General features: G+C 70.8%; 48 protein-coding genes and 1 tRNA gene. 34 read left to right on the forward strand and 15 right to left on the reverse strand.

Annotated features, from left to right (window positions below):
* From AADR41_RS19740 to AADR41_RS19795, 12 genes are all read left to right on the forward strand, one after another.
* The coding region (locus AADR41_RS19740; RefSeq protein ID WP_342282742.1) for a helix-hairpin-helix domain-containing protein at positions 1-642 on the forward strand (642 nt) is incomplete at its 5' end.
* Positions 639-1,628: an RNase adapter RapZ gene (gene rapZ / locus AADR41_RS19745; RefSeq protein WP_124718309.1), complete on the forward strand. Its 990-nt coding sequence runs from the start codon at positions 639-641 to the stop codon at positions 1,626-1,628. The genes AADR41_RS19740 and rapZ, both read left to right, overlap by 4 nt.
* The gene (locus tag AADR41_RS19750) at positions 1,625-2,674 is read left to right on the forward strand and encodes a gluconeogenesis factor YvcK family protein (RefSeq protein ID WP_342282743.1); all 1,050 of its coding nucleotides are present in this window, start codon (positions 1,625-1,627) and stop codon (positions 2,672-2,674) included. Before rapZ ends, AADR41_RS19750 begins: the two co-directional genes overlap by 4 nt.
* Positions 2,665-3,654: a DNA-binding protein WhiA gene (gene whiA, locus AADR41_RS19755; RefSeq protein ID WP_342282744.1), complete on the forward strand. Its 990-nt coding sequence runs from the start codon at positions 2,665-2,667 to the stop codon at positions 3,652-3,654. The genes AADR41_RS19750 and whiA overlap by 10 nt, the downstream gene beginning before the upstream one ends.
* A gap of 261 nt (positions 3,655-3,915) precedes the next feature.
* On the forward strand, positions 3,916-4,926 hold the full coding sequence (gap, locus tag AADR41_RS19760) for a type I glyceraldehyde-3-phosphate dehydrogenase (protein WP_124718312.1): 1,011 nt from the start codon (positions 3,916-3,918) through the stop codon (positions 4,924-4,926).
* Between the two features lie 181 nt (positions 4,927-5,107).
* The gene (locus tag AADR41_RS19765) at positions 5,108-6,319 is read left to right on the forward strand and encodes a phosphoglycerate kinase (RefSeq protein WP_342282745.1); all 1,212 of its coding nucleotides are present in this window, start codon (positions 5,108-5,110) and stop codon (positions 6,317-6,319) included.
* Between the two features lie 6 nt (positions 6,320-6,325).
* On the forward strand, positions 6,326-7,102 hold the full coding sequence (gene tpiA / locus AADR41_RS19770) for a triose-phosphate isomerase (protein WP_342282746.1): 777 nt from the start codon (positions 6,326-6,328) through the stop codon (positions 7,100-7,102).
* A gap of 115 nt (positions 7,103-7,217) precedes the next feature.
* Positions 7,218-7,454: a preprotein translocase subunit SecG gene (gene secG / locus AADR41_RS19775; RefSeq protein WP_069172160.1), complete on the forward strand. Its 237-nt coding sequence runs from the start codon at positions 7,218-7,220 to the stop codon at positions 7,452-7,454.
* Positions 7,455-7,563: 109 nt separating this feature from the next.
* Complete coding sequence (locus AADR41_RS19780; RefSeq protein ID WP_072483070.1) at positions 7,564-7,899, forward strand: RNA polymerase-binding protein RbpA; 336 nt, start codon at positions 7,564-7,566, stop codon at positions 7,897-7,899.
* 150 nt (positions 7,900-8,049) lie between these two features.
* Complete coding sequence (gene pgi / locus AADR41_RS19785; RefSeq protein ID WP_342282747.1) at positions 8,050-9,702, forward strand: glucose-6-phosphate isomerase; 1,653 nt, start codon at positions 8,050-8,052, stop codon at positions 9,700-9,702.
* Positions 9,703-9,706: 4 nt separating this feature from the next.
* Positions 9,707-10,210: a PH domain-containing protein gene (locus AADR41_RS19790; RefSeq protein ID WP_342282748.1), complete on the forward strand. Its 504-nt coding sequence runs from the start codon at positions 9,707-9,709 to the stop codon at positions 10,208-10,210.
* The gene (locus AADR41_RS19795) at positions 10,207-11,775 is read left to right on the forward strand and encodes a PH domain-containing protein (protein WP_342282750.1); all 1,569 of its coding nucleotides are present in this window, start codon (positions 10,207-10,209) and stop codon (positions 11,773-11,775) included. The genes AADR41_RS19790 and AADR41_RS19795 overlap by 4 nt, the downstream gene beginning before the upstream one ends.
* 7 nt (positions 11,776-11,782) lie before the next feature.
* Here AADR41_RS19795 and AADR41_RS19800 read toward each other — a convergent pair whose 3' ends face one another.
* The 6 genes from AADR41_RS19800 to tkt form a co-directional block, all read right to left on the reverse strand.
* Entirely contained in the window at positions 11,783-12,145 is a 363-nt protein-coding gene (locus AADR41_RS19800) for a VOC family protein (RefSeq protein ID WP_342282751.1), read from the reverse strand.
* Between the two features lie 79 nt (positions 12,146-12,224).
* A complete protein-coding gene (pgl, locus tag AADR41_RS19805; RefSeq protein ID WP_342282752.1) occupies positions 12,225-13,007 on the reverse strand; it encodes a 6-phosphogluconolactonase in 783 nt (260 codons plus the stop codon).
* Positions 13,004-14,017, reverse strand: coding sequence for a glucose-6-phosphate dehydrogenase assembly protein OpcA (gene opcA / locus AADR41_RS19810; RefSeq protein ID WP_342282753.1), 1,014 nt, complete (start codon positions 14,015-14,017; stop codon positions 13,004-13,006). Before opcA ends, pgl begins: the two co-directional genes overlap by 4 nt.
* Entirely contained in the window at positions 14,014-15,546 is a 1,533-nt protein-coding gene (zwf, locus tag AADR41_RS19815; protein ID WP_266916651.1) for a glucose-6-phosphate dehydrogenase, read from the reverse strand. Before zwf ends, opcA begins: the two co-directional genes overlap by 4 nt.
* Before the next feature lie 5 nt (positions 15,547-15,551).
* Positions 15,552-16,670, reverse strand: coding sequence for a transaldolase (gene tal, locus AADR41_RS19820; protein WP_266494855.1), 1,119 nt, complete (start codon positions 16,668-16,670; stop codon positions 15,552-15,554).
* A 34-nt stretch (positions 16,671-16,704) separates the two neighbouring features.
* On the reverse strand, positions 16,705-18,807 hold the full coding sequence (tkt, locus tag AADR41_RS19825) for a transketolase (protein WP_342282754.1): 2,103 nt from the start codon (positions 18,805-18,807) through the stop codon (positions 16,705-16,707).
* A 450-nt stretch (positions 18,808-19,257) separates the two neighbouring features.
* Between tkt and AADR41_RS19830 the strand changes: the two genes are divergently transcribed.
* Together AADR41_RS19830 and AADR41_RS19835 are read left to right on the forward strand one after the other, a co-directional pair.
* Positions 19,258-20,211 (forward strand): heme o synthase, encoded by a 954-nt coding sequence (locus AADR41_RS19830; RefSeq protein ID WP_342282755.1) that lies wholly within the window; start codon positions 19,258-19,260, stop codon positions 20,209-20,211.
* Positions 20,212-20,308: 97 nt separating this feature from the next.
* Complete coding sequence (locus tag AADR41_RS19835) at positions 20,309-20,665, forward strand: hypothetical protein (protein WP_342282756.1); 357 nt, start codon at positions 20,309-20,311, stop codon at positions 20,663-20,665.
* Positions 20,666-20,701: 36 nt separating this feature from the next.
* Here AADR41_RS19835 and AADR41_RS19840 read toward each other — a convergent pair whose 3' ends face one another.
* The 3 genes from AADR41_RS19840 to AADR41_RS19850 form a co-directional block, all read right to left on the reverse strand.
* Positions 20,702-21,715, reverse strand: a complete 1,014-nt coding sequence (locus AADR41_RS19840) for a COX15/CtaA family protein (protein ID WP_342282757.1) — start codon at positions 21,713-21,715, stop codon at positions 20,702-20,704.
* A 98-nt stretch (positions 21,716-21,813) separates the two neighbouring features.
* The gene (locus tag AADR41_RS19845) at positions 21,814-22,581 is read right to left on the reverse strand and encodes an ABC transporter permease (protein ID WP_342282758.1); all 768 of its coding nucleotides are present in this window, start codon (positions 22,579-22,581) and stop codon (positions 21,814-21,816) included.
* Complete coding sequence (locus tag AADR41_RS19850) at positions 22,578-23,504, reverse strand: ABC transporter ATP-binding protein (RefSeq protein WP_342282759.1); 927 nt, start codon at positions 23,502-23,504, stop codon at positions 22,578-22,580. Before AADR41_RS19850 ends, AADR41_RS19845 begins: the two co-directional genes overlap by 4 nt.
* A 137-nt stretch (positions 23,505-23,641) precedes the next feature.
* Between AADR41_RS19850 and AADR41_RS19855 the strand changes: the two genes are divergently transcribed.
* The 9 genes from AADR41_RS19855 to AADR41_RS19895 all read left to right on the forward strand — a co-directional run bounded on the left by AADR41_RS19855 (position 23,642) and on the right by AADR41_RS19895 (position 31,760).
* On the forward strand, positions 23,642-24,382 hold the full coding sequence (locus AADR41_RS19855) for a helix-turn-helix transcriptional regulator (RefSeq protein ID WP_342282760.1): 741 nt from the start codon (positions 23,642-23,644) through the stop codon (positions 24,380-24,382).
* Entirely contained in the window at positions 24,379-25,800 is a 1,422-nt protein-coding gene (gene sufB / locus AADR41_RS19860; protein WP_266736472.1) for a Fe-S cluster assembly protein SufB, read from the forward strand. The genes AADR41_RS19855 and sufB overlap by 4 nt, the downstream gene beginning before the upstream one ends.
* Before the next feature lie 59 nt (positions 25,801-25,859).
* Positions 25,860-27,041 carry a Fe-S cluster assembly protein SufD gene (gene sufD / locus AADR41_RS19865; protein ID WP_342282761.1) on the forward strand — a complete coding sequence of 394 codons (1,182 nt, stop codon included), beginning with the start codon at positions 25,860-25,862 and terminating at the stop codon, positions 27,039-27,041.
* A complete protein-coding gene (locus AADR41_RS19870) occupies positions 27,041-27,358 on the forward strand; it encodes a bifunctional 3-phenylpropionate/cinnamic acid dioxygenase ferredoxin subunit (RefSeq protein WP_148834126.1) in 318 nt (105 codons plus the stop codon). Before sufD ends, AADR41_RS19870 begins: the two co-directional genes overlap by 1 nt.
* Before the next feature lie 7 nt (positions 27,359-27,365).
* Positions 27,366-28,130 carry a Fe-S cluster assembly ATPase SufC gene (gene sufC / locus AADR41_RS19875; RefSeq protein WP_124718331.1) on the forward strand — a complete coding sequence of 255 codons (765 nt, stop codon included), beginning with the start codon at positions 27,366-27,368 and terminating at the stop codon, positions 28,128-28,130.
* Positions 28,127-29,395, forward strand: a complete 1,269-nt coding sequence (locus AADR41_RS19880) for a cysteine desulfurase (protein ID WP_342282762.1) — start codon at positions 28,127-28,129, stop codon at positions 29,393-29,395. The genes sufC and AADR41_RS19880 overlap by 4 nt, the downstream gene beginning before the upstream one ends.
* 25 nt (positions 29,396-29,420) lie before the next feature.
* Positions 29,421-29,876 carry a Fe-S cluster assembly sulfur transfer protein SufU gene (sufU, locus tag AADR41_RS19885; protein ID WP_335935977.1) on the forward strand — a complete coding sequence of 152 codons (456 nt, stop codon included), beginning with the start codon at positions 29,421-29,423 and terminating at the stop codon, positions 29,874-29,876.
* The gene (locus AADR41_RS19890; protein ID WP_014156915.1) at positions 29,873-30,211 is read left to right on the forward strand and encodes a metal-sulfur cluster assembly factor; all 339 of its coding nucleotides are present in this window, start codon (positions 29,873-29,875) and stop codon (positions 30,209-30,211) included. The genes sufU and AADR41_RS19890 overlap by 4 nt, the downstream gene beginning before the upstream one ends.
* Positions 30,212-30,365: 154 nt before the next feature.
* Positions 30,366-31,760 (forward strand): DUF3616 domain-containing protein, encoded by a 1,395-nt coding sequence (locus tag AADR41_RS19895; RefSeq protein WP_342282763.1) that lies wholly within the window; start codon positions 30,366-30,368, stop codon positions 31,758-31,760.
* 144 nt (positions 31,761-31,904) lie between these two features.
* Here the strand turns inward: AADR41_RS19895 and AADR41_RS19900 are convergent, their stop codons facing one another.
* The gene (locus AADR41_RS19900) at positions 31,905-33,014 is read right to left on the reverse strand and encodes a DUF7847 domain-containing protein (RefSeq protein WP_342282764.1); all 1,110 of its coding nucleotides are present in this window, start codon (positions 33,012-33,014) and stop codon (positions 31,905-31,907) included.
* A gap of 112 nt (positions 33,015-33,126) precedes the next feature.
* On the opposite strand from AADR41_RS19900, the gene AADR41_RS19905 reads away from it, so the two are divergent.
* Together AADR41_RS19905 and AADR41_RS19910 are read left to right on the forward strand one after the other, a co-directional pair.
* Positions 33,127-33,447 (forward strand): DMT family transporter, encoded by a 321-nt coding sequence (locus AADR41_RS19905; RefSeq protein ID WP_342282776.1) that lies wholly within the window; start codon positions 33,127-33,129, stop codon positions 33,445-33,447.
* The gene (locus AADR41_RS19910) at positions 33,447-33,983 is read left to right on the forward strand and encodes a TetR/AcrR family transcriptional regulator (protein ID WP_342282765.1); all 537 of its coding nucleotides are present in this window, start codon (positions 33,447-33,449) and stop codon (positions 33,981-33,983) included. The genes AADR41_RS19905 and AADR41_RS19910 overlap by 1 nt, the downstream gene beginning before the upstream one ends.
* Positions 33,984-34,099: 116 nt before the next feature.
* Here the strand turns inward: AADR41_RS19910 and AADR41_RS19915 are convergent, their stop codons facing one another.
* The gene (locus AADR41_RS19915; protein WP_342282766.1) at positions 34,100-34,987 is read right to left on the reverse strand and encodes a winged helix-turn-helix transcriptional regulator; all 888 of its coding nucleotides are present in this window, start codon (positions 34,985-34,987) and stop codon (positions 34,100-34,102) included.
* A 134-nt stretch (positions 34,988-35,121) separates the two neighbouring features.
* Between AADR41_RS19915 and AADR41_RS19920 the strand changes: the two genes are divergently transcribed.
* Positions 35,122-36,390: an MFS transporter gene (locus AADR41_RS19920; RefSeq protein WP_342282777.1), complete on the forward strand. Its 1,269-nt coding sequence runs from the start codon at positions 35,122-35,124 to the stop codon at positions 36,388-36,390.
* 87 nt (positions 36,391-36,477) lie between these two features.
* Positions 36,478-37,467: a 2,3,4,5-tetrahydropyridine-2,6-dicarboxylate N-succinyltransferase gene (gene dapD / locus AADR41_RS19925; RefSeq protein ID WP_342282767.1), complete on the forward strand. Its 990-nt coding sequence runs from the start codon at positions 36,478-36,480 to the stop codon at positions 37,465-37,467.
* A 7-nt stretch (positions 37,468-37,474) separates the two neighbouring features.
* Here dapD and dapA read toward each other — a convergent pair whose 3' ends face one another.
* Positions 37,475-38,365, reverse strand: coding sequence for a 4-hydroxy-tetrahydrodipicolinate synthase (gene dapA / locus AADR41_RS19930; protein ID WP_342282768.1), 891 nt, complete (start codon positions 38,363-38,365; stop codon positions 37,475-37,477).
* A gap of 154 nt (positions 38,366-38,519) precedes the next feature.
* On the opposite strand from dapA, the gene AADR41_RS19935 reads away from it, so the two are divergent.
* On the forward strand, positions 38,520-39,194 hold the full coding sequence (locus AADR41_RS19935) for a DUF4232 domain-containing protein (RefSeq protein WP_342282778.1): 675 nt from the start codon (positions 38,520-38,522) through the stop codon (positions 39,192-39,194).
* Between the two features lie 164 nt (positions 39,195-39,358).
* On the opposite strand, the gene AADR41_RS19940 is transcribed toward AADR41_RS19935, so the two are convergent.
* Positions 39,359-40,492, reverse strand: coding sequence for a lipid II:glycine glycyltransferase FemX (locus AADR41_RS19940; protein WP_342282769.1), 1,134 nt, complete (start codon positions 40,490-40,492; stop codon positions 39,359-39,361).
* A gap of 137 nt (positions 40,493-40,629) precedes the next feature.
* Between AADR41_RS19940 and AADR41_RS19945 the strand changes: the two genes are divergently transcribed.
* A complete protein-coding gene (locus tag AADR41_RS19945) occupies positions 40,630-41,352 on the forward strand; it encodes an antibiotic biosynthesis monooxygenase (RefSeq protein WP_342282770.1) in 723 nt (240 codons plus the stop codon).
* 15 nt (positions 41,353-41,367) lie between these two features.
* On the opposite strand, the gene AADR41_RS19950 is transcribed toward AADR41_RS19945, so the two are convergent.
* Positions 41,368-43,224, reverse strand: a complete 1,857-nt coding sequence (locus tag AADR41_RS19950; protein ID WP_342282771.1) for an endonuclease/exonuclease/phosphatase family protein — start codon at positions 43,222-43,224, stop codon at positions 41,368-41,370.
* Between the two features lie 261 nt (positions 43,225-43,485).
* Here AADR41_RS19950 and AADR41_RS19955 point away from each other — a divergent pair, with 261 nt between their 5' ends.
* The 5 genes from AADR41_RS19955 to AADR41_RS19975 all read left to right on the forward strand — a co-directional run bounded on the left by AADR41_RS19955 (position 43,486) and on the right by AADR41_RS19975 (position 49,046).
* Positions 43,486-44,949, forward strand: coding sequence for a hypothetical protein (locus AADR41_RS19955; RefSeq protein ID WP_342282772.1), 1,464 nt, complete (start codon positions 43,486-43,488; stop codon positions 44,947-44,949).
* 192 nt (positions 44,950-45,141) lie between these two features.
* Positions 45,142-46,632, forward strand: coding sequence for an alkaline phosphatase PhoX (locus AADR41_RS19960; RefSeq protein WP_342282773.1), 1,491 nt, complete (start codon positions 45,142-45,144; stop codon positions 46,630-46,632).
* 99 nt (positions 46,633-46,731) lie between these two features.
* Positions 46,732-46,801, forward strand: a tRNA-Ile gene (locus AADR41_RS19965).
* Positions 46,802-47,156: 355 nt separating this feature from the next.
* Positions 47,157-48,737, forward strand: a complete 1,581-nt coding sequence (locus tag AADR41_RS19970; RefSeq protein WP_342282774.1) for a TROVE domain-containing protein — start codon at positions 47,157-47,159, stop codon at positions 48,735-48,737.
* Between the two features lie 78 nt (positions 48,738-48,815).
* Complete coding sequence (locus AADR41_RS19975; protein WP_037711258.1) at positions 48,816-49,046, forward strand: hypothetical protein; 231 nt, start codon at positions 48,816-48,818, stop codon at positions 49,044-49,046.
* A 108-nt stretch (positions 49,047-49,154) separates the two neighbouring features.
* On the opposite strand, the gene AADR41_RS19980 is transcribed toward AADR41_RS19975, so the two are convergent.
* The coding region (locus tag AADR41_RS19980; protein WP_342282775.1) for a TerD family protein at positions 49,155-49,768 on the reverse strand (614 nt) is incomplete at its 5' end.

The following is a 49,768-nucleotide window of genomic DNA, read 5'->3' on the forward strand; positions in this document are numbered from 1 at the left end:
GCCCCGACCGGACCCGCCCCGACCGGGCCGGTCCCGGCACCGCAGGACGCCGCCACCGCACCCGGCACGGACACCACCGTCCCCGACCCGGACGCCGAGCCCCGTGAGGACGACGGGCGCCCCAAGCGGTTCGCCTATCCGCCGCAGCTCGTCGTGGTCGACGGCGGCCAGCCGCAGGTCGCCGCCGCCAAGCGCGCCCTCGACGAGCTGGGGATCGACGACATCGCCGTCTGCGGCCTCGCCAAGCGCCTCGAAGAGGTCTGGCTGCCCGATGACGACGACCCCGTCGTCCTGCCCCGCTCCAGCGAGGGCCTCTACCTCCTGCAGCGCGTCCGTGACGAGGCCCACCGCTTCGCGATCACCTACCAGCGCGCCAAGCGGGCCAAACGGATCCGTTCCAGCCCCCTGGACGCCGTCGCCGGTCTCGGCGAAACCCGGAAACAGGCGTTGATCAAGCATTTCGGCTCCGTGAAGAAGCTGAAGCAGGCGACAATCGACGAAATCTGCGAGGTTCCGGGGATAGGCCGCAGAACGGCGGAATCGGTGGCTGTCGCCCTCGCGTCGGCCGCCCCGGCCACGCCCGCCGTGAACACGGCGACAGGAGAGATCATTGAAGAGGACGACGGGGGCAGCACGACATGACCGAGCGTGAGAACGAGCAAGAAGTCGGGCGCGGGCAAGAAGCCGGGCACGACGGCACCGACCGAGCAGACGGAGCAGCACAAGTGAGTACGGCCACCACGAACGAGACGGGCGACGGGCCCGCGACCATCCCCGAGCTGGTCATCATCTCGGGGATGTCGGGCGCCGGGCGCAGCACGGCGGCCAAGTGTCTGGAGGACCTCGGCTGGTTCGTCGTCGACAACCTGCCGCCCGCGCTGATCCCCACCATGGTGGAGCTCGGCGCCCGCTCGCAGGGCAACGTGGCACGGATCGCCGTCGTCGTCGACGTCCGGGGGCGCCGCTTCTTCGACAACCTCCGCGAGTCCCTCGCCGACCTGGAGGCCAAGCACGTCACCCGGCGGATCGTCTTCCTGGAGTCCTCCGACGACGCCCTGGTCCGCCGCTTCGAATCGGTCCGCCGCCCGCACCCGCTCCAGGGCGACGGCCGGATCGTCGACGGCATCGCCGCCGAGCGCGACCTGCTGCGCGAGCTGCGCGGCGACGCCGACCTGGTGATCGACACCTCCAGCCTCAACGTGCACGAACTGCGCGCCAAGATGGACGCCCAGTTCGCCGGCGACGAGGAGCCGGAGCTGCGCGCCACGGTGATGTCGTTCGGCTTCAAGTACGGGCTGCCGGTCGACGCCGACCTGGTCGTCGACTGCCGCTTCCTGCCCAACCCGCACTGGGTTCCCGAGCTGCGCCCGTTCACCGGCCTCAACGAGGAGGTGTCCGCGTACGTCTTCGACCAGCCCGGCGCCAAGGAATTCCTCAACCAGTACACCGAGCTGCTCCAGCTCATCGCCGCCGGATACCGCCGCGAGGGCAAGCGCTACGTGACCATCGCCGTGGGCTGCACCGGCGGCAAGCACCGCTCGGTCGCCATGTCCGAGAAGCTGGCCGCCCGGCTCGCGACCGAAGGCATCGAGACCGTCCTCGTCCACCGGGACATGGGGCGCGAGTGACCAGCCGCAACCTGCGCCTGCGGCGGCTGCGCAGAGCCACCTCCGCGCTGTCCGGCTCCGGGCTGTCCGGCCGCAAGCGCGGCGCGCAGCCCAAGGTCGTCGCCCTCGGCGGCGGCATGGGGCTCTCCGCGTCGCTCGCGTCGCTCCGCCGGATCACCGGCGATCTCACCGCCGTGGTCACCGTCGCCGACGACGGCGGCTCCAGCGGCCGGCTCCGCGAGGAGCTCGGCGTGCTGCCGCCCGGCGACCTGCGCAAGGCGCTCGCCGCCCTGTGCGGTGACGACGACTGGGGCCAGACCTGGGCCCGGGTGATCCAGCACCGCTTCCAGTCCAAGGGCGATCTGCACGAGCACGCGGTCGGCAATCTGCTGATCGTCGCCCTGTGGGAGCAGCTCGGCGACCACGTCCAGGCGCTCGACCTGGTCGGCAGGCTCCTCGGGGCGCACGGCCGGGTGCTCCCCATGTCCGCCGTGCCGCTGGAGCTCCAGGCGCTCGTGCGGGGCCACGACCCGGACCGCCCGGACGACGTGGACACCGTGCGCGGACAGGCCACCGTGGCGCTCACCCCCGGCGAGGTGCAGTCCGTGCACCTCGTCCCGCACGACCCGCCCGCCGTTCCCGAGGCCGTCGCCGCGGTCCTCGACGCCGACTGGGTGGTGCTCGGTCCGGGGTCCTGGTTCTCCTCCGTGATCCCGCACCTGCTCGTCCCCGAACTGCTCGACGCACTCGTCGAGACCAAGGCCCGCAAGGTCCTCTCGCTCAACCTCGCCCCGCAACCCGGTGAAACTGATGGCTTCTCCCCGCAGCGTCATTTGGAGGTTTTGGGACGACACGCCCCTAAACTCGCCCTGGACGTGGTGCTGGCCGACGAAGCCGCTGTGCCCGATCGTGAGTCCCTCGCCGACGCCGCCAAGCGGCTCGGCGCCGCGGTCGAGCTGGCGCCGGTGGCTTCACCCGACGGCGTTCCGATCCATGATCCGGAGCTGTTGGCCGCCGCGTACGACCGTATTTTTCGGATGCATGGAAGGATCGGCCCATGGCGATGACGCCCGCGGTGAAGGACGAAATCTCTCGGCTTCCCGTGACCCGGACCTGCTGCAGGAAGGCAGAAGTCTCGGCGATTCTTCGGTTCGCGGGTGGGCTGCACCTGGTGAGCGGCCGGATTGTGATCGAGGCGGAGCTGGACACCGCGATGGCGGCGCGCCGGCTGAAGCGGGACATTCTCGAAATCTTCGGGCACAGCTCGGAGCTGATCGTGATGGCGCCCGGCGGTCTCCGGCGCAGCTCCCGTTACGTCGTACGGGTGGTGGCGGGCGGCGACCAGCTGGCCCGCCAGACCGGCCTGGTGGACGGCCGTGGCCGTCCGATCCGCGGGCTGCCCCCGCAGGTGGTCTCGGGGGCCACCTGCGACGCCGAGGCGGCCTGGCGCGGGGCGTTCCTCGCGCACGGATCGCTCACCGAGCCCGGCCGTTCCTCCTCGCTGGAGGTGACCTGCCCGGGCCCGGAGGCGGCGCTCGCGCTGGTCGGCGCGGCCCGCAGGCTCTCCATCGCGGCCAAGGCCCGCGAGGTGCGCGGCGTGGACCGGGTCGTCGTCCGCGACGGCGACGCGATCGGCGCCCTGCTCACCCGGCTGGGCGCCCATGAGTCGGTGCTGGCCTGGGAGGAACGGCGGATGCGCCGCGAGGTCCGCGCCACGGCCAACCGGCTCGCCAACTTCGACGACGCCAACCTGCGCCGCTCGGCCCGGGCCGCGGTCGCCGCGGGCGCCCGGGTCGGCCGTGCGCTGGAGATCCTGGGCGAGGAGGTGCCCGAGCATCTCGCGGCCGCCGGACGGCTGCGCATGGAGCACAAGCAGGCGTCCCTGGAGGAGCTGGGCGCGCTCGCCGACCCGCCGCTGACCAAGGACGCGGTCGCCGGCCGGATCCGCCGGCTGCTGGCGATGGCCGACAAGCGGGCCCAGGATCTGGGCATCCCCGGCACCGAAGCCACCCTCGGCGAGGAGCTCGCCGACGGCCTGGTGGGCTGACCCCCGACGACGGTCGTTTCCGGCCGGATTCCGGACTCGCCGACCCCTTCCGGGTGTTGACGCTCCGTAATCGCCACTGCGTATACGGACAGTTGTCCGGAGGCCCGTACTCCTACCGAGGAGTACGGGCCCCGGTGCTTCCCGCGGCCCTGCTCGATGTCACCCCGGGGCCCTCGGAGAGGTAGGGTCGGAGGCGGTCGGGGACATCTCATACAACTCGCCGGGGTGAGAACCCCGCGTACCTAACGAGGAGATCGGTTCGTGACGATCCGCGTAGGCATCAACGGCTTTGGCCGCATCGGTCGTAACTACTTCCGCGCGCTGCTGGAGCAGGGTGCGGACATCGAGATCGTGGCTGTCAACGACCTGGGTGACACCGCGACCACGGCCCACCTGCTGAAGTACGACACCATTCTGGGTCGTCTCAAGGCAGAGGTCAGCCACACCGCCGACACCATCACCGTCGATGGTCACACGATCAAGGTGCTCTCCGAGCGCAACCCGGCCGACATCCCCTGGGGTGAGCTGGGTGTCGACATCGTCATCGAGTCGACCGGCATCTTCACGAAGAAGGCCGACGCCGAGAAGCACATCGCCGGCGGCGCCAAGAAGGTCCTCATCTCGGCTCCGGCCAAGGGCGAGGACATCACCATCGTGATGGGCGTCAACCAGGACAAGTACGACGCGGCCAACCACCACGTCATCTCCAACGCGTCCTGCACGACCAACTGCGTCGCGCCGATGGCGAAGGTCCTGGACGAGAACTTCGGCATCGTCAAGGGCCTGATGACGACGGTCCACGCGTACACGAACGACCAGCGCATCCTGGACTTCCCGCACTCGGACCTGCGCCGCGCCCGCGCCGCCGCCGAGAACATCATCCCGACCACCACCGGTGCCGCCAAGGCCACCGCCCTGGTGCTCCCGCAGCTGAAGGGCAAGCTGGACGGCATCGCCATGCGCGTCCCGGTCCCGACCGGCTCGGCCACCGACCTGGTCGTCGAGCTCCAGCGCGAGGTCACCAAGGACGAGGTCAACGCCGCGTTCAAGAAGGCCGCCGACGACGGCGACCTCAAGGGCATCCTGTACTACACCGAGGACCCGATCGTGTCGTCGGACATCGTCGGAGACCCGGCGTCCTGCACCTTCGACTCCTCGCTGACCATGGTTCAGGAGGGCAAGTCGGTGAAGATCCTCGGCTGGTACGACAACGAGTGGGGTTACTCCAACCGCCTCGTCGACCTGACCGTCTTCGTCGGCAACCAGCTCTGACCGTCGAACCGGCAGGCACCCGGGGCCTCTCGTTCGGATCGTGCCGGGGCCGCGGTGTCCGGCCCGGTCCGGCCTGACCCGAACGGAAGACCCAAGATGTGAGCACGGGGCTCGAACAGCGCAACGCCGCGCCGTTCGGGCCCCGTCGCATGCTCTCCCGCCCTCCAAGGAGTCCAGCAAGATGAAGACGATCGACGAACTGATCGCCGAAGGGGTCACCGGCAAGCGCGTATTCGTCCGCGCCGACCTCAACGTGCCGCTCAGCGGCACCACCATCACCGACGACGGCCGGATCCGCGCCGTCCAGCCGACCGTGGAGAAGCTCGTCGCGGCCGGCGCGCGGGTCGTCGTCGCCTCGCACCTGGGCCGCCCCAAGGGCGCTCCGGACCCCGCCTTCTCCCTGGCGCCCGCCGCCGCCCGCCTCGGTGAACTCATCGGCGCCGACGTGGCGTTCGCGACCGACACGGTCGGCGAGTCCGCCCGCGCCACGGTCGCCGGGCTCGGTGACGGCCGGGTCGCCGTCCTGGAGAACCTCCGCTTCAACCCCGGCGAGACGTCCAAGGACGACGCCGAGCGCGGCGCGTTCGCCGACCGGCTCGCCGAGCTCGCCGACCTGTACGTGGGCGACGGCTTCGGCGCCGTGCACCGCAAGCACGCCTCGGTCTTCGACCTCCCGGCCCGGCTGCCGCACGCCGCCGGTGACCTGATCGCCACCGAGGTCGGCGTACTGAAGAAGCTCACCGAGAACGTCGAGCGCCCCTACGCCGTGGTGCTCGGCGGCTCCAAGGTCTCCGACAAGCTCGGCGTCATCGACCACCTCCTGGAGCGCGCCGACCGCATCCTGATCGGCGGCGGCATGGCGTACACCTTCCTCAAGGCCCAGGGCCACGAGGTCGGCAGCTCGCTGCTGCAGGAGGACCAGATCCCGGCGGTGCTGGAGTACCTCAAGCGAGCCGAGGACAAGGGCGTGGAGTTCGTGCTCCCCGTCGACGTCGTGGTCTCCGAGCAGTTCCCGGACCTCAAGGCCAAGGCCCCGACCGAGCACCGCACCGTGCCCGCGGACGCCATGCCGGCCGGTTTCATCGGCCTGGACAACGGCCCCGAGACCAACAAGCTGTACGCATCGAAGCTCGCCGACGCGGCCACCGTCTTCTGGAACGGCCCGATGGGCGTCTTCGAGCACCCCGACTACGCCGAGGGCACCCGGGCCGTCGCCCAGGCCCTCGTCGACTCCTCGGGCTTCAGTGTCGTCGGCGGTGGCGACTCCGCCGCGGCCGTCCGCACCCTGGGCTTCGACGAAAACGCATTCGGACACATCTCGACCGGTGGCGGTGCCAGCCTCGAATACCTTGAGGGCAAGACGCTTCCCGGCCTCGCCGCACTGGAGGACTGACCTTTCATGACCACTCGCACCCCGCTGATGGCGGGCAACTGGAAGATGAACCTCAACCACCTTGAGGCCATCGCACACACCCAGAAGCTCGGCTTCGCACTGAGCGACAAGGACTACGAGGCCGTCGAGGTCGCCGTCCTGCCGCCCTTCACCGACCTGCGCTCCGTGCAGACCCTGGTCGAGGGCGACAAGCTGAAGATCAAGTACGGCGCCCAGGACATCTCGGCGCACGACTCCGGCGCGTACACCGGTGAGATCTCCGGCCCGATGCTGACCAAGCTGCGCTGCACCTACGTCGCCGTCGGGCACAGCGAGCGCCGTCAGTACCACGGTGAGACCGACGAGATCTGCAACGCCAAGGTGAAGGCCGCGTACAAGCACGGCCTGACCCCGATCCTCTGCATCGGCGAGGGCCTGGACGTCCGCAAGGCCGGTGACCAGGTCTCCTACACCCTCGCGCAGCTCGACGGCGGTCTGAAGGACGTCCCGGCCGAGCAGGCCGAGTCCATCGTGATCGCGTACGAGCCGGTCTGGGCCATCGGCACCGGCGAGGTCGCCACCCCCGAGGACGCCCAGGAGGTCTGCGGCGCGATCCGCGGCCGGCTGGCCGAGCTGTACTCGCAGGAGCTGGCCGACGGCGTCCGCATCCAGTACGGCGGCTCGGTGAAGTCCGGCAATGTCGCCGCGATCATGGCGCAGCCCGACGTCGACGGCGCACTGGTCGGCGGTGCCGCGCTGGACGCCGACGAGTTCGTCAAGATCGTCCGCTTCCGCGACCAGTGAGTATGCGGTAGCGCGGATCCGTCGTACCCTTGCGGGGGCCGCGGAGGGTGTAGCCTCCCGGCCCCCGTTTTCAGCACATGCAGTCCAGAGGAATTCCGGAAAGTAGGGACCAGCCGTGATTTTGGCGTTCGAGATCGCCCTGATCGTCTTCAGCCTGCTGCTGATGCTGCTGGTGCTGATGCACAAGGGAAAGGGCGGCGGCCTCTCCGACATGTTCGGTGGCGGCATGCAGTCGTCGGTCGGCGGCTCCTCGGTCGCCGAGCGCAACCTCGACCGGATCACCGTGGTCGTCGGTCTGGCATGGTTCGCGTGCATTGTTGTGCTTGGTCTGCTGATCAAGCTGGACAGCTGACCCGTCGTACGCGATTCCCGGTGACGGTGTAACTCCTTTCACTGGACGCGCGTTGGGCCTTACGTAGACTGGGGCATCTTCGAGCACCATCACGCAGGGAGTTACGACCGTGGCAAGTGGCAACGCGATCCGGGGAAGCCGGGTCGGAGCGGGGCCGATGGGGGAGGCCGAGCGCGGCGAGTCCGCGCCGCGTCTCCGCATCTCCTTCTGGTGCTCGAACGGGCACGAGACGCAGCCGAGCTTCGCCAGTGACGCGCAGGTACCGGAGACTTGGGACTGCCCGCGCTGCGGCTTCCCGGCCGGCCAGGACCGGGACAGTCCGCCGGACCCGCCGCGCACCGAGCCGTACAAGACGCACCTCGCGTATGTGCGCGAGCGGCGCAGCGACGCGGACGGCGAGGCCATTCTCGCCGAGGCGCTGGCGAAACTCCGGGGCGAAATCTAGAAGTTCACCGGCCGGGCACCCACAGGGTGTCCGGCCGGACTGCTTTTGCGTGCCGCCGGTCTCCATTGCCTCGCCGGCCCTTCTGATCAATTAGGTTGGAGGTGCAGCGGGGCATCTGCAGGCACGAGAAGAATTGGGCTGATATCCGGGATGAACACACGAAGCCGAACCAGGCTCAACCAGACGCCCGAGTGGACCGCTCTGGGCAAGCACCGCGAGCAGTTCGGGACGACCCATCTGCGGCAGCTCTTCGCGGACGACCCGGAGCGCGGCACCGGCTGCACCCTCCGGGTCGGCGATCTGTACGTCGACTACTCCAAGCACCTGGTCACCGACGAGACGCTGCGGCTGCTGCGTGAGCTCGCCGCGGCCACCGGGGTGGCCGGGCTGCGGGACGCGATGTTCCGCGGCGAGAAGATCAACACCACCGAGGACCGCGCCGTTCTGCACACGGCGCTGCGTGCCCCGCGCGACGCGGTGATCGAGGTCGACGGCGAGAACGTGGTGCCGGGCGTGCACGCCGTGCTCGACCGGATGGCGGCGTTCTCCGACCGGATCAGGTCGGGGGAGTGGACCGGCCACACCGGCAGGCGCATCAAGAACGTCGTCAACATCGGCATCGGTGGCTCCGACCTGGGCCCCGCCATGGCGTACGAGGTGCTGCGCTCCTTCACGGACCGCGACCTCACCGTCCGCTTCGTGTCGAACGTCGACGGCGCCGATCTCCACGAGGCGGTGCGCGATCTCGACCCGGCCGAGACGCTCTTCATCGTCGCGTCGAAGACCTTCACCACGATCGAGACGATCACCAACGCCACCTCCGCGCGCAACTGGCTGCTGACCGGTCTGAAGGCCGGTCAGGACGCGGTCGCCAAGCACTTCGTGGCGCTGTCCACGAATGCCGGGAAGGTCGCGGACTTCGGCATCGACACCGACAACATGTTCGAGTTCTGGGACTGGGTCGGCGGCCGCTACTCCTACGACTCGGCCATCGGCCTCTCGCTGATGATCGCCATCGGCCCGGACCGGTTCCGCGAGATGCTCGACGGCTTCCACCTCGTCGACGAGCACTTCCGCACCGCGCCCGCCGAGGAGAACGTCCCGATGCTGATGGGGCTCCTCGGCGTCTGGTACGGCGCGTTCTTCGACGCCCAGTCGCACGCGGTGCTCCCGTACAGCCACTATCTGTCCAAGTTCACCGCGTACTTGCAGCAGCTGGACATGGAGTCCAACGGCAAGTCCGTGGACCGGGACGGCAATCCGGTCGACTGGCAGACCGGGCCGGTCGTCTGGGGCACTCCCGGCACCAACGGACAGCACGCCTACTACCAGCTGATCCATCAGGGCACCAAGATCATCCCGGCCGACTTCATCGGCTTCGCCGAGCCGGTCGCCGACCTGCTGCCCGGCCTGGTCGCCCAGCACGATCTGCTGATGGCCAACTTCTTCGCCCAGACCCAGGCGCTGGCCTTCGGCAAGACGCCGGACGAGGTCCGGGCCGAGGGCGTCGCCGAGGAGCTGGTGCCGCACAAGACCTTCCGGGGCAACCACCCGACGACGACGATCCTCGCCGACCGGCTGACCCCCTCCGTCCTCGGCCAGCTGATCGCGCTGTACGAGCACAAGGTCTTCGTCCAGGGAGCCGTCTGGAACATCGACTCCTTCGACCAGTGGGGCGTCGAGCTGGGCAAGGTCCTCGCCAAGAAGATCGAGCCGGTGCTCACCGGAGGCGAGGGGGCCGAGCAGCTGGACAGCTCGACCGCCGCGCTGGTGCGGGCCTACCGCTCCCGCCGGGGGCGTTGAGCCGATGACCGCGGGGGAGGAGACGGTGCGGCTGCGGCCGCCGAACAACACGCTGGATCCGAGGGCCGTGGGGTGGTGGCGGGCCCAGTGGCTGCTGCTGACCGCCGCCCCCGTGGTCGTCCTGGCCGTGCTGGGCGTGCTCATCGAGCCCGCCCGGTTCTGGCTGCTGCTGCCCGCCGCGATCATCGCGGTCCTGGGCACCGGCTGCGCCGTCCTGCTCCCCGCGTGGTGGTTCCGCACCCACCGCTGGGAGGTCACCGACGAAGCGGTGTACGTCAGGACCGGGGTCTTCCGGCAGGAGTGGCGGATCGCCCCGATGTCCCGGATCCAGACCGTGGACACCGTGCGCGGACCGCTCGAACAGCTCTACCGGCTCGCCACGGTCACCGTGACCACCGCGTCGGCCAAGGGCGCGGTACGGATCGAGGGCCTCGACCACGAAACGGCGGCCGGGCTCGCCGAACGGCTGACCCGGATCACCCGGGCCACCCCCGGGGACGCCACATGAGCCCGGAGGCGGCCGTGTCCCCCTCCCCGGACACCGGGGGCGGCCACGGCCCCGCCACGGCCACCGCCGTCGACTGGCGGCGGCTGGACCGGCGCACGGTCCTGGTCAGCGCGCTCGTCACGGCCGGGGTGGCGGCCGGCGCCGCCGTCCCCACCACGCTCGGCCTCTCCGGACGCCTCGGCTTCGGGGCCGCCGTCGCCTGGGTCCTGGCCGGCGCGGCCCTGCTGATCGGTTCCGCGGCCGCCGGCGACCACGTACGGTGGCGCCGCACCCGCTACCGCATAGGTACCGAACGCGTCGAGCTCCACACCGGGCTGCTCCTGGTCAAGAAGCGCTCACTGGCCCGGGAACGCATCCGCAGCGTCGACCTCACCGCCCATCTGCTGCAACGGGCACTCGGCCTGGTCACCGTCCGCATCGGCACCGGCGAGCACTCCGGCAACGACTCCACCCTGGAACTCGACCCGGTCCCCCGGGCCGAGGGCGAACGGCTCCGCCGCGAACTGCTGGAGCGCACGGCCACCAAAACCCCGGGCACCCACCGCGAGGGCGAGCTCACAGCCCTCGACCCGCGCTGGATCCGCTACGCGCCGGTCTCCTTCGTCGCCCCCGCGCTCGGCGGTGCGGCGGCCGGCGCGGTGATGCAGGTCAGCGACTGGTTCGGGGCACAGGGGCGGGTCATCGAGTGGGTCGGCGAGCGCTTCCGGGACACCTCGCTGACCGCCATGATCGTGATCCTCGCCGCCGCCGCGGTGGCCGCCGGTGTCGTCGGCGCACTCGGCCTGTGGGTCGAGATGTGGTGGAACTACCGGCTGGAGCGCGAACCGGGCGGCACCCTGCGCATCCGGCGCGGACTGCTGACCTCCCGGTCCGTCTCCATCGAGGAACGGAGACTGCGCGGGGTCGACCTCGTCGAACCGCTCGGCATCCGGACCTTCGGCGCCGCCCGGGTCGACGCGATCACCACCGGACTCGCCAAGGACGACGAGGAACAGCACGGCGACCACAACACCCTGCTGCCCGCCGCGCCCCGGCCGGTGGCCGACGCGGTGGCCGCCGACGTGCTGCGCGAGACGGTGTCCCCGACCGGTGCCCCGCTGACCGGACACCCCCGCGCCGCCCTGGGCCGCAGGCTGCGCCGGGCGTTCTGGGCCGTCCTGGTCCCGGTGGCCGTGCTGACCGTCCTGGGCGCGCTGCTGACCCCCGTACTGCTCTGGATCGCGCTCGGCTGCGCCGTGGTGGGGCTGCCGGCCGGGGTGTTCCTGGCCAGGGACGCGTACCGCGGCCTGGGGCACACCGTCAGCGGCGACTACCTGGTGGTGCGGTCGGGCACGGTCCGGCGCTCGACCGCCGCGCTGGAGCGGGCCGGAGTCATCGGCTGGACGGTCGGCCAGACCTACTTCCAGCGACGGGCCGGGGTGCTGAGCGTCACCGCGACGACGGCCGCCGGAGCGGGCGCGTACACGGCGTACGACACGGACGCGAGCGAGGGCCTCGCCTTCGCCGCCGAGGCCGTGCCCGGTCTGCTGGAACCCTTCCTGGAGCGCGTCCCGCCCGCCGGATGAGCCCCGGTCAGCCGTGCGTGGTGTCGATGACGCAGAACCGGTTGCCCTCGGGGTCCGCCAGCACGACGAAGTCCGGGTCGTCGGGGTAAAGATCCCACTCCACCCGCACCGCGCCGAGCCCGATCAGCCGGTCCACCTCGGCGTCCTGCTCCTCGGTGTACAGATCGAGGTGGACCCGGGGGACCTCCTGCACGGGCGTACCGCTGCGGTCCAGAGCCAGACCGGCGCCGGGCCCCTCGGCCGGGACCAGGACCACCCAGTCGTCGTCCGTCGCCGGGTTGCGCTCCACGTAGCCGAGCGCCGCCTTCCAGAACGCCGCCGCACGCCGTACGTCCGACGCGCCCATCACCACGGTTCCGATACGCACCATGGCGCGATCCTTTCACGCGACAGGCCCGGTCCGCTCCGAGGAGCGGACCGGGCCTGTGCGCAACCGTACTGACGGACGGTCAGGGAGAGGCGGGCGGATACAGCGCGCGCGGCAGCCGGGAGGCCGCCGCCGCGTCCAGCAGCCACAGGGTGCGGGCGCGGCCGTACGCACCGGCCGCCGGGGCCTGGATCTCCCCGGCTCCCGAGAGCGCGATCTCCGCGGCCTCCGCCTTGTCCTCGCCGGCGGCGAGCAGCCACACCTCGCGCGCCGCCCGGATCGCGGGCAGCGTGAGCGAGACGCGGGTGGGCGGCGGCTTGGGAGCGCCGTGCACACCGACGACGGTGCGCTCGGTCTCCCGTACCGCGGGCAGCTCCGGGAAGAGCGACGCGACATGTGTGTCCGGACCGACGCCCAGCATCAGCACGTCGAACGTCGGCACCGGACCGTGGTCCTCGGGACCGGCCGCGGCGGCCAGCTCCCCGGCGTACGCGGCGGCCGCCGCGTCGGCGTCGCCGCCCCAGGGGCCGTCCGAGGCGGGCATCGCGTGCACCCGGGACGGGTCGAGATCCACCGAGTCCAGCAGGGCCTCGCGGGCCTGCGTGACATTGCGCTCCGGGTCGCCCTCGGGCAGGAACCGCTCGTCGCCCCACCACAGATCGAGCCGCGACCAGTCGATCGCGTCCCGGGCGGGCGCGGCGGCGAGCGCGGCCAGCAGGCCGTTGCCGTTGCGCCCGCCGGTGAGGACCACCGAGGCGTAGCCGCGTGCGGCCTGGGCGTCCACGATCCTCGTGATCAGCCGGGCCGCGGCGGCCTGCGCCATCAGCTCCTTGTCGCGGTGCACGACAAGCTGCGGAGCACTCACTTCGACGCCGCCTTCTTGGCCGCGGTCTTCTTCGCGGCGGCCGGGGCGGCGTCCGCCGCGGGCTCGGCCGGCTTCGGCCGCGCCTGTCCGGCGAGCTTCGCCACGCCGAACCTCACCGTCGCCGCATAGGTGTTGTCCGGGTCCAGCCGGCGCAGCTCCTCGGCGAGCAGCTCGGCGGTCTCCCGCCGCTTCAGCGCCACCGCGCGGTCCGGCTGGCCCTGCATCGAGAGCGTGGCCAGCGAACCGTCGGGACGGTCCAGGACGATGACGCCGTTCTTGGTCTCCATCCGCACGGCCGTCAGACCGGGACCGGCGGAGACGGTGCGCTCCACCGGCACCTTGAGCCGGTCCGCGAGCCACATGGCGAGCAGCTCGCAGCTCGGGTTCTCCGACTCGCCCTCGACGGTCGCCGAGACGACCTTGGCGGACTGCTGGTCGAGCGAGGCCGCCAGCATCGAGCGCCACGGCGTGATGCGGGTCCACGCCAGGTCGGTGTCGCCCGGGGTGTACGAGTCGGCGCGGACCGCCAGCTCCTCGCCCGGGTGCTCCGCCGAGTACGCGTCCGTGATCCGGCGCTGGGCGAGCGCGCCCAGCGGGTCCTTCGCCGGGTCGGCGGGGGCGTCCTCGGGCCACCAGACCACGACCGGGGCATCCGGCAGCAGCAGCGGCAGGACCACCGACTGGGCGTGATTGACCAGCTCGCCGTGGAGACGCAGGACGACCGTCTCGCCGGTGCCCGCGTCGGAACCGACCCGCACCTCGGCGTCGAGCCGGGCGTCCCGGCGGCTGCGCGGCGAGCGGCTGACCCGCTTGATCACCGCGATGATCCGCGAGGGGTGCTCGCGCGAGGCGTCACCGGCCGACTTGAGCGCGTCGTACGCGTTCTCCTCGTCGGTGACGATGACCAGGGTGAGCACCATGCCGATGGCCGGGGTGCCGATGGCCCGGCGGGCCGAGACCAGCGCCTGGTTGATCTTGCTGGAAGTGGTCTCCGTGAGATCGATCTTCATGGCCGGCGCCAGCTCCGTCCGTCTCGTGCGAGCATCTCGTCGGCCTCGGCCGGACCCCAGGTGCCCGCCGGGTACTGTGCGGGCTTGCCGTGCTTGTCCCAGTACTCCTCGATCGGGTCGAGGATGTTCCAGGACAGCTCGACCTCCTGGTGCCGGGGGAAGAGGTTGGCGTCACCGAGCAGCACATCGAGGATGAGCCGCTCGTAGGCCTCGGGGCTGGACTCCGTGAAGGACTCGCCGTAGGCGAAGTCCATCGTGACGTCCCGGACCTCCATCGAGGTGCCGGGCACCTTGGAGCCGAACCGCACGGTCACGCCCTCGTCCGGCTGCACCCGGATGACCAGGGCGTTGCCGCCCAGCTCCTCGGTGGCGCCGGACTCGAAGGGCAGGTACGGGGCCCGCTTGAAGACGACCGCGATCTCCGTGACCCGGCGGCCGAGCCGCTTTCCGGTCCGGAGGTAGAACGGCACGCCCGCCCAGCGGCGGTTGTTGATCGTCAGCTTGATCGCGGCGAAGGTGTCGGTCTTCGACTTGGGGTCGATGCCGTCCTCTTCGAGGTAGCCGGGGACCTCCTCGCCGCCCTGCCACGCGTGCGCGTACTGGGCGCGGACCGTGTGCTTGCCCAGGTCCTCCGGCAGCTCCACCGCCGTGAGCACCTTGAGCTTCTCGGCGACCAGGGCCTTCGGGTGGAAGGAGCCGGGCTCCTCCATCGCGGTCAGCGCCAGCAGCTGGAGCAGGTGGTTCTGGATGACGTCACGGGCGGCGCCGATGCCGTCGTAGTAGCCGGCCCGGCCGCCGATGCCGATGTCCTCGGCCATCGTGATCTGGACGTGGTCGACGTACGACCTGTTCCAGATCGGCTCGAACATCGTGTTGGCGAACCGCAGCGCCAGGATGTTCTGGACCGTCTCCTTGCCCAGGTAGTGGTCGATCCGGAAGACCTCGTTGGGCGGGAAGACGTCGTGCACGATCTGGTTGAGCTCCTGCGCGCTCTTCAGGTCGTGGCCGAAGGGCTTCTCGATGACGGCACGCCGCCAGGAGCCCTCCTTCTGGTCCGCCAGGCCGTGCTTCTTGAGCTGCTGGACGACCTTGGGGAAGAACTTCGGCGGCACGGACAGGTAGAAGGCGAAGTTGCCGCCCGTGCCCTGCGCCTTGTCCAGCTCCTGGATCGTGGTCTTCAGCTGTTCGAAGGCCTCGTCGTCGTCGAAGTTGCCCTGGACGAAGCGCATCCCCTGGATGAGCTGCTGCCAGACCTCTTCGCGGAACGGTGTACGGGCGTGCTGCTTGACGGCGTCGTGGACCTCCTGTGCGAAGTCCTCGTCCTGCCACTCGCGGCGCGCGAATCCGATGAGGGAGAAGCCCGGCGGCAACAGGCCGCGATTGGCCAGGTCGTACACGGCGGGCATCAGCTTTTTACGGGACAAATCACCCGTGACCCCGAAGATCACCAGACCCGACGGCCCCGCGATGCGCGGAAGCCGTCGGTCCTGGGGGTCACGAAGCGGGTTGGCTCCGGGAACACCAGACAAGGTGGTCAGCCCTCCGAAGGGGCGAGGCGCTTGAGCTCCGCCTCGGTCGAGTTGAGCAGGTCGATCCAGGAGGCCTCGAACTTCTCGACGCCCTCGTCCTCCAGGAGCTGGACGACGTCGTCGTAGGAGATCCCGAGCTTCGCCACGGCGTCGAGATCGGCGCGGGCCTGCTCGTAGGTGCCGGCGATCGTGTTGCCGGTGACCTCCCCGTGGTCCGCCGTGGCGTCCAGGGTGGCCTCGGGCATGGTGTTCACCGTGCCGGGGGCGACCAGGTCGACGACGTACAGGGTGTCCTTGTACGCGGGGTCCTTGACGCCGGTCGAGGCCCACAGCGGACGCTGCTTGTTGGCCTGCGCCCTGTCCAGGGCGGCCCAGCGCTCCGAGGAGAAGACCTCTTCGTACGCCTGGTAGGCGAGCCGCGCGTTGGCGAGCGCCGCCTTGCCCTTGAGGGCCTTGGCCTCGTCGGTGCCGACGGTGTCGAGACGCTTGTCGATCTCGGTGTCCACGCGGGACACGAAGAACGAGGCCACCGAGTGGATCAGGGAGAGGTCCAGGCCCGCGGCCTTCGCCTTCTCCAGGCCCGCCAGGTAGGCGTCCATGACCTCGCGGTAGCGCTCCAGCGAGAAGATCAGCGTGACGTTGACGCTGATGCCCTTGCCGATGACCTCGGTGATCGCCGGGAGACCGGCCTTCGTCGCCGGGATCTTGATGAGCGTGTTGGGCCGGTCCACCAGCCAGGCCAGCTGCTTGGCCTCGGCGACGGTGGCCGCGGTGTGGTGGGCCAGGCGCGGGTCGACCTCGATGGAGACCCGGCCGTCCTGGCCGTCCGTGGCGTCGAAGACCGGACGCAGGATGTCCGCCGCGTCCCGTACGTCGGCCGTCGTGATCATGCGGATGGCCTCGTCGACGGTGACCTTGCGGGTGGCGAGGTCGGTGAGCTGCTGCTCGTACCCGTCGCCCGAGGAGATCGCCTTCTGGAAGATCGACGGGTTGGTGGTGACGCCCACGACGTGCTGCTGGTCGATCAGCTCGGCGAGATTGCCCGAGGTGATCCGCTTGCGCGACAGGTCATCGAGCCAGATCGCCACGCCCTCGTCGGAGAGGCGCTTGAGTGCGTCTGTCATGAGAATTGCATCTCCTACTAGTCGTATATCGGCGTCAGCGCGTGGCTGCGGCGAGAGATTCCCGCGCGGCGGCGGCGACGTGCTCGCCGGTGAAGCCGAACTCGCGGAAGAGGACCTTGGCGTCGGCCGAGGCACCGAAGTGCTCCAGCGAGACGATCCGGCCGGCGTCACCGACGTAGCGGTACCAGGTCAGGCCGATGCCGGCCTCGACCGCGACGCGCGCCTTCACGGACGGCGGCAGAACGCTGTCCTTGTACGCCTGGTCCTGCTCCTCGAACCACTCGACCGACGGCATCGAGACCACCCGGGTCGGAATGCCGGCCGCCTGGAGCTCCTCGCGCGCCTCGACGGCGAGGTGCACCTCGGAACCGGTGCCGATCAGCAGCACCTGCGGTTCTGTGCTCTGCCCGTCGGACCCCTCGGCCTCGAAGAGCACGTAGCCGCCCTTGGCCGCGTCCTCGTTGGCCGGGTACGTCGGAACGCCCTGGCGGGTCAGCGCCAGACCGTGCGGGGCGCCCTTGCCGAACACCTTGGTGTAGCGGCGCAGGATCTCGCGCCAGGCGATGGAGGTCTCGTTGGCGTCGGCCGGGCGGACGATGTTCAGGCCCGGGATGGCGCGCAGCGAGGCCAGGTGCTCCACCGGCTGGTGGGTCGGACCGTCCTCGCCGAGACCGATCGAGTCGTGCGTCCACACGTAGGTCACCGGCAGGTGCATCAGCGCGGACAGGCGCACGGCGTTGCGCATGTAGTCGGAGAACACCAGGAAGGTGCCGCCGTAGATGCGGGTGTTGCCGTGCAGCGCGATGCCGTTCATGGCGGCGGCCATGGCGTGCTCGCGGATGCCGAAGTGGATCGTGCGGCCGTACGGGTCCGCGCCCGGCAGCGGGTTGCCGGCCGGGAGGAACGACGACGTCTTGTCGATCGTGGTGTTGTTCGAGCCGGCGAGGTCGGCGGAGCCGCCCCACAGCTCGGGGATGATCTCGCCGAGCGCCTGGAGCACCTTGCCGGAGGCGGCACGGGTGGCGACACCCTTGCCCGGCTCGAAGACCGGAAGCCTGTCCTCCCAGCCCGCGGGAAGCTCACCGGCGGAGATCCGGTCGAAGTCGGCGGCGCGCTCCGGGTTGGCGGTGCGCCAGGCGGCGAAGGACTTCTCCCACTCGCCCTTGGCCTCGCGGCCGCGGTCCAGCGCCTCACGGGTGTGGGCGATGACCTCGTCGGAGACCTCGAAGGTCTTCTCCGGGTCGAAGCCGAGCACCCGCTTCGTCGCCGCGACCTCCTCGGCGCCGAGCGCCGAACCGTGCGAGGCCTCGGTGTTCTGCGCGTGCGGCGCGGGCCAGGCGATGATCGAGCGGGCCGCGATGAACGACGGGCGCTCGGTCTCGGCCTTGGCCGCCTGGAGCGCCGCGAACAGACCCGCCGGGTCGAGGTCGCCGCTCGGCAGCTGCTCGACGCGCTGGACGTGCCAGCCGTACGCCTCGTAGCGCTTCAAGGTGTCCTCGGAGACCGCGGTCTCCGTGTCGCCCTCGATGGAGATGTGGTTGTCGTCCCACAGCAGGACCAGGTTGCCGAGCTTCTGGTGCCCGGCCAGCGAGGAGGCCTCCGCGGAGATGCCCTCCTGGAGGCAGCCGTCACCGGCGACGACCCAGACCATGTGGTCGAAGGGGGAGGTGCCGGGGGCCGCGTCCGGGTCGAACAGGCCGCGCTCGTACCGGGAGGCCATCGCCATGCCCACGGCGTTGGCGACACCCTGGCCCAGCGGGCCGGTGGTCGTCTCGACGCCGGTGGTGTGACCGTACTCCGGGTGACCGGGGGTCTTGGAGCCCCAGGTGCGGAAGGCCTTGAGGTCGTCGAGCTCCAGGCCGTACCCGGCCAGGTAGAGCTGGATGTAGAGGGTCAGGCTGGTGTGACCGGCCGAGAGCACGAACCGGTCGCGCCCGGCCCAGTCCGCGTCGGCGGGGTCGTGGCGCATCACCTTCTGGAAGAGGGTGTACGCGGCGGGAGCGAGGCTCATGGCCGTACCAGGGTGGCCGTTTCCGACCTTCTGTACGGCGTCCGCTGCAAGGACACGGACAGTGTCCACGGCCCGCTGGTCCAATTCGGTCCACTGGAGATCTGTGGTGGTCGGCTTGGTGCTCACCCTGAGTCAGGGCTCCTCTCCACTGTTGTAAACCGGTGACTGTGACCGCACCGGGCGTTGTCGAGCCTACCCCCGTCGGAACAAGCATTTTCCGGCTGCTTTCCAGGGTGCAGGCGGCCCGCGGAGTTCGCCTCCCGTATGAGCGGGACGGCTCACTTCTGCGCCACTCCGATGAGCGCTTCTCCTTACTTATGGGCCCTCCGACGAGCATGTCTTCGCACTTCTGTACCGCTCCGGTGAGCGGGAGGGCCGCTCACGCGCAGTATCACGGCGACCGGCCCGCCGGCCCGCGCCGCACCACGAGGGCGAGGCGCCGCTGCTTCCGGCGCCCGTTCAACACGACCGACCCCCGCGAAGATCGGCCTGTCCCCAACGTCTACAGTGGTCTGGTTCGCGCAAGTCTTTACCGGGCCTTCACGCCCGGAGCTTGCTGGGATTTCTCTGTCAGGGGTGTGCGTGACGGCCGTCGAGTCCCGACCCGCAGGGGTCGCCTTGACTCCCAGCCCAGGGGGCCATCGCCCGTTCGGGGCCCGTGTCAAGGCATTCGTGGCGCTGACCAAGCCGCGGATCATCGAGCTGTTGCTGATCACCACTGTTCCGGTGATGTTCCTCGCCGCTCAGGGTGTGCCCGACCTGTGGCTCGTGGTCACCACCACCGTCGGCGGATATCTCTCCGCGGGCGGTGCCAACGCGCTGAACATGTACATCGACCGCGACATCGACGCGCTGATGGACCGTACGTCGCAGCGCCCGCTGGTCACCGGCATGGTGAGCCCGGCCGAGTGCCTGGTCTTCGGCATCTCCCTCGCCGTGATCTCGACGGTCTGGTTCGGCCTCCTGGTCAACTGGCTGTCGGCCGCGCTGTCGCTCGGTGCCCTGCTCTTCTACGTCGTCGTCTACACGATGCTGCTGAAGCGCCGCACCGCACAGAACATCGTCTGGGGCGGCATCGCGGGCTGCCTGCCGGTCCTCATCGGCTGGTCCGCCGTCACGAACTCCATGTCGTGGGCGGCCGTCATCCTCTTCGCCGTCATCTTCTTCTGGACGCCGCCGCACTACTGGCCGCTCTCCATGAAGGTGAAGGAGGACTACGCCCGGGTCGGCGTCCCGATGCTTCCGGTCGTCGCGTCCAACCGGGTGGTGGCCCGCCAGATCGTCGTCTACAGCTGGGTGATGGTGGCCGTGTCGCTGCTGCTGACCCCGCTCGGCTACACCGGCTGGTTCTACACGGTGGTGGCGCTGTTGACCGGCGGGTTCTGGCTCTGGGAGGCGCACGGTCTGCAGAACCGGGCCAAGGCCGGTGTGACCGGGGCCAAGCTCAAGGAGATGCGGCTGTTCCACTGGTCCATCACCTATGTCTCACTGCTCTTCGTCGCCGTGGCGGTCGACCCCTTCCTGAGGTAGTCCCGCTGCTCGACACCTGCCGACGGGCGGGGTGCGTGGCCCAGGCCACGTACCCCGCCCGTCGCGCGTCGATCTACCCGTCGGTAGCATCCTGAACATGGCTGAGACGGCAGAGACCCAGGTGGAGAGCGGCAAGCAGGCGGCCCGCGCGGAGCGCAGGGCGGCGAAGCTCGCCAAGGAGATCGGTGCCTTCGCCGAGGCGCACGGCGGCGCGGAGGGACAGCTCGCCTACATCGGGCAGCGGGGCGCCCGCATCGTGCTCGTGGGCGAGGACGGCGGCTGGGGCGATCTGGTCGCCCCGTCGTACGCGGTCGCCGAGAGCGCCACGCGCAAGGCCGGGATCACGATGCACGACGAGTTCGACGGCGAGTTCGCCGCGAAGGTCCGCACCGGCCCGTACGAGTGGACGAGGATGGCCGGCATCCAGATCGGCGGCCCCTCCGACAAGGCCTGACCGGCACTTCCCCCGTAGGGGAGGGGCCGCTCGCGGTCAGCCGGCCGCTGCGGGCTCCGGCTGCCCGGCGGCGGGGCCGGGCACCGCGGCCACGGCCACGGGGCGCTCACGCAGCGACAGGACCACCCGCACGACCGCGATCCACACCAGGCACGAGCCCAGCATGTGCACGCCGACCAGGATCTCCGGGGTGTCGGTGAAGTACTGCACGTACCCGATCACGCCCTGCGCCATCAGCACCAGGAAGAGGTCACGGGCGCGGTGCAGCGGGCCGGCCGGCGCGTCGACGGCCTTCAGCACGAACCAGAGCGCGACGGTCAGCGCCACCACGACCCAGGCCAGATCGGCGTGCAGCTGCGCGACCATCTTCCAGTCGATCGGAATGCGGTGCACATCGCTGGAGTCGCCCGCGTGCCGCCCGGCGCCCGTGACGACCGTGCCGACCGCGATCAGCAGCCCCGCGGCGACCGTGAGCAGCCAGGTCAGCTGGGACACCGCCCTGCCGACCAGCGGCCGGGGCGCCTCGTCGCCCTCGCGGGTCCGCTGCCAGGTCACCATCGCGACGGTGAGCAGCGCCGTGGAGAGCAGGAAGTGCGCCGCGACGGTGTACGGGTTGAGGCCGACCAGCACCACGATGCCGCCGAGCACGGCGTTGCCCATGACCACCCAGAACTGCACCCAGCCGAGCTTCGTCAGGCTGCGCCGCCAGGGCTTGGCGGACCGGGCGGCGATGATCGCCCAGCCGACGGCCGCGCACAGGACGTACGTCAGCATACGGTTGCCGAACTCGATGGCGCCGTGGAAGCCCATCTCGCTCGTCGCCGTGAGGCTCTCGTCGGTGCACTTGGGCCAGGTCGGGCAGCCGAGGCCGGAGCCGGTCAGCCGTACCGCGCCACCGGTCACGACGATGAGCACGGCCATGACGACCGCGGACATGGCCGCACGGCGGACCGTACGGGGGGAGGGGGTCCATCGCTCGGCGATGTACAGGAGCGGGTTCCGCGCGGCTTGAGCGACTTCGGCTCGGGTCAGCTTGGGCACGCGCACCATCGTAGGCGGCGGCTTGTGCAAGCTTTCACGAGGGGGACGAGTTACCCGAAACGCCGACGGAGCGCGTCCGCGCGCTCACGTGCGGGAGCCCGCCGGGCTCACTCCCAGCGGAAGAACCTCGCCGCCGCGCCCAGCCCGAGCACCGCCCACACCGCCAGGACGCCGAGGCCGCCCCAGGGCATCGCCGCACCGTGCTGGAGCACGTCCCGCAGGCCGTCCGACAGTGCCGCGATCGGCAGCAGCCCGAGGACCGACTGCACCGCGTCCGGGAACTTGTCCAGCGGCACGACGACCCCGCCGCCGACCAGCAGCAGCAGGAAGACCAGGTTGGCGGCGGCGAGCGTCGCCTCCGCCTTGAGCGTCCCGGCCATCAGCAGCCCGAGCCCGGAGAAGGCCGCCGTGCCGAGCACGAGCAGCAGCACGACGGCGAGGGGGTTGCCCTGCGGCGACCAGCCGAGCGCGAACGCGATCACCGTGAGCAGCACCACCTGGAGCACCTCGGTGACCAGCACCGCGAGGGTCTTGGAGGTCATCAGCGCCCAGCGCGGCAGCGGTGAGGCCGCGAGCCGCTTGAGGACCCCGTACCGCCGCTCGAAACCGGTGGCGATGGCCTGGCCCGTGAAGGCCGTGGACATCACGGCGAGCGCGAGGATGCCGGGCGCCAGGAAGTCGACGGACTCGCCCGCGCCGGTGTCCACGATGTCGACCGCGCTGAACAGCACCAGCAGCAGCGTCGGGATGATCACGGTCAGCAGCAGCTGCTCGCCGTTGCGCAGCAGCATCCGCGTCTCCAGCGCGGTCTGCGCGGCGATCATGCGGCCCAGCGGGGCGGCGCCCGGCCGGGGGGTGTACGTACCGGCGCTCATGCGCGCAGCTCCTTGCCGGTCAGTTCCAGGAAAACGTCCTCCAGGGTGTGCCGCTCCACGGAGATGCCGGACGGCATCACTCCGTGCTGGGCGCACCAGGAGGTGACGGTGGCCAGCAGCTCCGGGTCGACGTCTCCGGTGATGCGGTACGTGCCCGGGAGGATCTCGGCCGCCTCGGAACCGTCGGGCAGTGCCTTGAGCAGCGAGCCGGTGTCGAGACCGGGCCGGCCGGTGAAGCGCAGGGTGTTCTCGGCGCCGCCCCGGCAGAGTGCCTCGGGGCTGCCCTGGGCGATCACCCTGCCCGCGTCGATGACGGCGACGTCGTCGGCGAGCTCCTCGGCCTCGTCCATGAAGTGCGTGGTCAGGACGGTGGAGACCCCGTCGGTGCGCAGTTCGCGCACGAGTTCCCAGGTGGAGCGGCGGGCCTGCGGGTCCAGGCCGGCGGTCGGCTCGTCCAGGAAGACCAGCTCGGGGCGGCCCACGACGGCCATCGCCAGGGCGAGCCGCTGCTGCTGGCCGCCGGAGAGCCGCCGGTAGGTCGTACGGCCGCAGCCGCCGAGGCCGAGGCGCTCGATCAGGGCGTCCACGTCCAGCGGGTGGGCGTGCAGCTTCGCCATGTGGCGGAGCATCTCGTCGGCGCGCGCCCCGGAGTAGACGCCACCCGACTGGAGCATCACGCCGATCCGGGGGCGCAGCTCGGCGGCGTCGGCGACCGGGTCGAGGCCGAGGACCCGTACGGTCCCGGCGTCGGGGCGGCGGTAGCCCTCGCAGGTCTCGATCGTGGTGGTCTTGCCGGCGCCGTTGGGGCCGAGGACGGCGGTGACCGCGCCGGCGCGTACGCACAGGTCGAGGCCGTCCACAGCGGTCTTGGGGCCGTAGCGCTTCACCAGGCCGCGGACCTCTACGGCCGACTCGCTCTTCATGGCCGACAAGTCTAGGCAGGGGGTGGGGCGGCCCCGTCCGCCGGGGCCGCATTAGGTGACCCTAAGTGATGAACGGCACCGTAGATCGTTTCGGACCGTGGTTGTCAGGGCCGGATGAATTACGCAACAATGGCGTTGTGAAATACGTCGGCGAGGCTCCGCAGGAGGAACTCGCGACCGGAGAGCGCTCGACGCGCAACCGGGTCGCGCGCTCCATCCTGGACCACGGCCCGTCCACCGTCGCCGAGCTGGCGAAGCGCCTCGGCCTCACCCAGGCGGCGGTCCGCCGCCATCTCGACGCCCTCGTCTCGGACAACGTCGTGGAGGCCCGTGAGCAGCGGGTCTACGGAGCCCGGACCCGTGGCCGCCCGGCCAAGGTGTTCGCCCTCACCGACTGCGGCCGGGACGCCTTCGACCAGTCCTACGACAAGCTCGCGGCGGATGCCCTGCGCTGGATCGCCGAGACCGCGGGCGAGGAGGCGGTCGCCGCTTTCGCCCGCGCCAGGATCGAGTCCCAGTCCGAGGCGTACCGCACGGCGGTCGAGGCCGCGGACCCCGAGGCCCGCACCGAAGCGCTGGCCAAGGCCCTGTCCGCCGACGGGTACGCTGCTACGGCGCGTAGCGCGCCGGGTCCGCAGCAGGGTGAGCAGCTGTGCCAGCACCACTGCCCGGTCGCCCATGTCGCCGAGCAGTACCCGCAGCTGTGCGAGGCGGAGACGGAGTTCTTCTCCACTCTCCTCGGGACGCATGTGCAGCGTCTGGCCACCATCGCCCACGGCGACGGTGTGTGCACGACGTACATTCCGCGCAGCGGCCACTCAGCACCACAGACCACCAATTCAGCATCTGCAAGCACGGCCGGGAGGAACCCCGCATGACGCTCCCTACGGAGACTGCCCACCCCGAACTCGAGGGTCTGGGCACGTACGAATTCGGCTGGGCCGACTCCGACGCGGCGGGCGCCGCCGCCAAGCGCGGGCTCTCCGAGGAGGTCGTCCGCGACATCTCGGCGAAGAAGAACGAGCCCGAGTGGATGCTGAAGCTGCGCCTCAAGGGCCTGCGGCTGTTCGACAAGAAGCCCATGCCGAACTGGGGCTCCGACCTGTCGGGCATCGACTTCGACAACATCAAGTACTTCGTGCGGTCCACCGAGAAGCAGGCGGAGTCCTGGGAGGACCTGCCCGAGGACATCAAGAACACCTACGACAAGCTCGGCATCCCGGAGGCGGAGAAGCAGCGCCTGGTCGCCGGTGTCGCCGCGCAGTACGAGTCCGAGGTCGTCTACCACCAGATCCGTGAGGACCTGGAGGAGCAGGGCGTCATCTTCCTCGACACCGACACCGCGCTGAAGGAGCACCCGGAGCTCTTCAAGGAGTACTTCGGCACCGTCATCCCGGTCGGCGACAACAAGTTCGCCTCGCTGAACTCGGCCGTGTGGTCCGGCGGCTCGTTCATCTACGTGCCCAAGGGTGTCCACGTCGACATCCCGCTCCAGGCCTACTTCCGTATCAACACGGAGAACATGGGCCAGTTCGAGCGGACGCTGATCATCGTCGACGAGGACGCCTACGTCCACTACGTCGAGGGCTGCACCGCCCCGATCTACTCCTCCGACTCGCTGCACTCCGCGGTCGTCGAGATCATCGTGAAGAAGGGCGGCCGCTGCCGCTACACGACGATCCAGAACTGGTCGAACAACGTCTACAACCTGGTCACCAAGCGCGCCGTGGCCTACGAGGGCGCGACCATGGAGTGGGTCGACGGCAACATCGGCTCCAAGGTCACCATGAAGTACCCGGCCGTCTACCTGATGGGCGAGCACGCCAAGGGCGAGACCCTGTCCATCGCCTTCGCGGGCGAGGGCCAGCACCAGGACGCCGGCGCCAAGATGGTCCACATGGCGCCGAACACCTCCTCCAACATCGTCTCCAAGTCGGTGGCGCGAGGCGGCGGCCGTACCTCCTACCGCGGTCTGATCGAGATCGGCGAGGGCGCGCCGGGCGCGAAGTCCAACGTGCTCTGCGACGCGCTGCTGGTCGACACGATCTCGCGCTCCGACACCTACCCGTACGTCGACGTCCGCGAGGACGACGTGTCGATGGGTCACGAGGCGACCGTCTCCAAGGTCTCCGAGGACCAGCTCTTCTACCTGATGAGCCGCGGGCTGACGGAGTTCGAGGCGATGGCGATGATCGTGCGCGGCTTCGTCGAGCCGATCGCGAAGGAGCTGCCGATGGAGTACGCCCTTGAGCTCAACCGGCTGATCGAGCTGCAGATGGAGGGTTCGGTCGGCTAGCGCAGCCTGACGACCGGATTCCCCGACCACTGACAGAGAAAGTGAGCACTACGACAGCCATGGCTGAGGCTCAGAACATCCCGGCGGGCTCCACCACCACCGGATCCATCGCGGTGGCCGCCGAGTCGACCGTCGCCACGCGCATGAGCGCGCCCCCGTCCTTCGACGTCGCGGACTTCCCGGTCCCGCACGGCCGCGAGGAGGAGTGGCGGTTCACGCCGCTGGAGCGGCTGCGCGGGCTGCACGACGGCACGGCCGTCGCCACCGGCGGCGGCGTGAAGGTCGCGATCGAGGCCCCCGAGGGCGTCACCGTCGAGACCGTCGGCCGTGACGACTCCCGGATCGGCAGGGCCGGCACTCCGGTGGACCGCGTCGCCGCCCAGGCGTACTCGTCCTTCGAGCAGGCGTCCGTCGTCACGGTCGCCAAGGAGGCCGTGCTCACCGAGCCGATCCGCATCGCGGTGCACGGCGAGGGCGGCGTGGCCTACGGCCACCAGGTCGTCGAGCTCGGAGCCTTCGCCGAGGCCGTCGTCGTCATCGACCACACCGGTGACGCGGTGCTCGCCGCCAACGTGGACTACGTCCTCGGCGACGGCGCGAAGCTCACGGTCGTCTCCGTGCAGGACTGGGACGAGACCGCGGTCCACGTCGGCCAGCACAACGCGCTGGTCGGCCGGGACGCCTCGTTCAAGTCGATCGTCGTCACCTTCGGCGGCGACCTCGTCCGCCTCCACCCGCGCGTCAACTACGCGGGCACCGGCGGCGAGGCCGAGCTCTTCGGTCTGTACTTCACCGACAAGGGCCAGCACCAGGAGCACCGCCTCCTGGTCGACCACAACACCCCGCACTGCAAGTCCAACGCCGCCTACAAGGGCGCGCTCCAGGGCGACGGCGCACACGCCGTGTGGATCGGTGACGTCCTCATCCAGGCCGCCGCCGAGGGCACCGACACCTATGAGATGAACCGCAACCTCGTCCTCACGGACGGCGCGCGGGTCGACTCCGTGCCGAACCTGGAGATCGAGACCGGCGAGATCGTCGGCGCCGGCCACGCCTCGGCGACCGGCCGTTTCGACGACGAGCAGCTCTTCTACCTGATGTCCCGGGGCATCGACGCCGAGGAGGCCCGCCGGCTCGTCGTGCGTGGCTTCTTCGCCGAGCTCGTCCAGCAGATCGGCCTGCCGGACGTCGAGGCGCGGCTGCTCGAAAAGATCGAGGCCGAGCTGAAGGCTGCCGTCTGATGGCCTTCGTCAAAGCCTGTGCGCTGAGTGAGCTGGAGGACGACACCCCGAAGCGGGTGGAGCTCGACGGCGTCCCGGTGTCCGTCGTCCGTACCGAGGGCGAGGTGTTCGCGATCAACGACATCTGCTCGCACGCGAACGTCTCACTGTCCGAGGGAGAGGTCGAGGACTGCTCGATCGAGTGCTGGCTGCACGGCTCCAGCTTCGACCTGCGCACCGGCAAGCCGTCCGGCCTTCCCGCGACGCGCCCCGTCCCCGTATACCCCGTCAAGATCGAAGGGGACGATGTGCTCGTCTCCGTCACCCAGGAGTCCTGAGTCACCCATGGCAACGCTTGAAATCCGCGACCTGCACGTCTCCGTCGAGGCCGACAACGCCACGAAGGAGATCCTCAAGGGCGTCGACCTGACCGTGAAGCAGGGCGAGACCCACGCCATCATGGGCCCCAACGGGTCCGGCAAGTCCACCCTCGCGTACTCCCTCGCGGGTCACCCCAAGTACACGATCACCAGCGGCTCGGTGACCCTGGACGGCGAGGACGTCCTGGAGATGACCGTCGACGAGCGCGCCCGCGCCGGTCTGTTCCTCGCGATGCAGTACCCGGTCGAGATCCCCGGTGTCTCGGTCTCCAACTTCCTCCGCACCTCCGCCACCGCCGTCCGCGGCGAGGCGCCCAAGCTGCGCACCTGGGTGAAGGAGGTCAAGGAGACGATGGCCGGCCTCCAGATGGACCCGGCGTTCGCCGAGCGCAACGTCAACGAGGGCTTCTCCGGCGGTGAGAAGAAGCGCCACGAGATCCTCCAGCTGGAGCTCCTCAAGCCGAAGGTCGCGATCCTCGACGAGACCGACTCCGGCCTGGACGTCGACGCCCTGCGCATCGTCTCCGAGGGCGTCAACCGGGTCCGCGAGACCGGCGAGGTCGGCACCCTGCTGATCACGCACTACACGCGGATCCTCCGCTACATCAAGCCCGACTTCGTGCACGTCTTCGCCAACGGCCGCATTGCCGAGTCCGGCGGCGCCGAGCTCGCCGACAAGCTGGAGAACGAGGGCTACGAGGCATATGTGAAGGGTGGCGCTTCCGCGTGACTGACGCCCGCCAGGGGCTCTCCGGCCTCCTCGACACCGAGGCGATCCGCAAGGACTTCCCCCTGCTGGATCGTACGGTCCACGACGGGAAGAAGATCGTTTACCTGGACAGCGCTGCGACCTCGCAGAAGCCGCGCCAGGTGCTCGATGCCCTCAACGAGTACTACGAGCGGCACAACGCCAATGTGCACCGCGGTGTGTACACGATCGCGGAGGAGGCCACGGCGCTGTACGAAGGCGCCCGTGACAAGGTCGCCGCGTTCATCAACGCGCCCAGCCGCGACGAGGTGATCTTCACCAAGAACGCCTCCGAGTCGCTCAACCTCGTGGCCAACATGCTCGGCTGGGCCGACGAGCCCTACCGGGTGGACCACGACACCGAGATCGTCACCACGGAGATGGAGCACCACTCCAACATCGTGCCGTGGCAGCTGCTCTCGCAGCGCACGGGCGCGAAGCTGAAGTGGTTCGGCATCACCGACGACGGCCGTCTCGACCTGTCCGACATCGACGAGATCATCACGGAGAAGACGAAGATCGTCTCCTTCACCCTGGTCTCCAACATCATGGGCACGATCAACCCGGTCGAGAAGATCATCCGCCGGGCCCAGCAGGTCGGCGCGCTGGTCTGCATCGACGCCTCGCAGGCCGCCCCGCACATGGTGCTGGACGTGCAGGCGCTGCAGGCCGACTTCGTGGCCTTCACCGGTCACAAGATGGTCGGCCCGACCGGCATCGGCGTGCTCTGGGGACGGCAGGAGCTCCTGGAGGACCTGCCGCCGTTCCTCGGCGGCGGCGAGATGATCGAGACCGTGTCGATGCACTCGTCGACGTACGCGCCCGCGCCGCACAAGTTCGAGGCCGGTACGCCCCCGATCGCCCAGGCCGTGGGCCTCGGCGCGGCCGTGGACTACCTCTCGGCGATCGGCATGGAGAACATCTACCGCCACGAGCACGCGATCACCGAGTACGCGGTGAAGCGGCTGCTGGAGGTCCCGGACCTCCGGATCATCGGCCCGGCCACGGCCGAGGACCGCGGCGCCACGATCTCCTTCACGCTCGGCGACATCCACCCGCACGACGTGGGCCAGGTGCTCGACGAGCAGGGCATCGCGGTCCGCGTCGGACACCACTGCGCACGGCCGGTCTGCCTGCGGTACGGAATTCCTGCGACCACGCGAGCGTCGTTCTATCTGTACTCCACGCCCGCCGAGGTCGACGCCCTGGTGGACGGCCTGGAGCACGTACGGAACTTTTTCGGATAATGGGCGAGCGGCTGAGGGTTGACTGGTGAAGCTTGATTCCATGTACCAGGAAGTGATCCTGGACCACTACAAGCACCCCCACGGGCGTGGCCTGCGGGACGGCGACGCAGAGGTGCACCACGTCAACCCGACGTGTGGCGACGAGATCACTCTCCGGGTGAAGTACGACGGCGAGACCATCGCCGATGTGTCGTACGAGGGTCAGGGCTGCTCCATCAGCCAGGCCAGCGCCTCCGTGCTGAACGACCTCCTGGTCGGCAAGGAACTGGGCCAGGCGCAGAAGATCCAGGAGGCCTTCCTGGAGCTGATGCAGTCGAAGGGCCAGCTGGAGCCGGACGACGCGATGGAGGAGGTGCTGGAGGACGCGGTCGCGTTCGCCGGCGTCTCGAAGTACCCGGCCCGGGTCAAGTGCGCGCTGCTGAGCTGGATGGCGTGGAAGGACGCGACGGCGAAGGCGCTGTCCGAAGGGAAGACCGCATGAGCGAGAACGAGACTCTTACCACCAAGCCGGCCTCCGAGGAGGAGGTCCGCGAGGCGCTTTACGACGTGGTCGACCCCGAGCTGGGCATCGACGTCGTGAACCTGGGCCTGATCTACGGCATCCACATCGACGACGCCAATATCGCCACCCTCGACATGACGCTGACGTCCGCGGCCTGTCCGCTGACCGACGTCATCGAGGACCAGGCGAAGTCCGCGACCGACGGCATCGTCAACGAGCTGCGGATCAACTGGGTCTGGATGCCGCCGTGGGGCCCGGACAAGATCACGGACGACGGGCGCGAGCAGCTTCGCGCCCTGGGCTTCAACGTCTGAGACGTCTGCGCCACTGCTGACGACGAACGGCCTCCGGCTTTGTGCCGGGGGCCGTTCTTCGTCGTTGTTTCGCCTGCCGTACTCATGATGTGTGTCCGTCGTTGGCACGGGTATCGGAACGTACCCGCGACATCACGCCGACGAGAGGCATGCCGTGCTGCATCAGTTTTCGCTCCCCGACCGCAGGGTGGCCGCCACCGCGAGCGGAGTGCTCCTGCTGGCCGCGATCGGGCTCAACGCCCCGGCGCACGCCGCGAGTTACGGAACGCCGACGATCGCCTTCTCGGCCTCGTACCTCTCCGGTGCCGTCGGCGCGAGCGGTGACCCGGTGGTGACCGTCACCGTCGCGCAGAGCGGGGCCGACGCGAGCGCGCTCGGCGTGGCGGCGTCCGCGAGCTCCGAGTCGTCCGTCGCCGGGACCGGGGACGTGTCCGTCACCGGCACCGGCGCCACCCGGCAGCTCTCCGTGACCGCGCACGGACGCGGCTACACCGACCTCACGATCAAGGTCACCGGGCTCGGCGGCAAGACCGCCACCAAGAAGCTGCACTACGCCGCGTCCGCCGCCGTGCAGAACGCCGCAGACACCCGCTATCTCACCGGATCCTCGGACGCCTCGGCCGCCGTGGACGTCGGCGGCGGCCATGTGGTCGTGGCCGACGACGAGTCGAACACGCTGCGGCTGTACGACCGTTCGGCGTCCGGCGGGCCCGTGAAGAGCTGGGACGTCGGATCGAAGCTCGGGGCGGACAAGGAGATCGACATCGAGGGCGCGGCCCGGGTCGGCAACACCATCTACTGGACCGGTTCGCTCGGCAACAACAAGAACGGCGAGTACAAGTCCGACCGCAACACCGTCTTCACCACGAAGGTGACCGGCTCGGGCGCCGCCACCCAGCTGACGGTGGGCGGCAAGTACGGGAAGCTCCGTGACGATCTTGTCGCGTGGGACGAGGCGAACGGCGACCGGCTGGGCTTCGCCGCGGGTACGGACGACGGTGAAGTGCCCAAGCAGATCGACGGGTTCAACATCGAGGGCCTGGAGTTCGCGCCGGGCTCGACGACCACCGCGTACCTCGGATTCCGGGCCCCGCTCGTCCCGCCGAAGTCCGGCGGCAAGGCCCTGATCGTGCCCGTCACCAACTTCGACCGGGTGGCCGGCAGCGGGGCGAAGGCGGTCATGGGCGAGCCGATCGAGCTGGACCTCGGCGGGCTCAGCATCCGGGACATCCGCAAGAACGCCGCCGACCAGTACCTGATCGTGGCCGGTTCCTGGGCGGCCGACGACAACTCCGACCCGTACGCCCTCTACTCCTGGGACGGGGTCGCCTCGCACGCACCGGTCAAGCGGGCCGATCTGCCGACCGCAGACCCGGGCGGCTGGGAGGCCGTCGTGGACGTGCCGGACCTGACGGTGCCGGGCGCCCGGGCCCAGCTGATCACGGATTCCGGCTCGGCCGATCTGTACGGGGACGGGACGGAGGCGAAGGACCTCGACAACGCCGAGTGGAAGAAGTCCCGGGCCGTCCGGTTCACCGTCGGGGGCTGACCGGCCCGGACGCTCTCGCGATCCGGCAGGGCCGGGCGACGCGAACGGCCGTGTCCGTCGGGAAGGCCGGCGGGCACGGCCGTCGAGACCGTCGGGCGCAGCGGTCCCGGCCCCTGTCCGGCCGGAGCCGGCCCACCGGCGCTGTCAGGGGCCGTACTGCGGGCCGTACTGCGGGGGCACGGCCGCCGCCTCGGCGAGGGCCGGGCCCAGGTTCTCCGTGCGCATGCGGCGGTCGACGTAGAGCAGTCCGGTCACCAGCTGCGGGAACGTCGCCGAGATGAACTGGCCGATCAGCTGCCCGAGCGCCATGATCACCAGGTAGCCGCTCATGGCGAAGGCGATTGCGGCGGGGTTGGGATCCTCGTCCAGGGTCGCACCGCCGATGACGCCGGAGAACATGCCGAGGAACGAGAACGGGAGCTGGATCATGTAGCTCGCCGCCCCGGCCAGGGCGAAGGCCAGCAGGGAGATCCCGAGTATCCGCCACCAGTCGCCGCGCACCAGCTGCGAGGAGCGGCGCAGGGCGGCCACCGGGGACGCCCCCTCGAACACCACGGCCGAGGGGGCCAGACAGAACTTCACCCAGAGCCAGATCGCGAGCGGGGCGGTGGCCAGCGCACCCAGGAAACCGAACACGGTCCACAGCACCGCGCTGCCCCCGTGCGCCAGAGTGATGGCGCCGATGATCAACGCGAAGAAGCCGACCAGCATGAGCACCACCGGGAGCACGGCGATCAGGCAGGTCAGGACCACCGTTCCGAACACCGCCGGCACACGGGACCAGGCCCGTCGCCAGACGAGTGAGAAGGTGGTCGGCCTGCCCAGCACCGCTTCCTGCAGGACCGTGGGAACGGTCGCGTACATCATGGCCGTGGCGACCGCGAAGGTGATCATGGCGACCAGCCAGACGACCCCGAAGGCGACCACCATCGGCACCACGTCGGAGGGCACCGGGTCCTCATCGGCGCTGAGCGAGACGACCCGGTGCAGATGGCCGCTGACCGCGGAGTACCCGATCAGGACCGTGACAGCCATGATCACCACCGCCCCGCCGTACACGGCGGCGCCGATGCCGAACAACTGCTTCCAGTAGCGCCCCAGCGTGCCGAAGGCGCCGCCGAATATGTCCCCGAGCCTCAGTGGCGCCAGCGGTATCACCCCGGGCTTCGGCGGTGGCGTCCAGCCGCCCCATCCCGGCGGTCCCGGGGGCCCTCCGTACGGTGCTCCGCCGCCCCACCCTGCGTCCTGCGCCACTGCTGCTCCGTCATGTGTCGTTGTCCGGTGTGCTGGTCGGGACACCGTAGCGCCCCGGTCCGCGGGCGCTGCCCGTACCGTCGCACGGACGGCGATGCGTACACTCGTACACATGGGATACGGACTGCTGGCCGCGGCGATCGCGGCGGAGGTGGCCGGCACGACGGCCATGAAGTACAGCGAGGGCTTCACCCGGCTCTGGCCCTCGCTGATCACCGTCGTGGGATACCTCGTCGCCTTCGGGCTGCTCGCCCAGACGCTGAAGACGCTGTCGGTGGGCACCGCCTACGCGATCTGGGCCGGGATCGGCACCGCCGCGGTCGCCGCCATCGGCATCCTTTTCATGGGCGAGTCCGGCAGCCCGGTCAAGCTGGCGGGCATAGCGCTGGTCATCGCCGGAGTGGTGGTGCTGAATCTGGGCGGGGCCCACTGATGGCGCGCCGTTACGACCCCGAGCGGCGCGACCGCATCATCGACGCCGCGATCAGGGTGGTCGGAGCCAAGGGCATCGCGGGGCTGAGCCACCGCTCCGTCGCGGCCGAGGCCGATGTGCCGCTCGGCTCGACGACCTATCACTTCGCCTCGCTGGACGAGCTGTTGACCGCGGCGCTGCGCCGGTCCAACGAGAACTTCGCCGGGGTCATGCGGGAGAGCCGGGCGCTGGCCGACCCGGCGGCCGACCTGGCCGGGGAACTGGCCCGGCTGCTGGGGGAGTACTTCGCCGGCGGCCGAGGACGGGCCGAGCTGGAGTACGAGCTGTATCTCGCCGCGCTCCGCAGGCCCGCGCTGCGGCCCGTCGCCGCCGAGTGGACCGACCGCACCGCCGAACTGCTGTCCCGGCGCACCGGTCCGGCCACCGCGCGGGCGCTGATCGCGCTGATGGACGGGATCTGTCTGCAGGTGCTGCTCACCGGCGGCGAGTACGACGAGGCGTACGCGCGGGAGATGCTGCGGCGGATCGCCGGGTGACGGCTCGGTCCGCGGGCATCGGGTGAGGGTTCCGTCTCCGCGTGCATCGGGTTGGCGGCTCCGTCTCCACGCGCATCGGGTGACGGCTCCGCCCCCGCTCCGTTCCCGCGCGCCCCTCACGCGCCCGGGAGGCCGCCGTTCCGTACCGCCGCCAGGGCGGCCCGGACGCTCGCCTCGATGTCGGTGATCGGATACAGCGCCTCGCGGACCGTCCGGTCGCGGTCCACCACCAGCGTCAGCCGCTTCAGCCGGCTGGTGCCGCCCGCGCGGAAGGTGGGCAGGCGCAGCGCCGCCGTCAGCTCCAGCTCCGCGTCGGACAGCAGGGGGAAGCGCAGCCGCTCCGCTTCCGCGAAGGCCCGCTGCTCGTCCGGGCGCTGGGCCGACACCCCGTGCACGGACGCGCCCGCCGCGGTGAACTCGGCCGACCGGTCCCGGTAGGTGCAGGATTCGAGGGTGCAGCCGCCCGTGCCCGGGATCTCGGACCAGCCCGGCGGGTAGGCGTCCCGGCGGGCATGGGCGCCGGGGAAGAAGTACAGGACGGTGTACGGGGTGCCGGCGACCGGGTCGCGCGGCGCGCCGTCGTGGTCCAGCAGCCGCAGCTCGGGCAGGCGGGTGCCCACCAGTGCGTGCACCCGGGCCGCCTCCTTCGAGGCCTCCGCCGTCGTCGCCGTCGTCTCCCCGTCCCCCATCACCCAGGTGTCGCCCCAGTCCTGGAGCGCGATCAGCACGGGCAGCAGCGCGCGCCCGCGCGCGGTCAGCCGGTACTCGTACCGGGGCGGCCGGTCCTGGTAGGGGTCCCGGGAGAGCACCCCCGCGTCGACCAGCAGCCGCAGCCGCTCGGTCAGCACCTTGCGGGAGACGCCCAGCTCCTGCTGGAGCGCGTCGAAGCGGTGCACCCCGCGTGCCGTGTCCCGCACGATCAGCAGGGTCCACCAGTCGCCCACGACATCGAGCGCCTGGGCGATCGCGCAGTCGGCGTCGGCCAGGCTGGTGCGCTGGGCCATGGACTCCTCCGTTCGTCCCCGGTGTCCGTCCGTTCCCCGCTCACCGGATTGACCAGCAGGAAACCACGATGCCATAGTCCGTTCCCAAAAGAAACTCACCGAGAGGGGTGCTGGGGACGGTGTTTTCGGGATTGGTGCGGGACGTGCCGCGCACGGTGCGGCTGCTGGCCTTCGGCTCGTTCCTCAACGCGGTCGTCAGTTTCACCTTCATCTACCTCTTCGTCTATCTGACCGGCCCGCGCGGGATGGGCGTCCCGCAGGCCGGAGTCCTCGCGGGCATCGGCGGCATCGGCCTGGTCGCGGGGAACTTCACCGGTGGCTGGTTCGGCGACCACTACGGCCACCGCCGCATGCTGCTGACCGGCGCGCTGGTCGCCGGGGCGGCGCTCGCGGCCCTGCCGGCCCTTCCGGTCGGCGCGATGTACGCGGTGCTGCCGCTCGCGCAGTACGCGGCGGGCGTCGTGCGCGCCGCCAATGCCGCGCTCGTCGCGGTTTCCGTCCCCGAGGGCGGCCGGCGCCAGAGCTTCGCCCTGGTACGGGCCGCGGGCAACGCCGGGTTCGCCGTGGGCCCGCCGCTCGGCGCGCTGATCGCCGCGCACTTCTCGTACGACTGGCTGTTCCTCGCCGACGGCCTCGGAACCCTGCTCTTCGCCGGGTACGCGGCGGTGGTGCTCCCGGCGCACGGCACCGCGCGCACCCGCCCGGCCCGCCGCGACCCCGGCGCACCCGGGCTCTGGCGGGAGCTGCGGGCCAGGCCCGCCGTGCCGGTCCTGCTCGCCGCGATCCTCTGCGTCGACCTCGTCTACCGGCAGCAGTACTCCACCCTGCCCGTCTTCCTCGCCGAGCACGGCCACGGCACCCGGTTCTACGGCTGGCTGCTGGCCGTCAACGGCGGGCTCATCCTGCTGCTGGAACTCCCCGCCGCCCACGTACTGCGCCGCCGGGCGCCGCTGGGCATCGTCGGCACCGGACTGCTGCTGGTGGGACTGGGCTACGCGGTGCTGATCCCCGGCGCCGGGGCGCCGGCCGCCGTCACGATGATGGCGGCAGTGACCGCGGGCGAGATCCTCTACAAGACCACCGCGACGGCCCATGTCGCCGATCAGGCCCCCGCGCATGCGCAGGGCCGTTTCCAGAGCCTGTACGCGGGCGCGTCCATCAGCGGCCAGGTGCTGGCGCCGCCGCTCGGCGGCGCGCTCTACGCCCACGCGCCCGGACTGCTCTGGCCCGCCTGCGCGGTGCTGGCCTGCGGCGCGGGGGCGGCGGTGCTCGCGGCGCGGCGGCTGCGGGGGCCCGGAGCGGTGCCGGGTCCGGTGTGCGAGGAGGCCGGCGTACCGGTTCCGGGGCCGGTGTGCGAGGAGGCCGGCGTACCGGTGCCCGGACGGCAGGCGCAGCCCGGCTGACCTGGTGGGTCCGGGCCCCGGGCCGGCCGCGACCATCCGGCGAGACCGGTTGGCCCCGGTGGTGCCTCGCCGGTTAGGTTTCGTGTCATGACCGACACGACTCCTGCTCGCACCACCGGCGCCGTCGCCGCCGGCCTCGCCACCATCGCCGGCGACGGTTCCGTTCTCGACACCTGGTTCCCCGCCCCCGAGCTCACCGCCGAGCCGGGCCCGGCCGGAACCGAGCGGCTCACCCCCGACCAGGCCGTCGACCTCCTCGGTGAGGGCGCCGCCAAGGCCATCGGCGTGGACGCCCGCCGCGGTGTCGAGACCGTCGCCGTACGTACGGTCATCGCCTCGCTCGACGACAAGCCGCTGGACGCGCACGACGCGTACCTGCGCCTGCACCTCCTCTCGCACCGTCTCGTCCGGCCGCACGGACAGAACCTGGACGGGCTCTTCGGCCTCCTCTCCAACGTCGCCTGGACCTCGCTCGGCCCGGTCGCCGTCGACGACGTGGAGAAGGTGCGGCTGAACGCCCGCGCCGAGGGCCTGCACCTCCAGGTCACCTCGGTCGACAAGTTCCCCCGGATGACGGACTACGTCGCGCCGAAGGGCGTCCGGATCGCCGACGCCGACCGGGTCAGGCTCGGTGCGCACCTCGCCGCCGGCACGACCGTCATGCACGAGGGCTTCGTCAACTTCAACGCGGGCACTCTCGGCACCTCGATGGTCGAGGGCCGCATCTCGGCGGGCGTCGTCGTCGGCGACGGCTCCGACATCGGCGGCGGCGCCTCCACCATGGGCACCCTCTCCGGCGGCGGCAAGGAGCGCATCGTGATCGGCGAGCGCTGCCTGATCGGCGCCGAGGCCGGCGTCGGGATCGCGCTCGGCGACGAGTGCGTCGTCGAGGCCGGGCTCTACGTCACGGCCGGCACCCGGATCACGCTGCCCGACGGCCAGATCGTCAAGGCCCGTGAGCTCTCCGGCGCCTCGAACATCCTCTTCCGCCGCAACTCGGTCTCCGGCGCCGTCGAGGCCCGCCCGAACAACGCGGTCTGGGACGGCCTCAACGACGTCCTGCACAGCCACAACTAAGGGCCTCTCAACCCTGGTTCGTGGCGGCGAGGAGTTCCTCGTACGCCCGCCGCAGCCCGTCGGTCGCCTCGCGTCCGGCGGGCTGCAGCGGTTCGCGGACCGGCCCGGCATCGAGCAGGGCCTTCGCCGTGACGGTGCCGGGCAGTCCGGACGCCATCATCAGCCGGACGAGCGGGACCAGGAGCCGGTTGAGCCGGACGGCCTCCGCGGTGTCCCGGGCGTCGAACGCGTCCAGGACCGCCCGCAGCGCACGGGGCGCCACATTGGCGACCGTGCTCACACAGCCCGCCGCGCCCACCGCGTACAACGGCAGATTCAGCTCCTCGCAGCCCGAGTAGTACGCCAGCGAGGTCGCGCCGATCACCTCCGTGGAGCCCAGCAGGTCGTACGCGCAGTCCTTCACGGCCACGATGCCCGGGTGCTCCGCGAGCCGCAGCATGGTCTCCGGCTCGATGCGGGTGCCGGTGCGGCCGGGGATGTCGTACAGCATCACCGGGAGGCCGGTCGCGTCGGCCACGCGCACGAAGTGCGCCTCGACGGCGGGCTGCGGCGGCCGGCTGTAGTACGGCGTCACCACCAACAGGCCGTCCGCACCCGCCTGTTCGGCCTGCCGGGCGAGGTCGATCGTGTGCCGGGTGTCCGCGCTGCCGACCCCGGCGACGATCGGCACGCCGTCGCCCACCGCGGCCCGGACCGCCCGCAGCAGCGCGGTCTTCTCGGCATCGGTGGTGGTCGGGGACTCGCCGGTGGTGCCGCTGAGCACCAGCCCGTCGCAGCCGTCGGCGACCAGGGCGACGGCATGCCTCCCGGCGGCGTCCGGGTCCAGCTCGCCGGATCCGGTGAACGGCGTGATCATGGCGCAGAGCGTGCGGCCGAAGGGTGTCACTGGTGCGGTCATCCCCGAAGTGTCGGCCGACCGGACCGTGAAGGTCCACTTAGATCTGCTTGGGGCGAGCGGCAAGGAGAGCTGAACAGTCGCGGGGCCGGGCCCACGGGGTCTGGCATGATCGAACGCCTATGCGGCAGGCCGAGATCGGGGTGGGTGCGTGAGCATGCGAGGACTGGCAGGGGCGGGAACCGGGAGACGGAGGCCACTGGCGGCCTGGGTGCTGACCGGGGTGCTGGGCCTGACGCTCTCCGGATGCGCCGGGTTCCTCGTGCCGGCGGGCGAGGGCGAGCCGGAGCCGGCAGCCGGCGATCCGTACCGGGTGCACGCCGACAAGCTGCCGACGCCGTTCCCCAGCGTCTCCGCCGGGGCCTTCGACCGGCCGGGCGCGCAGGGGCCCGCCCCCACACCCACCCTCCCGGCCGGCTGCCCGTCCTCCGGTGTCGTCGTCGACATGGGCGAGGTGGAGGCGGCGCTCGGCCACCGGGCCGTCGGACTCAGCCTCACCAACTGCGGCAGCAAGCCCTACCGGGTCACCGGCTATCCGTCCGTCCGGGCCCTGGACGAGGCCGGCGACCCGCTGCCCGTCCCGGTCAACCCGGGCTCCTCCTACATGGGCACCGACCGCGGGCCGAAGGAGATCATGCTGAAGCCGGGCCGGACCGTGCGCTCGCTCCTGGCCTGGGTCTCCACCCCCACCGGAGGCGACCTCATCGAGGGCGACGCCCTGGAGATCGCGGCCGCGCCCGGCCTGGAGGGGCGCACCTTCCCGCTCAAGGGCAGCGACGTACGGCTGCTCGACGAGCTCAACATGACCGCGTGGCGGACCGACCCCGCGTAGCGGCGCCGGGGCGGGGCCGGAGCGTGAGCCCGAAGCCCCCGTGGCTGCGGACGAAGCCCGGCGACTCGTAGAACCGGTGCGCGTCCGTACGCCGCTTGCCGCCGGTCGGCTGCACCGGCCCGCAGCCCCGCTGCCGGGCCCGCGGTCCGGCGGGGGCGGCACGGTCAGCGGCGTGCCATGTAGAGGCCGAAGGCCTTGTGGAGCACCTTGTTGATCGGGTAGTCCCACTCGCCGATGTACTCGGCGGCCCGGCCGCCGGTGCCGACCTTGAAGCGCAGCAGGCCCACCAGATGGTTGCCCTCGTCCAGGGTGTCGGTGATGCCGCGCAGGTCGTAGACGGCGGCGCCCCGTTCGTGCGCGTCGCTCATCATCCGCCACTGGACGGCGTTGCTGGGCTGGACCTCGCGCCTGCGGCCGGTCGAGGCGCCGTAGGAGTACCAGACGTGGTTCCCGACGGTCAGCATCGTCGCGGCGGAGAGCGTCTCGCCCTCGTGCTGGGCCAGGTACAACCGCATCCGGTCGGGGTCCTCGGCCCGCAGCGCGGTCCACATCCGCTGGAAGTAGCCGAGCGGACGGGGGATGAACCGGTCGCGCTCGGCCGTCTCGCGGTACAGCTCGTAGAAGGCCGGAAGGTCCTCGTAGCCGCCCTCGACGACCTTGACGCCCGCCTTCTCCGCCTTCTTGATGTTGCGCCGCCACTGCTGGTTCAGATTGCCCCGGACCTCCTCCAGCGACAGCCCGGCGAACGGCACCTGGAAGACGTACCGGGGCTGCCCCGCGCTGAAACCGTCCTCGCTCTCCGCCTCGCCGCGCCGCCAGCCCAGCCCGCGCAGCAGCTCCACGACCTCGTCGGCCCCCGGCTCCCGCGAGTCCGGCGGTACGTCGCGCAGCCGTCCGGCGGCCGGGTCGGCGATGGCGGCCTTCACCGTCCCGGCGTCCCAGCGCCGGGCGACGACCGGCGGACCCATCCGCACCGAGAACGCACCCTGAGCCTTCAGATGCGCCAGCATCGGATCCAGCCACTCACGCAGACCACCGTCGTGCCAGTCGATGACCGGGCCCTCCGGCAGATAGGCCAGAGCGCGCTTCACCCGGGGGATCGGCCGGTACAGCACCAGCCCGGCCCCGACGATCCGCTCCCGGCCGGCACCGTCCCGGTCGAACCAGCCGATGCTCTCCGCACGCCAGTCGGGCTTCACATCGCCCCACGACGGAACCTGCAGATGGCTCACGGCCGGACGGCTCGCGACGAACGCCAGATGTTCCTCGCGGCTGATCGTCCTGAGGTGCGGTGCCATGCGGTACTCCGTTCGTTGTGTTGCCGGTGGGTCCGGCGGTGCCGACGGGGCGCGCTGTTGACCTCAAGCGGACTTGACGTATCAGGGTGGTCGGCAACGGCGCGCCGCCCCGGTGCGCCCGCCAGGGAGGACCCGTCATGAGCGTGCAGTTCGTATCCCGTCCCGATCTTGCCCGTAACGACGCCGGACTCGTCAAGGCGAGTACCTGGGACGTCTCCACCCCGGAGCGCATGCGGCGGACGGTCGAGGCCGTTCGAGAGGCGTGGGACAGCCGGGACTGGCCGCATCCGGGACTTCTTTCGTACACCGTCCATGCCGGTGAGGACGGGAAGACCCTGTTCCACTACAGCCAGTGGAGTGGTGAGCAGGCGTACCAGGACTTCTACCGGAACGGCAGGGACGAGCGCAACGCGGACATCGACGCCGCGGTGCCGGGCATCCGGCGGCTCGGGCTGCACACCCTGGAGCTCTACCGTTCCGGGCTCCCGCCGGTGGGCGACGGGCGGGAGCCCGGCTGCGTCGTGATCGTCGACGTCGAGTTCGACGGTGCGGACGGGGCGCGGCAACGGGACTGGGTGGACACCGTGTTCGAGGCGCTGGGTACCGACCCGGCGCTTCCTCCCGGCGGAATCTCCGGACACTTCCACGTGAGCACCGACGGGACGCGCGTGCTGAACTACGCCGAATGGGAGAGCGCCGGGGCCCACGTCGCCGCACTGGCCGCGTCCGGCGCCGGGATCGGCTCGGCCACCTTGCAGTGGGAACGGGTGCGGTCCTACCCGGGGGTGACCGGCGGCGGAGTGCACCGGTACACGCCCGCGCTCAGCATCCGGCCGAGCGCGGGCGCGCAGCACCGCTGAGGGTGCGGGGCACAGCTACGGGCGGAAGCGGATCACCTGCGGGTCGTGGTCGCTGTTCTGATCGGCGAACTCGGCGTTGATGTGCACGCTGTCGTAGTGGAAGTCGTCGATCGACGGGCTGGTCAGGATCTGGTCGAGAACCTGGCTGTTGCCCTGGTAGACGTAGCTGTAACGCTCCGAGCGCGGCAGGGACTTGATCGCCGGGTACAGCGCCCGACCGGCGGTCAGGGCCTCGGCCGTGCCGGAGAACTCGAAGTCGTTGATGTCGCCGACGACCAGCACGTCCGCGTTCTTCTGGACGCTCAGCAGCTTCTTGACGAAGGTGTTGACCGCCTGGCCCTGCGCGTGCCGCTGGACCTCGGAGGAACGCGACGGCGGCTGGTGCTCCGAGAAGATGGACTCGTCGCCGCCCTTGGACGCGAAGTGGTTGGCGACGACGAAGACCGTACGGCCGCGGAAGCTGAACTCCCCGGCGAGCGGCTTGCGGCTGTTCTCCCACGCCGGGTTCGCCGGGTCGATCCGGCCGGGCGAGAGGGTGAGGGCGGCGCGGCCCCGCACCCGGGCGACGTCGGTCGCCGTCGTCGCGTCGCCGCCGGCCCGGTCGGTGAACGAGACCCGCTCCGGGTTGAAGAGGAAGACCTGACGGATGTTGCCGCCGGGCTCGCCGCCGTCCTTCTTGTCCTCCGGGTCGATGGAGCGCCAGTCGTACGCCGGGCCGCCCGCGGCCACGATCGCGTCGGTGAACTTCTTCACCGTCACATCGGCGGCGACCGTGCCGTCGCTCTTCGCGCCGTTGTTGTCCTGGATCTCCTCCAGCGCCACGATGTCGGGCGAGGCGAGGTTGTCGACGACCGCCGCGGCGAGCGCGTCGAACTTCTCCTGCGGGTCGCTCGGGTCGAGGTTCTCGACGTTGTACGTCGCCACGGCCAGCTCGCCGCCGCGCTGCTTGCGGGTGGTCTCCCGCCGCAGGCCCTTGTCGGTGACCGTGCCCATGGTGCGGGCGGTCAGCGTGTAGCCGCCGTACTGGTTGAAGTCGAGCGGGCCCTCGGTCGTACCGGAGAGCACGTCGCCCACGTCCGCCTTCGGGAACGGCTGCTGGGCGAGCGGCACCAGGGACTGGATCTGGAGCCGTCCGGTGTTCTGGGAGCTGTACGAGCCGTAGACGGTGCCGCCGCGGCGGGCGTCGTGCTCGCGCGGCTTCACCGTCACCCACAGCTCGGCGTGCGCGTCGGTGGCGCCGACAACCCGCGAGGTGCCGACGCTGATGTTCATCCCTTCGATCGACTCGTAGTAGTCGAGGGCGTAGCGGGACGGCGCGAGGGGCAGCGCGTTGATGGAGCCGCCCGCGGCGGGGTCACCCTCGGGGGTGTAACGGGAGGGCACCGAGCGCTCCGAGACCCGCACCGGCGCGGGCAGGGCGTTGCCGGAGGAGACCACGGTGACGGTGGGCTTGCTGATCTGGGTCAGCGACTGGTTGCCGGAGTCGAGGCCGCCGGGGACGTACTCGGTGACCGTGCCGGAGACGGTGACCGCGTCACCGACCGCGACGGTGGGCGCGGAGCCGGTGTAGACGAAGATGCCCTCGCTGGTGGCGGGGTCGGCGTCGGGGTTCGGGTCCTGGAACCAGAAGCCCTTCGAGCCGTACGTCCGCACGCCCGTGACGATGCCCGCCACGTCGCCGACCTGCTTGCCGACGAGCGGGGATATCCGGGTGGAGCCCTGGATGTCGTGGATCCGGACCTGGCCGTCCACGGACAGGGCGGTGGTGGAGGCGGAAGCGGAGGTGGTCGCGGCGCCGGTGAGCAGACCGGCGGCGAGCGCGGCGGTGACTACGGCGGAGACGGCGGTGGTTCTGGACGATGCGGCAGGCATCACGGGCTCCGGGGGTTTCGAGGGTCGGAACGGAGATCTACGCGCGTCAATCTCTTGTGTGCGCAAGGGGGTTGTCAAGGTCTGCCGGGTGGACTGCCGCTGTCCGTTTCATGAACCGGGCGGCATGGGGTGAAATGCGTCTACGCTTGGGCCGCCCGAACCGTACGCCCAGCATGCCCGGACCGTACGTCCGGTACACCCGGCACGCGCGTCCGGTACGTCCGATCCGTACGCCCGGTACGTCCCGAGGAGAACCGCCTGATGTCCGCAGAGCCCCCCACCCTGCCGCCCGTACGGCTGCGCACCGAGGCCGAGCTGGCACGGGACGCGCTCGCCGCGCCGCTGCTCGCCCGCGCCGTCCGGCTCGCCCGCTGGGCGGGCCCGGAGACCCGGGTCGGCGCCGGCGGTGAGCTCGTCGACGCCCAACTGCCCGCGGCGGCCGAGCACATCGGCCTGGCGGCGGACGAGGACGGGGCCGCGGAGGCCAGCGAGGCGTGGCGGCTCGCGGTGGACGCGGGGCTCGTCGACGTCGAGGACCCCGGCCAGGACGCCGGACCGGACGCGGAGGGGACCGCCCGCGCCGGCGCGAACCTGGCGCTGGTCACCGGTGGTTCGCCGAAGGACGTCCTGTCGATCTGGCTCGACGGCCTGGAGGCCGTCCACGCCGACGCGACCGCGCCCGTCTTCGACGACCTCGCCGATCTCGTCGGCGAGGACGGCTCGATCGACTTCGAGTCCCTGGACTGGGATCCGGAGGTCGAGGCGGAATTCCTCGACGGGGTGCTCGGCAACCTGTACCTGCTCACCGTCGGCGACGGCCACGGCGGCACGGACGCCGCCCCCGTACCGTTGCCGGCCCTCGCCGCGTCGGTGATCGTCCCCGACGACATGGGCGAACCCACCGACGACATCCTTGAGCAGGTGTCCGAGGCGATGATGCGGCTGGACGACCAGTTCCGGGTCCTCGAACCCATCGGGATCGTCGAGTACCGCCCGGTGGACGAGGCGTTGCTGGTCGAGGAGGGCGAGGACAGCACCCCGCCCGCCGACGACGAGGACGTCACCCGGTACGGCATGGTGAAGCTGACCCCCCTCGGCCTCTACGGGCTGCGCAGCCGGATGCTGGAGGCCGGGGTGGACGCCCCGGCCATCGGCGACTTCGCGGACAAGGGCGCCGACGCGCTGCTCGGCGGGATCGCGTACTACCCCGAGGCGGCGGCCCGCGGCGAGGTCGAGCTGTGGCTCGACCGGCGCGGCGGTGCGGACGGCGCGGCGGCCGAACTCCTGGCCGCGTCCCGGGGCACGGACCGGCAGGCGCCGCTGCGCAGGCTCCACTGCCAGCAGGCGCTCGCCCTGGTCGGCGCGGCGGCGGAGCCCGCGGTGCGCGCGGTGCTGGACGACCCCGAACTCGGAGGCCTCGCCCGGGTCTGGCTCGCGGAGCTGGGCGCCGCCGATGTCCCCGCGCCGCCGGAGTCGATGATCTTCTGGCTGGCCGTCGACACGATCGCGGCCCAGCTGGAGACCGACGGCGATCTGGACGAACTCCAGGACCTGGTCGAGGGCCTGGCGGGCCAGCACAGCGGCTTCTTCGACGAGGCGTGGCGGGTGGCGCACCCGGCGACCGCCGATGTCCTCGAAGCGATGGGGCGGCTGCACAGCGACAAGAAGAAGGCCAAGGAGGCCCGCAAGGCGGCGTTCAAGGCCCGTTCGCGCCAGGGAACCTGACCGCCGGGGCCGGGTACGGGGCGGTCGGCGCGAGCGGGCCGTCCCGTGGTGAACGGCGACTTCGGGACACACCTTCCGGCCAACTGCACAGGAAGGATGCCCCCCGACGTCGCCCGCAGTTCAACTGGTGTTGGCGCGGAGGCGCGAATGTGGGCGCGCCAACAACCCGCCCAGCTGTCCCAGGAGTACGTGATGTCCTTCACGCGCAGGGAATTCACCAAACAGTCCGCCCTCACCGGTGCCGGCATCGTGCTGACCGGTACCGTCGCGGCCCTCGCCACCGCGCCGGGCGCCCTGGCCGCCGAGGACTCGAAGCACGACCACGACGGTCACGGTCATGACCACGACCACGACCACGACCACGACCACGGTCACGGGCACGGCCGTGAGCCCGGCTACGGGCCGCTGATCGCCGACCCCGAGGGACTGCTCGCGCTCCCCGCCGGCTTCTCGTACCGGGTCATCACCCACTGCGGGGTCACCAAGCTGGAGAGCGGCGAGTTCACCCCCTCTAACCACGACGGCACGGCCAGCTTCGAGGGCCCGCGCGGCGTCACCCTGCTCGTCAACAACCACGAGCTCAGCGGTACCCGGGCCGGCTGGGAGCACCCGGTGCCGCTCACCGAGGGCCTCGTCTACGACCCGGTCGCGGCCGGCGGATGCACCGTCGTGGAGACCCGCCGCGACGGCCGCACCGCCGAGTGGGTCGGCATCGCCGGCACGTCCACCAACTGCGCCGGTGGCGCCACCCCGTGGGGCACCTGGCTCACCTGCGAGGAGACCGAGGACAGGGCCGGCAAGAACGGCCTGCTCAAGGACCACGGCTACGTCTTCGAGGTCGACCCGTACGACCGGCGCGCCAACCGTGACCCGCGCCCGATCAAGGCGTTCGGCCGGTACGCCCACGAGGCCGTCGTCATCGACCCCAGGCAGGGCCACGCCTACCTGACCGAGGACGCCTCGGGCCCCAACGGACTGCTCTACCGCTGGGTTCCGCCGCACGGCTTCCGGCACGGCCGCGGCAAGCTGCGCACGCTCGCCGACGACGCCGGCGTCCTCCAGGCCACCAAGTGCTTCGACAGCACCGGCAAGTTCGTCGACGACCTGTCCCGCGCCACGAAGACCGGCACGGTGTACGGCGTGGACTGGGTCGACGTCCCCGACCGTGACGCCAGGTCCGTCTCGGTGCGCAAGCAGTTCGGCGAGGGCGAGGTCACCCGCGCCCGCAAGCTCGAAGGCATGTGGTGGGGCGACGGCGGCGCCTACATCGTCTCCTCGTTCGCCCGCTCCGAGAGCCCCGTCCAGCACGACGGCCAGGTCTGGTTCTACGACCCCAAGCGCCGCACGCTGACGCTGAAGGTGCTCCTCGGCGTGAACGCCGACCCGTCGAAGGACGGCGCCTTCGACGGCCCGGACAACATCACCGTCTCGCCCTACGGCGGCCTGGTCATCGCCGAGGACGGCGACGGCATCCAGCACCTCTTCGGCGCGACCGAGAGCGGCCGCACCTACCCCATCGCCCGCAACGAGCTGAACATCGGCAGCGCGCAGGACCCGGAGTACAGCGAGTTCACCGGGGTCACGTTCTCGCCCGACGGCAGGACGCTCTACGCCAACATCCAGACGCCGGGCATCATGCTCGCCATCACCGGACCGTGGAAGCGTCAGCCGAACCGTCGCTGACGGCCCGTCGCCGGGTATCCGGCAACGGCGTCCTCTGTGGCCGGCGCGCGTAATTCCCTCGCGCGCCGGACGGGCATCCCTCTAGAGTCCTGTCCGTGCCCAGGTGCGCAGGCAGGACCTACTTCCACTGATAATGGGGATGTCGCGGGTTCGAGTCCCGCCACCGGATCCGTTCCGGTGTAGCTCAGTCGGCAGAGCACCTTCGTCGGTTCCGCCGACCTTGAACTCTGGGCACCACAACTTCATCAGCACGACTGCATCGCACCTCCCGGTGCGCAGGCTGCGGCTACTTCCTCTCACGAACCCGCCGCCGCCGACTCTGATCTCGGGAGGCACAGACGCCGGGGGGTGCCCGGTGCGCAGGCGACGGATACTTCCATTGAACTGACGGTTGCGGGTTCGAGTCCCGCCCGGCCACGGCCGGTAGCTCAATCGGGTAGAGCATCAGTAAGCCCGTCGCCGACTCCTGATCTCGGGCACCCTTTTCCGCTGTGCCTTCCCCCAATGAATTCGGGGGAATTCTCATGGCACGCTTCAACACCCGCACCACCAGGCCCCACGTCGCCTCGCCCGTGCGGACGACCGGGCGCACCGCGCCGACCCATCAGGGCGGCCGGGGACATCTGCGCGACAACCGCTCCGAACTCTTCCTGCTCGCGGTCGCCAATTTCGTTTCCCAGCAGACCTTCTACGAGGACGGCGAGCAGCGCGACGAGCGCTTCGCCGAACTGGTGCGGGTGCTCGCCGTCGGCGATCCCGAGTGGACCGCCGGCCTGCTGCACTGGCTGCGCCGTGACGGCCGGATGCGCACCGCCTCGATCGTCGGCGCCGCCGAGTACGTGAAGGCACGGCTGGACGCGGGCGCCGAGGACGGACCGGCCAACCGCCAGGTCGTCGACTCCGTCCTGCTGCGCGCCGACGAGCCCGGTGAACTCCTCGGTTACTGGACCTCCCGCTACGGCCGGGCCGTGCCCAAGCCGGTCAAGCGCGGCATCGCCGATGCCGTGCGCCGGCTCTACAACGGCAGGTCGCTGCTGAAGTACGACACCGCGTCCAAGGGTTACCGCTTCGGCGACATCCTGAACCTGGTGCACGCCTCGCCCGACCCGCAGAAGCCGTGGCAGGGCGAGCTGTTCCGGTACGCCCTCGACCGCCGCCACCACCCCGAGGCGGCCGTGGTGCCGGTCTCGGACCGGGTCCTGAACGCCCACCGCGCGCTGATGGAGCTGCCCGTGGCGGAGCGCCGGGCCGTGGTCGAGAGCGCCGACGGGGCGGACCGGCTGGCCGCCGCGGGCATGACCTGGGAGGCCCTGGCGGGCTGGTTGCAGGGGCCGATGGACGCCACCGCCTGGGAAGCGATGATCCCGTCGATGGGCGCGATGGCGCTCATCCGCAATCTGCGCAACTTCGACGAGGCGGGCGTCTCGGACGAGGTCGCCGCGCGGGTGGCGGAGCGGATCTGCGACCCGGCCGCGGTCGCCGCGTCCCAGCAGTTCCCGTTCCGCTACCTCGCCGCCTACCAGCACGCGCCCTCGCTGCGCTGGGCCCACCCGCTGGAGCAGGCGCTCGGCCACTCGCTGGACAACGTGCCCGCCCTGTCCGGGCGGACGCTGGTCCTGGTCGACCGCTCGGGCTCGATGTGGTCGCCGCTCTCGGACCGCTCGCAGCTCAACCGGGCCGACGCCGCCGCGATCTTCGGCACGGCGCTGGCACTGCGGGCGGCCGATGCCGATCTGGTGCAGTTCGGTACGAACAGCGCACCGGTGACATTTCGCCGGAGCGAGTCCGTGCTGAAGGTCCTCGGGCGCTTCGGCGACCTCGGCGGCACCAACACCGAGGAGGCGGTGCGCCGGCACTACCGGGGCCACGACCGGGTACTGATCGTCACCGACGAGCAGGCGTCGTTCTCGTACGCCGCGGACGCCGTCGCGGCGGTGCCCGTCACCGTGCCCGTCTACACCTGGAACCTGGCCGGATACCGGGTGGGACACGCCCCCTCGGGGGGCGGGATGCGCCACACCTTCGGGGGTCTTTCGGACGCGGCGTTCCGTCTGGTGCCGCTGCTGGAAGCGGGCCGTGACGCGGACTGGCCCTGGATCCGCTGATCACGAATCCGGTATCAGTGCGCCCCCTGAGATGAACGGGCATGGCGTCGGGCGTTCCCAGGGCGCATACTCAAGGTAATGAAACAGTCAGCCGGATCCCGGCGCCACCTGCCTTCCAGTCCCTTCAACCGCCCGGCCCAGGCGGCCCCACCGGTCGAATTGTTCGATGTGGGCGACAGGGTGTCGCACGATCAGTTCGGCCTCGGCCGCGTCCTCGCTGTCGAGGGCGACAACGACGCGGTGCTCATCGACTTCTCGGGACGGCAGGGGAGGATCCTGAGCCCGTACTCCAAGCTGACCAAGCTCTGAGAGCGGCGGCGAGCACGCGCGGCGTCCTTCCCCGTCACGCTCTGCGGATTCAGGGGCACCTGCAGCCGACAGGTGCCCCTGAATGCGTATCCGGAGCCCGCTGCCGCGCTACAGCGACTGGGCGGCGGGCTTCACCATGCCGCGCACGGTGCGCGACTTCACGAAGTTGCCCATCGCCGTCATCTCCCACTCGCCGGAGAACTGCTTGATCAGCTTGGCCATCATCACGCCGGTCTGCGGCTCGGCGCCGGTCAGGTCGAAGCGGACCAGCTCCTCGCCGGTGGTCGCGTCGAGCAGCCGGCAGTAGGCCTTGGCGACCTCGGTGAACTTCTGGCCGGTGAACGAGTTGACCGTGAAGACCAGACCGGTCGCCTCCGCCGGGATCCGGCCCAGGTCCACGACGATCACCTCGTCGTCACCCGCGCCCTCGCCCGTGAGGTTGTCGCCGGAGTGCTTGATCGCGCCGTTCAGGATGGAGAGCTTGCCGAAGTAGCAGCTGTCCAGGTGGTTGCGGTTGGGGCCGTAGGCGATCACGGAGGCATCGAGGTCGATGTCCTTGCCCCGGAACGCGGGCTCCCAGCCGAGACCCATCTTGACCTGGGAGAGCAGCGGCCGGCCGCCCTTGACCAGGGACACCGTCTGGTTCTTCTGGAGGCTGACCCGCCCCTTGTCCAGGTTGATCTTGCCGGGCGCGGACGCGGGCGGTGCGGGCGGGGCCGGAG

The sequence above is a fragment of the Streptomyces sp. CLV115 genome (assembly GCF_038448545.1).
GTDB lineage: Bacteria > Actinomycetota > Actinomycetes > Streptomycetales > Streptomycetaceae > Streptomyces > Streptomyces sanglieri.

What these genes read in the sequence shown, in the direction of transcription:
- AADR41_RS19940 (WP_342282769.1), bottom strand. Translation starts at nt 40,492, where the DNA reads ATGGCACCGCACCTCAGGACGATCAGCCGCGAGGAACATCTGGCGTTC.
- whiA (WP_342282744.1), top strand. Translation starts at nt 2,665, where the DNA reads ATGGCGATGACGCCCGCGGTGAAGGACGAAATCTCTCGGCTTCCCGTG.
- AADR41_RS19890 (WP_014156915.1), top strand. Translation starts at nt 29,873, where the DNA reads ATGAGCGAGAACGAGACTCTTACCACCAAGCCGGCCTCCGAGGAGGAG.
- AADR41_RS19790 (WP_342282748.1), top strand. Translation starts at nt 9,707, where the DNA reads ATGACCGCGGGGGAGGAGACGGTGCGGCTGCGGCCGCCGAACAACACG.
- AADR41_RS19970 (WP_342282774.1), top strand. Translation starts at nt 47,157, where the DNA reads ATGGCACGCTTCAACACCCGCACCACCAGGCCCCACGTCGCCTCGCCC.
- AADR41_RS19935 (WP_342282778.1), top strand. Translation starts at nt 38,520, where the DNA reads ATGCGAGGACTGGCAGGGGCGGGAACCGGGAGACGGAGGCCACTGGCG.
- tal (WP_266494855.1), bottom strand. Translation starts at nt 16,670, where the DNA reads ATGACAGACGCACTCAAGCGCCTCTCCGACGAGGGCGTGGCGATCTGG.
- AADR41_RS19905 (WP_342282776.1), top strand. Translation starts at nt 33,127, where the DNA reads ATGGGATACGGACTGCTGGCCGCGGCGATCGCGGCGGAGGTGGCCGGC.
- opcA (WP_342282753.1), bottom strand. Translation starts at nt 14,017, where the DNA reads ATGAAGATCGATCTCACGGAGACCACTTCCAGCAAGATCAACCAGGCG.
- AADR41_RS19945 (WP_342282770.1), top strand. Translation starts at nt 40,630, where the DNA reads ATGAGCGTGCAGTTCGTATCCCGTCCCGATCTTGCCCGTAACGACGCC.
- tpiA (WP_342282746.1), top strand. Translation starts at nt 6,326, where the DNA reads ATGACCACTCGCACCCCGCTGATGGCGGGCAACTGGAAGATGAACCTC.
- pgi (WP_342282747.1), top strand. Translation starts at nt 8,050, where the DNA reads ATGAACACACGAAGCCGAACCAGGCTCAACCAGACGCCCGAGTGGACC.
- AADR41_RS19845 (WP_342282758.1), bottom strand. Translation starts at nt 22,581, where the DNA reads ATGAGCGCCGGTACGTACACCCCCCGGCCGGGCGCCGCCCCGCTGGGC.
- AADR41_RS19960 (WP_342282773.1), top strand. Translation starts at nt 45,142, where the DNA reads ATGTCCTTCACGCGCAGGGAATTCACCAAACAGTCCGCCCTCACCGGT.
- sufC (WP_124718331.1), top strand. Translation starts at nt 27,366, where the DNA reads ATGGCAACGCTTGAAATCCGCGACCTGCACGTCTCCGTCGAGGCCGAC.
- AADR41_RS19910 (WP_342282765.1), top strand. Translation starts at nt 33,447, where the DNA reads ATGGCGCGCCGTTACGACCCCGAGCGGCGCGACCGCATCATCGACGCC.
- AADR41_RS19870 (WP_148834126.1), top strand. Translation starts at nt 27,041, where the DNA reads ATGGCCTTCGTCAAAGCCTGTGCGCTGAGTGAGCTGGAGGACGACACC.
- AADR41_RS19955 (WP_342282772.1), top strand. Translation starts at nt 43,486, where the DNA reads ATGTCCGCAGAGCCCCCCACCCTGCCGCCCGTACGGCTGCGCACCGAG.
- sufB (WP_266736472.1), top strand. Translation starts at nt 24,379, where the DNA reads ATGACGCTCCCTACGGAGACTGCCCACCCCGAACTCGAGGGTCTGGGC.
- AADR41_RS19975 (WP_037711258.1), top strand. Translation starts at nt 48,816, where the DNA reads ATGAAACAGTCAGCCGGATCCCGGCGCCACCTGCCTTCCAGTCCCTTC.
- AADR41_RS19765 (WP_342282745.1), top strand. Translation starts at nt 5,108, where the DNA reads ATGAAGACGATCGACGAACTGATCGCCGAAGGGGTCACCGGCAAGCGC.
- AADR41_RS19800 (WP_342282751.1), bottom strand. Translation starts at nt 12,145, where the DNA reads ATGGTGCGTATCGGAACCGTGGTGATGGGCGCGTCGGACGTACGGCGT.
- AADR41_RS19795 (WP_342282750.1), top strand. Translation starts at nt 10,207, where the DNA reads ATGAGCCCGGAGGCGGCCGTGTCCCCCTCCCCGGACACCGGGGGCGGC.
- dapA (WP_342282768.1), bottom strand. Translation starts at nt 38,365, where the DNA reads ATGACCGCACCAGTGACACCCTTCGGCCGCACGCTCTGCGCCATGATC.
- dapD (WP_342282767.1), top strand. Translation starts at nt 36,478, where the DNA reads ATGACCGACACGACTCCTGCTCGCACCACCGGCGCCGTCGCCGCCGGC.
- sufD (WP_342282761.1), top strand. Translation starts at nt 25,860, where the DNA reads ATGGCTGAGGCTCAGAACATCCCGGCGGGCTCCACCACCACCGGATCC.
- rapZ (WP_124718309.1), top strand. Translation starts at nt 639, where the DNA reads ATGACCGAGCGTGAGAACGAGCAAGAAGTCGGGCGCGGGCAAGAAGCC.
- AADR41_RS19915 (WP_342282766.1), bottom strand. Translation starts at nt 34,987, where the DNA reads ATGGCCCAGCGCACCAGCCTGGCCGACGCCGACTGCGCGATCGCCCAG.
- AADR41_RS19950 (WP_342282771.1), bottom strand. Translation starts at nt 43,224, where the DNA reads ATGCCTGCCGCATCGTCCAGAACCACCGCCGTCTCCGCCGTAGTCACC.
- AADR41_RS19850 (WP_342282759.1), bottom strand. Translation starts at nt 23,504, where the DNA reads ATGAAGAGCGAGTCGGCCGTAGAGGTCCGCGGCCTGGTGAAGCGCTAC.
- AADR41_RS19840 (WP_342282757.1), bottom strand. Translation starts at nt 21,715, where the DNA reads ATGGTGCGCGTGCCCAAGCTGACCCGAGCCGAAGTCGCTCAAGCCGCG.
- AADR41_RS19835 (WP_342282756.1), top strand. Translation starts at nt 20,309, where the DNA reads ATGGCTGAGACGGCAGAGACCCAGGTGGAGAGCGGCAAGCAGGCGGCC.